At 46.6% G+C, this 57,671-nt stretch carries 52 protein-coding genes (1 of these 52 running past the window's edge); 29 read left to right on the forward strand and 23 right to left on the reverse strand.

Annotation, left to right across the window (positions count from 1 at the left end; translation table 11 throughout):
- Positions 1 to 234: 234 nt before the first annotated feature.
- A complete protein-coding gene (locus tag ICN36_RS05250; RefSeq protein WP_216227340.1) occupies positions 235 to 975 on the forward strand; it encodes an alpha/beta hydrolase in 741 nt (246 codons plus the stop codon).
- Positions 976 to 988: 13 nt separating this feature from the next.
- Here the strand turns inward: ICN36_RS05250 and ICN36_RS05255 are convergent, their stop codons facing one another.
- Positions 989 to 1,438: a DUF192 domain-containing protein gene (locus tag ICN36_RS05255; protein ID WP_216227341.1), complete on the reverse strand. Its 450-nt coding sequence runs from the start codon at positions 1,436 to 1,438 to the stop codon at positions 989 to 991.
- An 84-nt stretch (positions 1,439 to 1,522) separates the two neighbouring features.
- A complete protein-coding gene (locus tag ICN36_RS05260; RefSeq protein ID WP_011903586.1) occupies positions 1,523 to 1,726 on the reverse strand; it encodes a cold-shock protein in 204 nt (67 codons plus the stop codon).
- 276 nt (positions 1,727 to 2,002) lie between these two features.
- Between ICN36_RS05260 and clpS the strand changes: the two genes are divergently transcribed.
- From clpS to ICN36_RS05275, 3 genes are read left to right on the forward strand one after another with little or no spacing between them, the layout of a single operon-like run.
- Positions 2,003 to 2,359, forward strand: a complete 357-nt coding sequence (gene clpS, locus ICN36_RS05265; RefSeq protein ID WP_216227703.1) for an ATP-dependent Clp protease adapter ClpS — start codon at positions 2,003 to 2,005, stop codon at positions 2,357 to 2,359.
- Positions 2,356 to 4,662: an ATP-dependent Clp protease ATP-binding subunit ClpA gene (gene clpA, locus ICN36_RS05270; protein ID WP_216227342.1), complete on the forward strand. Its 2,307-nt coding sequence runs from the start codon at positions 2,356 to 2,358 to the stop codon at positions 4,660 to 4,662. Before clpS ends, clpA begins: the two co-directional genes overlap by 4 nt.
- Positions 4,663 to 4,704: 42 nt before the next feature.
- Positions 4,705 to 4,938 (forward strand): hypothetical protein, encoded by a 234-nt coding sequence (locus ICN36_RS05275; protein WP_068320954.1) that lies wholly within the window; start codon positions 4,705 to 4,707, stop codon positions 4,936 to 4,938.
- 68 nt (positions 4,939 to 5,006) lie between these two features.
- Here ICN36_RS05275 and dut read toward each other — a convergent pair whose 3' ends face one another.
- Genes dut through ICN36_RS05300 form a run of 5 tightly spaced genes read right to left on the reverse strand, consistent with a single transcriptional unit; the run spans position 5,007 to position 11,006 of the window.
- Complete coding sequence (gene dut, locus ICN36_RS05280; RefSeq protein ID WP_216227343.1) at positions 5,007 to 5,456, reverse strand: dUTP diphosphatase; 450 nt, start codon at positions 5,454 to 5,456, stop codon at positions 5,007 to 5,009.
- Positions 5,457 to 5,477: 21 nt separating this feature from the next.
- On the reverse strand, positions 5,478 to 6,689 hold the full coding sequence (gene coaBC / locus ICN36_RS05285; protein ID WP_216227344.1) for a bifunctional phosphopantothenoylcysteine decarboxylase/phosphopantothenate--cysteine ligase CoaBC: 1,212 nt from the start codon (positions 6,687 to 6,689) through the stop codon (positions 5,478 to 5,480).
- Between the two features lie 9 nt (positions 6,690 to 6,698).
- A complete protein-coding gene (lspA, locus tag ICN36_RS05290) occupies positions 6,699 to 7,190 on the reverse strand; it encodes a signal peptidase II (protein ID WP_216227345.1) in 492 nt (163 codons plus the stop codon).
- 11 nt (positions 7,191 to 7,201) lie between these two features.
- Positions 7,202 to 10,081 carry an isoleucine--tRNA ligase gene (gene ileS, locus ICN36_RS05295; protein WP_370623450.1) on the reverse strand — a complete coding sequence of 960 codons (2,880 nt, stop codon included), beginning with the start codon at positions 10,079 to 10,081 and terminating at the stop codon, positions 7,202 to 7,204.
- Positions 10,056 to 11,006 (reverse strand): bifunctional riboflavin kinase/FAD synthetase, encoded by a 951-nt coding sequence (locus tag ICN36_RS05300; protein ID WP_216227347.1) that lies wholly within the window; start codon positions 11,004 to 11,006, stop codon positions 10,056 to 10,058. The genes ileS and ICN36_RS05300 overlap by 26 nt, the downstream gene beginning before the upstream one ends.
- Before the next feature lie 39 nt (positions 11,007 to 11,045).
- On the opposite strand from ICN36_RS05300, the gene purN reads away from it, so the two are divergent.
- From purN to ICN36_RS05315, 3 genes are read left to right on the forward strand one after another with little or no spacing between them, the layout of a single operon-like run.
- Positions 11,046 to 11,675 carry a phosphoribosylglycinamide formyltransferase gene (gene purN / locus ICN36_RS05305; protein ID WP_216227348.1) on the forward strand — a complete coding sequence of 210 codons (630 nt, stop codon included), beginning with the start codon at positions 11,046 to 11,048 and terminating at the stop codon, positions 11,673 to 11,675.
- Positions 11,672 to 13,231 carry an RsmB/NOP family class I SAM-dependent RNA methyltransferase gene (locus tag ICN36_RS05310; RefSeq protein ID WP_216227349.1) on the forward strand — a complete coding sequence of 520 codons (1,560 nt, stop codon included), beginning with the start codon at positions 11,672 to 11,674 and terminating at the stop codon, positions 13,229 to 13,231. Before purN ends, ICN36_RS05310 begins: the two co-directional genes overlap by 4 nt.
- Before the next feature lie 28 nt (positions 13,232 to 13,259).
- Positions 13,260 to 14,453 (forward strand): acyl-CoA desaturase, encoded by a 1,194-nt coding sequence (locus ICN36_RS05315; protein ID WP_216227350.1) that lies wholly within the window; start codon positions 13,260 to 13,262, stop codon positions 14,451 to 14,453.
- Between the two features lie 77 nt (positions 14,454 to 14,530).
- Here the strand turns inward: ICN36_RS05315 and rpmG are convergent, their stop codons facing one another.
- The 3 genes from rpmG to radC all read right to left on the reverse strand — a co-directional run bounded on the left by rpmG (position 14,531) and on the right by radC (position 15,783).
- Positions 14,531 to 14,698 carry a 50S ribosomal protein L33 gene (rpmG, locus tag ICN36_RS05320; protein WP_015421876.1) on the reverse strand — a complete coding sequence of 56 codons (168 nt, stop codon included), beginning with the start codon at positions 14,696 to 14,698 and terminating at the stop codon, positions 14,531 to 14,533.
- 11 nt (positions 14,699 to 14,709) lie between these two features.
- Positions 14,710 to 14,943 carry a 50S ribosomal protein L28 gene (rpmB, locus tag ICN36_RS05325; protein ID WP_011903570.1) on the reverse strand — a complete coding sequence of 78 codons (234 nt, stop codon included), beginning with the start codon at positions 14,941 to 14,943 and terminating at the stop codon, positions 14,710 to 14,712.
- Positions 14,944 to 15,087: 144 nt separating this feature from the next.
- On the reverse strand, positions 15,088 to 15,783 hold the full coding sequence (gene radC, locus ICN36_RS05330) for a DNA repair protein RadC (RefSeq protein ID WP_370623427.1): 696 nt from the start codon (positions 15,781 to 15,783) through the stop codon (positions 15,088 to 15,090).
- 30 nt (positions 15,784 to 15,813) lie between these two features.
- On the opposite strand from radC, the gene ICN36_RS05335 reads away from it, so the two are divergent.
- The 7 genes from ICN36_RS05335 to ICN36_RS05365 all read left to right on the forward strand — a co-directional run bounded on the left by ICN36_RS05335 (position 15,814) and on the right by ICN36_RS05365 (position 21,991).
- Positions 15,814 to 16,260, forward strand: a complete 447-nt coding sequence (locus ICN36_RS05335; RefSeq protein ID WP_216227351.1) for a peptidylprolyl isomerase — start codon at positions 15,814 to 15,816, stop codon at positions 16,258 to 16,260.
- Positions 16,261 to 16,263: 3 nt separating this feature from the next.
- Positions 16,264 to 17,205: a 4-hydroxy-3-methylbut-2-enyl diphosphate reductase gene (gene ispH, locus ICN36_RS05340; protein ID WP_216227352.1), complete on the forward strand. Its 942-nt coding sequence runs from the start codon at positions 16,264 to 16,266 to the stop codon at positions 17,203 to 17,205.
- Positions 17,206 to 17,234: 29 nt separating this feature from the next.
- Positions 17,235 to 18,413, forward strand: coding sequence for a branched-chain amino acid ABC transporter substrate-binding protein (locus tag ICN36_RS05345; protein ID WP_216227353.1), 1,179 nt, complete (start codon positions 17,235 to 17,237; stop codon positions 18,411 to 18,413).
- Positions 18,414 to 18,488: 75 nt separating this feature from the next.
- Positions 18,489 to 19,424 (forward strand): branched-chain amino acid ABC transporter permease, encoded by a 936-nt coding sequence (locus ICN36_RS05350; RefSeq protein ID WP_216227354.1) that lies wholly within the window; start codon positions 18,489 to 18,491, stop codon positions 19,422 to 19,424.
- Position 19,425: 1 nt separating this feature from the next.
- Complete coding sequence (locus ICN36_RS05355) at positions 19,426 to 20,508, forward strand: ABC transporter ATP-binding protein (protein WP_216227705.1); 1,083 nt, start codon at positions 19,426 to 19,428, stop codon at positions 20,506 to 20,508.
- The gene (locus tag ICN36_RS05360) at positions 20,505 to 21,278 is read left to right on the forward strand and encodes an ATP-binding cassette domain-containing protein (protein WP_216227355.1); all 774 of its coding nucleotides are present in this window, start codon (positions 20,505 to 20,507) and stop codon (positions 21,276 to 21,278) included. Before ICN36_RS05355 ends, ICN36_RS05360 begins: the two co-directional genes overlap by 4 nt.
- Entirely contained in the window at positions 21,275 to 21,991 is a 717-nt protein-coding gene (locus ICN36_RS05365) for an ABC transporter ATP-binding protein (protein WP_255531252.1), read from the forward strand. The genes ICN36_RS05360 and ICN36_RS05365 overlap by 4 nt, the downstream gene beginning before the upstream one ends.
- 13 nt (positions 21,992 to 22,004) lie before the next feature.
- On the opposite strand, the gene ICN36_RS05370 is transcribed toward ICN36_RS05365, so the two are convergent.
- Together ICN36_RS05370 and ICN36_RS05375 are read right to left on the reverse strand one after the other, a co-directional pair.
- Positions 22,005 to 23,198, reverse strand: a complete 1,194-nt coding sequence (locus tag ICN36_RS05370; RefSeq protein WP_216227357.1) for an acetylornithine transaminase — start codon at positions 23,196 to 23,198, stop codon at positions 22,005 to 22,007.
- A gap of 71 nt (positions 23,199 to 23,269) precedes the next feature.
- Positions 23,270 to 24,310 (reverse strand): 2Fe-2S iron-sulfur cluster-binding protein, encoded by a 1,041-nt coding sequence (locus tag ICN36_RS05375; RefSeq protein WP_216227358.1) that lies wholly within the window; start codon positions 24,308 to 24,310, stop codon positions 23,270 to 23,272.
- A 36-nt stretch (positions 24,311 to 24,346) separates the two neighbouring features.
- Here ICN36_RS05375 and ICN36_RS05380 point away from each other — a divergent pair, with 36 nt between their 5' ends.
- Positions 24,347 to 25,234, forward strand: a complete 888-nt coding sequence (locus ICN36_RS05380) for an SDR family oxidoreductase (protein WP_216227706.1) — start codon at positions 24,347 to 24,349, stop codon at positions 25,232 to 25,234.
- Here the strand turns inward: ICN36_RS05380 and ICN36_RS05385 are convergent.
- The 3 genes from ICN36_RS05385 to ICN36_RS05395 all read right to left on the reverse strand — a co-directional run bounded on the left by ICN36_RS05385 (position 25,215) and on the right by ICN36_RS05395 (position 29,055).
- Positions 25,215 to 26,987 carry a glutamine--tRNA ligase/YqeY domain fusion protein gene (locus tag ICN36_RS05385; RefSeq protein WP_216227359.1) on the reverse strand — a complete coding sequence of 591 codons (1,773 nt, stop codon included), beginning with the start codon at positions 26,985 to 26,987 and terminating at the stop codon, positions 25,215 to 25,217. The genes ICN36_RS05380 and ICN36_RS05385 overlap by 20 nt on opposite strands.
- An 85-nt stretch (positions 26,988 to 27,072) precedes the next feature.
- Positions 27,073 to 28,575, reverse strand: a complete 1,503-nt coding sequence (locus tag ICN36_RS05390; RefSeq protein WP_216227360.1) for a tripartite tricarboxylate transporter permease — start codon at positions 28,573 to 28,575, stop codon at positions 27,073 to 27,075.
- A gap of 18 nt (positions 28,576 to 28,593) precedes the next feature.
- The gene (locus tag ICN36_RS05395) at positions 28,594 to 29,055 is read right to left on the reverse strand and encodes a tripartite tricarboxylate transporter TctB family protein (RefSeq protein WP_216227361.1); all 462 of its coding nucleotides are present in this window, start codon (positions 29,053 to 29,055) and stop codon (positions 28,594 to 28,596) included.
- 121 nt (positions 29,056 to 29,176) lie between these two features.
- Here ICN36_RS05395 and alaS point away from each other — a divergent pair, with 121 nt between their 5' ends.
- Positions 29,177 to 31,801 (forward strand): alanine--tRNA ligase, encoded by a 2,625-nt coding sequence (gene alaS / locus ICN36_RS05400; RefSeq protein WP_216227362.1) that lies wholly within the window; start codon positions 29,177 to 29,179, stop codon positions 31,799 to 31,801.
- A complete protein-coding gene (locus ICN36_RS05405; RefSeq protein ID WP_216860890.1) occupies positions 31,798 to 32,043 on the forward strand; it encodes a sulfurtransferase TusA family protein in 246 nt (81 codons plus the stop codon). The genes alaS and ICN36_RS05405 overlap by 4 nt, the downstream gene beginning before the upstream one ends.
- An 88-nt stretch (positions 32,044 to 32,131) precedes the next feature.
- Here ICN36_RS05405 and galU read toward each other — a convergent pair whose 3' ends face one another.
- The gene (galU, locus tag ICN36_RS05410; protein ID WP_216227363.1) at positions 32,132 to 33,022 is read right to left on the reverse strand and encodes a UTP--glucose-1-phosphate uridylyltransferase GalU; all 891 of its coding nucleotides are present in this window, start codon (positions 33,020 to 33,022) and stop codon (positions 32,132 to 32,134) included.
- A gap of 23 nt (positions 33,023 to 33,045) precedes the next feature.
- Positions 33,046 to 35,937 carry a valine--tRNA ligase gene (locus tag ICN36_RS05415; protein ID WP_216227364.1) on the reverse strand — a complete coding sequence of 964 codons (2,892 nt, stop codon included), beginning with the start codon at positions 35,935 to 35,937 and terminating at the stop codon, positions 33,046 to 33,048.
- A gap of 24 nt (positions 35,938 to 35,961) precedes the next feature.
- Here ICN36_RS05415 and ICN36_RS05420 point away from each other — a divergent pair, with 24 nt between their 5' ends.
- The gene (locus ICN36_RS05420) at positions 35,962 to 38,337 is read left to right on the forward strand and encodes a UvrD-helicase domain-containing protein (protein ID WP_216227365.1); all 2,376 of its coding nucleotides are present in this window, start codon (positions 35,962 to 35,964) and stop codon (positions 38,335 to 38,337) included.
- 8 nt (positions 38,338 to 38,345) lie between these two features.
- Here ICN36_RS05420 and ICN36_RS05425 read toward each other — a convergent pair whose 3' ends face one another.
- From ICN36_RS05425 to ICN36_RS05435, 3 genes are read right to left on the reverse strand one after another with little or no spacing between them, the layout of a single operon-like run.
- Positions 38,346 to 39,122 carry a BPSS1780 family membrane protein gene (locus ICN36_RS05425; protein ID WP_216227366.1) on the reverse strand — a complete coding sequence of 259 codons (777 nt, stop codon included), beginning with the start codon at positions 39,120 to 39,122 and terminating at the stop codon, positions 38,346 to 38,348.
- On the reverse strand, positions 39,119 to 40,102 hold the full coding sequence (locus ICN36_RS05430; protein ID WP_216227367.1) for a homoserine kinase: 984 nt from the start codon (positions 40,100 to 40,102) through the stop codon (positions 39,119 to 39,121). Before ICN36_RS05430 ends, ICN36_RS05425 begins: the two co-directional genes overlap by 4 nt.
- 20 nt (positions 40,103 to 40,122) lie before the next feature.
- The gene (locus ICN36_RS05435) at positions 40,123 to 40,497 is read right to left on the reverse strand and encodes a hypothetical protein (RefSeq protein ID WP_255531253.1); all 375 of its coding nucleotides are present in this window, start codon (positions 40,495 to 40,497) and stop codon (positions 40,123 to 40,125) included.
- A gap of 116 nt (positions 40,498 to 40,613) precedes the next feature.
- On the opposite strand from ICN36_RS05435, the gene polA reads away from it, so the two are divergent.
- The 3 genes from polA to ICN36_RS05450 are packed head-to-tail and all read left to right on the forward strand — an operon-like array spanning position 40,614 to position 45,144.
- Positions 40,614 to 43,442 carry a DNA polymerase I gene (gene polA / locus ICN36_RS05440; protein WP_216227369.1) on the forward strand — a complete coding sequence of 943 codons (2,829 nt, stop codon included), beginning with the start codon at positions 40,614 to 40,616 and terminating at the stop codon, positions 43,440 to 43,442.
- 47 nt (positions 43,443 to 43,489) lie between these two features.
- Positions 43,490 to 44,365 (forward strand): dienelactone hydrolase family protein, encoded by an 876-nt coding sequence (locus ICN36_RS05445; protein ID WP_216227370.1) that lies wholly within the window; start codon positions 43,490 to 43,492, stop codon positions 44,363 to 44,365.
- A gap of 5 nt (positions 44,366 to 44,370) precedes the next feature.
- A complete protein-coding gene (locus ICN36_RS05450) occupies positions 44,371 to 45,144 on the forward strand; it encodes a ZIP family metal transporter (RefSeq protein WP_216227371.1) in 774 nt (257 codons plus the stop codon).
- Between the two features lie 6 nt (positions 45,145 to 45,150).
- Here the strand turns inward: ICN36_RS05450 and ICN36_RS05455 are convergent, their stop codons facing one another.
- Positions 45,151 to 45,981, reverse strand: coding sequence for a sulfurtransferase (locus ICN36_RS05455; RefSeq protein WP_216227372.1), 831 nt, complete (start codon positions 45,979 to 45,981; stop codon positions 45,151 to 45,153).
- A 48-nt stretch (positions 45,982 to 46,029) separates the two neighbouring features.
- A complete protein-coding gene (locus tag ICN36_RS05460) occupies positions 46,030 to 47,136 on the reverse strand; it encodes an SRPBCC family protein (RefSeq protein ID WP_216227373.1) in 1,107 nt (368 codons plus the stop codon).
- A 162-nt stretch (positions 47,137 to 47,298) separates the two neighbouring features.
- Between ICN36_RS05460 and xseB the strand changes: the two genes are divergently transcribed.
- Genes xseB through folE2 form a run of 4 tightly spaced genes read left to right on the forward strand, consistent with a single transcriptional unit; the run spans position 47,299 to position 51,239 of the window.
- A complete protein-coding gene (gene xseB / locus ICN36_RS05465; RefSeq protein WP_216227374.1) occupies positions 47,299 to 47,532 on the forward strand; it encodes an exodeoxyribonuclease VII small subunit in 234 nt (77 codons plus the stop codon).
- A complete protein-coding gene (locus ICN36_RS05470) occupies positions 47,533 to 48,429 on the forward strand; it encodes a polyprenyl synthetase family protein (RefSeq protein WP_216227375.1) in 897 nt (298 codons plus the stop codon). It begins immediately after the preceding gene.
- Positions 48,430 to 48,484: 55 nt separating this feature from the next.
- A complete protein-coding gene (gene dxs / locus ICN36_RS05475; protein ID WP_216227376.1) occupies positions 48,485 to 50,386 on the forward strand; it encodes a 1-deoxy-D-xylulose-5-phosphate synthase in 1,902 nt (633 codons plus the stop codon).
- A gap of 25 nt (positions 50,387 to 50,411) precedes the next feature.
- Positions 50,412 to 51,239 (forward strand): GTP cyclohydrolase FolE2, encoded by an 828-nt coding sequence (folE2, locus tag ICN36_RS05480; protein ID WP_216227377.1) that lies wholly within the window; start codon positions 50,412 to 50,414, stop codon positions 51,237 to 51,239.
- Positions 51,240 to 51,262: 23 nt separating this feature from the next.
- On the opposite strand, the gene tsaD is transcribed toward folE2, so the two are convergent.
- Positions 51,263 to 52,336 (reverse strand): tRNA (adenosine(37)-N6)-threonylcarbamoyltransferase complex transferase subunit TsaD, encoded by a 1,074-nt coding sequence (gene tsaD, locus ICN36_RS05485; protein WP_216227378.1) that lies wholly within the window; start codon positions 52,334 to 52,336, stop codon positions 51,263 to 51,265.
- Positions 52,337 to 52,412: 76 nt separating this feature from the next.
- On the opposite strand from tsaD, the gene rpsU reads away from it, so the two are divergent.
- The 4 genes from rpsU to rpoD all read left to right on the forward strand — a co-directional run.
- Positions 52,413 to 52,625, forward strand: a complete 213-nt coding sequence (rpsU, locus tag ICN36_RS05490; RefSeq protein ID WP_011903537.1) for a 30S ribosomal protein S21 — start codon at positions 52,413 to 52,415, stop codon at positions 52,623 to 52,625.
- A 137-nt stretch (positions 52,626 to 52,762) separates the two neighbouring features.
- Positions 52,763 to 53,209 carry a GatB/YqeY domain-containing protein gene (locus ICN36_RS05495; protein ID WP_216227379.1) on the forward strand — a complete coding sequence of 149 codons (447 nt, stop codon included), beginning with the start codon at positions 52,763 to 52,765 and terminating at the stop codon, positions 53,207 to 53,209.
- Between the two features lie 49 nt (positions 53,210 to 53,258).
- A complete protein-coding gene (dnaG, locus tag ICN36_RS05500) occupies positions 53,259 to 55,223 on the forward strand; it encodes a DNA primase (RefSeq protein ID WP_216227380.1) in 1,965 nt (654 codons plus the stop codon).
- Between the two features lie 234 nt (positions 55,224 to 55,457).
- Positions 55,458 to 57,671: the 5' portion of an RNA polymerase sigma factor RpoD gene (rpoD, locus tag ICN36_RS05505; protein ID WP_216227381.1), read on the forward strand. Its footprint extends 387 nt past the window's final position; the window shows 2,214 of its 2,601 coding nt (coding positions 1–2,214); its start codon is at positions 55,458 to 55,460; its stop codon lies off the right edge, out of view.

A 57,671-nucleotide genomic window follows, 5' to 3' on the forward strand; every position in this document is an offset into this window, starting at 1 on the left:
CATGGAGCCGATGGGCTAAAACCCAATTACGGACCTGAGCATGACTAATCTTAAATAGATGGGCAACCCGCTTGAGGCCACCAGACTTTAAAAACTCCTTAACTACCTTTAGTTTGAACTGCTTACTGTATTTGCTCATAAAACAAAACCCCCTTGGTTGGACTTGATGTCCAACTTTTGGGGGTCAGTTCATGCGGGTGGTTTTTTTATTTTGCGCCATGTAAGAATCTTCAAATGAAGATCATTCACATCATTATTGCGATTGGGTTACTGATATCCACTACTGCGTATTCCCAAGTTTTTGATGTTCCCTATAAAGACGATGCTCCAACCAGAACATTGCTGACCCCAGTTAAAAATGCCAAGGCAGTTGTCTTATTATTTCCTGGTGGCGGCGGTGTTTTAAACCTGCAGGATGACGGCTCAACTACTAACGGCCATACTTTTGTCAGATCCAAGGACCTCTGGGCTCAATACGGAATTGATTCTGTTTTAGTGGATACCCCTTATGACTTAGGGGCTGGATTACGAAATTCACGATCCATTAGAGATCATCAACAAAGAATTTTGAATGTCGTGACTTATTACAAAGAAAAGCTCAATCTACCAGTATGGGTGTTTGGGCACAGCATGGGTACCGTCAGTGTTACCGAATTTGTTAATGGCGGGAAGGAAAAAGAAAAACTAATAGCTGGAGTCATAGTGGCAGGAACTTATAGATCTGCAACGGTGGACTCGGATGTGACGTTGCCGGTGCTGGCAATTCATCATTTGAACGATAGCTGTGGCTCTACACCATTAGTCTCCTCCGAGAGAATTATCGAGGGACGGTCAAATAAATTGACCTCCCAATTTATTCAGATCGAAGGCGGAATTAGCGAGGGTGATGTTTGCGGCTCAAGGGCTTATCACGGATTTAATCAGAAGGAGTCTGAGTTTGTGAAATCTGCTGCCCAATTCATATTAAAGAACTAGGCAAGCCTCACTATTATCTCGGCAGGCCGCTGATAACACCGCCCGGCACAATTACTCTTTCTGAGAACCACTGCTTATTCATCTCTAGCGCATAACGCACGGCTGCTTTAGGGCAATGGTTGTTGGTGGTTTCAGCCTGCATCTCTTCGATGTTCACAATCTTGCCGTCATCTGCAATGAATGCAATGGAGAGTGGGATCTTAGTGTTATTCATCCAGAAGCAATGCCCCGCCTTTTGTTCAAAGACAAACAACATTCCAGAATTAGTTGGCATGCTGGTGCGGTTCATAAGGCCAACCTCTCTGGCCTTTGGCGTATCTGCCAGCTCAGCCTGAATGCGATAGATACCCGCTTTTAATTCAATCGTGGGTAGGCCGACATTAACCTGTGCAATGACAAGGCTTGGAATTGTGAGGAGAAGAATTGCAAATAGTTTGCGCATAAGGTCTTTATTAGTGAGCATGCTGTGCATTTTAATTGAGGCAAATTGCAGACGAAAAAAAACCCAGGAACGAATCCTGGGTTTTTAATAATGATCTAAGGACTATTAAGCCGCTTGGATATTGGTAGCTTGCTTGCCTTTAGGACCTTGGGTAATGTCAAACGTTACCTTTTGGTTTTCCTTGAGGGTTTTGAACCCAGGCATAGTAATTGCGCTGAAATGCGCGAACAACTCTTCTTCACCATCATCAGGTTTGATAAAGCCAAAACCTTTTGCATCATTGAACCACTTAACAATTCCGGTCGCCATGCGAACTCCATTACATAAACTTAAAACAACCGTGATGAGGGTAAATACTTTTTAATCAGTCTCAATCCACAACACGCCTAAATAGAACCTCTTTTGAAGCCTACCCCTTGATTGTTTGCCCTTTTTGCAGGGGTGTCAAGGAGTTATATGCATCAACCCCTCAGTATTTACCCCTTTTTTTATCAAAAAATGCCCCAATATAGATTTAGGAGGGGTTTTTGCGTGTTTTTCACAACAAGACCCTAGTAAATTAAAGTTTCAATATCTGTGTTTAGAATGTTTCTCATGAGTCGCGCTCCAAAAAATCCCACTACTGGCAACCCCGGCAATCCGTATGCTGAGGACACCGTTCTTCTCGAAAAACAAATCGAGCAAGTTAAGGCGCCTTCAATGTATAAAGTTTTACTATTGAATGACGATTACACGCCAATGGAATTTGTGGTGATGGTAATTCAGGAGTATTTTAATAAGGATCATGAAACAGCTACACGCATCATGTTGCAAGTACATTTAGTTGGCAAAGGCGTTTGCGGAGTATTTACTCGCGATGTTGCTGCTACGAAAGTGCATCAAGTTATTGAACTCTCCCGTGAAGCGGGTCACCCACTACAGTGCACTATGGAGGAAGCATGATTGCCCAAGAATTAGAAGTAAGTTTGCACATGGCGTTTGTTGACGCAAGGGCATCTAGACACGAGTTCATCACGGTCGAGCATTTGCTCGCAGCCTTACTGGATAACGCTACCGCGGTAGAGGTCCTAAAGGCCTGCGCAGTCAATATTGCAGAGCTGCGCACCCAACTCAAAAATTTTATTAATGACAATACACCGGTGGTGCCGGGAAATGACGAGGTTGATACGCAGCCTACGCTAGGATTCCAGCGAGTCATTCAACGCGCCATCATGCACGTTCAGTCCACAGCGAATGGCAAGAAAGAAGTGACTGGTGCAAATGTACTAGTAGCAATCTTTGGTGAAAAAGATTCGCATGCAGTGTATTTCTTGCAACAACAGGGCGTTACACGCTTAGACGTTGTGAACTTCATTAGTCATGGTGTGCGCAAAGATCAGTCCGAGCATGTGAAGCCCGTTGAACCTTCTCAGGAAACTGAGGAATCTAGCGCTTCTGGCAAAGAAAGCCCTCTTGAGCAGTACACCCAGAACCTCAATACCTTGGCCCGTCAAGGCAAGATTGACCCATTGATTGGCCGCGAGAGTGAAGTGGAGCGTGTGATTCAAGTGCTGTGCCGTCGCCGCAAGAACAATCCACTTCTGGTGGGTGAGGCTGGTGTAGGCAAAACTGCTATAGCCGAAGGCTTGGCTTGGAGAATCGTTAAGGGCGATGTGCCTGATATCTTGGCCGATGCAACTGTCTATTCATTAGATATGGGCGCGCTTTTGGCGGGCACTAAGTACCGCGGTGATTTTGAGCAGCGCTTGAAGAGTGTTCTGAAGTCCCTTAAAGATCATACGCACGGTGTTTTATTTATTGATGAGATTCACACGCTAATTGGAGCAGGTGCAGCTTCTGGTGGAACATTGGATGCTAGTAATTTATTGAAGCCTGCATTGTCTAACGGTCAGTTGAAGTGTATCGGCGCAACCACCTTTACAGAATATCGTGGCATCTTTGAAAAGGATGCGGCTTTATCACGTCGTTTCCAGAAGGTGGATGTTGTAGAGCCAACAGTAGATCAAACAGTGCAGATTCTACGTGGCTTGAAATCACGTTTTGAAGAGCACCATAGCGTCAAATATGCTGCTGGTGCATTGGTTGCTGCTGCCGAGCTCTCTGCGCGTTACATTAATGACCGCCATTTGCCCGACAAAGCAATTGATGTGATCGATGAAGCGGGCGCTGCCCAACGTATTTTGCCGAAGTCCAAGCAGAAGAAAACCATTGGTCGTCCAGAGATCGAGGAGATTGTGGCTAAGATAGCGCGCATACCGCCACAATCAGTTACTGTAGATGACCGCAGTAAGCTCCAGACTTTGGATCGCGATATTAGGAGCGTGGTCTTCGGTCAGGATCCTGCAATTGAGGCCTTAGCTAGCGCCATTAAGATGACACGTGCTGGCCTTGGGAAGATTGATAGACCAATTGGTTCGTTCCTATTCTCCGGTCCGACAGGTGTAGGTAAGACCGAGGTTGCAAAACAGCTCGCTTACATTTTGGGTATTGAGCTTCTGCGCTTTGATATGTCTGAGTACATGGAGCGTCATGCGGTGAGCCGTTTGATTGGCGCACCTCCAGGCTATGTAGGATTTGATCAGGGTGGCTTACTTACTGAGGCTGTAAATAAAAAGCCACATTGCGTTCTCTTGCTTGATGAAATCGAGAAGGCCCATCCTGACATCTTCAATATTCTTTTGCAGGTGATGGATCACGGCACACTAACGGATAACAATGGCCGTAAGACTGATTTCCGCAATGTGATTATTATCATGACCACGAATGCTGGGGCAGAAGCAATGCAGAAATCAACCATTGGCTTTACCAATGCGCGTGAGTCTGGTGATGAGATGGCTGACATTAAGAAGTTCTTCACGCCAGAGTTCCGCAATCGCTTGGATGCCATTGTTTCCTTCAAAGCTCTTGATGAATCGATCATCATGCGCGTTGTGGATAAATTTTTGATGCAGCTAGAAGAGCAGCTTCACGAGAAGAAAGTGGATGCAACTTTCAGCCCGGCATTGCGAGCGCATTTGGCTAAGCATGGCTTTGATCCTTTAATGGGTGCGCGTCCAATGCAGCGCATTATTCAAGACACCGTGCGTAAGGCGCTTGCTGATGAACTTTTGTTTGGCAAGTTAGCCCAAGGTGGCCATATTGATGTCGATATTGACGCCGATGGTAAGGTACTACTGAACTTTGAAGCCCCAGTATTGCCGGGTAAGCGGACTAAAGCTGATATAGCGCCCGCTGAAGAAATTTGATTAAACAACTTATTTAAGTAGTTACCAACCAAAAAGGAAAATATGTCTCATCACGATAAATTACTAGAAGCTTTTGAAACTTACAAAGCTGAGAACGAAAAGTTTCAAGGCAAAGGGATCAAAGCTTCTGCAGCTCGTGCACGCAAGGCGTTGCAAGAGATTGCCGGCTCTTGCAAAGAGCGTCGCAAAGAAATTACCGCTGAAAAAGAGTCTCGTGAAGGTGCTGGTGCCGGTATGTCACAAGATGCTGCTCGTAAAGCGCATATTCGTAAGTAAGAAACTAATGCTTAAAAGAAAAGCCACCTGCGGGTGGCTTTTTCTATGAGTCATTGCTACTTATTTCTTTAAGCTCTGCCGGTACTTCCAAATCCACCAGCACCACGACTGCTTTCAGTGAACTCTTCAACAACCTTGAGCTCTACTTGTTGTACGGGCATCACAACCAATTGAGCCAAACGTTCCATCGGTTCAAGCTTAAATGGCGTTGAGCCACGATTCCAGGTGCTCACCATGAGCTGGCCTTGATAGTCAGAGTCAATCAGGCCAACCAAGTTGCCAAGAACGATGCCATGCTTATGACCTAGGCCAGAGCGCGGCAGAATAAATGCAGCATAGCGTGGATCTTCCACGTAAATCGCTAAACCAGTGGGTACAAGAACAGTCTGCCCAGGGGCAATCTCAATCGCTTCATCAATACACGCACGTAGATCTAATCCAGCACTTCCAGGGGTGCCATAAGCTGGCAACTGGTCGCGCATACGTTCATCGAGAATTTTGACTTGGAGTGATTGCATGAAATTTCCTAAAGCGGGGATTTAAATTTTCTTGGCAACTAGCGCAATTAGTTGACGCGCTAGGTGTAGTTTTTCTGCCTTAGCAAGTTTTTTGCTGCCAGCAGAATCAATGACGATTAGTTGATTGAGATCGCTACCAAAGGTATCGGGACCGATATTGCCAACAATCATTGGAATGCCTTTGCGCTTGCGCTTCTCATCAGCATGTTTCTCAAGATCGGTTGACTCAGCTGCAAAGCCTATACAGTATGGATATGGCTTACCAGCTTTAGTCTTTGCTGCTTTAGCAATATCGAGAAGAATGTCTGGATTGGCAACAAATTCTAGATTTGGTGCTTCATTTCCTTGGCGCTTGATCTTTTCTTTTGCAGGCGTAGCAATGCCCCAGTCAGCAACCGCAGCTACCGCAAAGAAGATATCGCAGTCAGTCGCTTTGAGAGTGGCAGCATGCATTTCCTTGGCACTAACCACGTTTGTGCGGGTAATTTGTCCAGTAGCTTCAAGCGGGGTATCAAGATCACATGGTCCAGCAATTAAATGAACTTGAGCACCAGCTTCAATAGCCGCTCTTGCAATAGCAAAACCCATTTTTCCTGAGCTGTGATTGGTAATGCCGCGCACTGGATCAATCGCTTCAAATGTAGGACCCGCTGTGATCAATACTTTTTTGCCAGCTAAAGATTTTTTCTGAAAGAAGGAGATGACTTGTTCAGTGATTTCGGCGGGCTCAAGCATTCTGCCCATACCAACTTCACCACAAGCTTGAAAACCGCTGGCGGGACCTAAGAGGGTAACGCCATCATCTAAAAGTCGGTTTGCACTTCTTTGGGTCGCCGCATGCTCCCACATCTGCTTATTCATTGCCGGGGTAAGTAGCAGGGGGCAGTCTCTGGCAAGGCAAAGCGTAGTTAATAAGTCATCAGCCAAGCCTAATGAAAGTTTGGCCATCAGATCAGCGCTTGCGGGAGCAATCAGAATGGCATCTGCTGAGCGAGATAGCTCAATGTGCGCCATATTATTTGGAATAGTGCTATCCCATTGGCTTAAGTAAACTGGATTGCCAGTGAGGGCCTGCATGGTTACAGGAGTAACAAACTGCTGGGCAGCCTCGGTCATCACGACTTGTACAGAAGCGCCTTCTTGCATCAATTGACGAGCAAGCTCAGGGGCTTTATATGCTGCAATGCCGCCAGAGATACCGAGAACGATCTTCTTATTTAAAAGTGATTGCATGGCGCCAGCTTAATGGGATTGGGCAGATTTGCCAAATGACTTACGTAATTCACCCCAAATGATGAGGGCCGCTCCAATACAGATGGCGCTATCGGCGATATTAAATGCTGGCCAATGCCAGTTGCCGTAATGCACATCAATAAAGTCGACTACAGCGCCATACATCACACGATCCAAGACATTTCCTAGTGCGCCACCCAAGATTAGGCTAAGAGCAATACAGAGCAATTTGTCGCTTTGGCTTTTATAAAGAAGCCAAATAATGTAGACAGATGCTGCTAGACCGAGAATAGTAAAGAACCAGCGCTGCCAACCAGAGCCTTGCGCCAGAAATGAAAATGCTGCACCAGGATTGAAGAGAAGCAACCAATTTAGGATGGGAAGAACTGGTTCAGGCACACCCATTTGCAAATTGCTTAGCGCGGACCACTTGCTAAGTTGATCTAGCAATAGGACGATCACAGCAATTGCTAGGTAACGAGGTAGAGCAAGACTTTTCATGTGGTGACTTCTTAAGCAAAGAGGCGATGATCACCATCACCAAATAGATTGCTAATGCAACGTCCACACAGTTCAGGGTGATCAGCATTGCTTCCTACATCTTTAGTGTGATGCCAGCAGCGGCCACATTTTTTGTATTGGCTGCCACGCACCAAGACTTCCAGTCCCTCATTGTTGAGCTCAATGTTGGCACTAGAGGTAATGGTCACAAAGCGTAAATCATCTTCCAATGAGTGCAAAATAGCGAAATCAATATCACCCACTTTGATCGTCAATTCTGCTTGCAATGATGAGCCTACATTGCCTGCTGCACGCTCCACTTCAATTGCTTTAGTCACCTCAGAACGGATTTCACGAATACGATCCCATTTGGCAAGCAATTCATCGGCGTGAGAAATTTGCGGGAACTTGCCAAACTCTTCCATGAAGATGGATTCTGCAGGATTGCTTCCTGTGCCATGTGGGAAATCTTTCCAAGCTTCTTCAGCCGTGAAGGAGAGGAATGGGGAGAGCCACTTTAAGAGATTGCGAGTGATGTGAAATAAGGCATTCTGTGCAGCACGGCGATCTGGTGAGTCCGGTGCGCTTGTATAGAGACGGTCCTTGAGAATGTCTAAATAGAAGCCACCCAAATCTTCAGAGCAGAAAGTCAACATGCGAGCAACTGCAGGTTGGAATTCATATGCCTTGTAATGGGCCTCAACATCATTCTGTAATTGATTAGCTAGGGCAACGGCGTAGCGATCGATTTCTAACCACTGATCAGCGGGCATCGTATGTTTGCTAGGATCAAAATCTGACAGGTTGGCTAATAAGAAGCGCAAAGTATTGCGAATACGGCGATAGCTTTCAGTAACGCGTTTGAGGATCTCATCCGAGATCGTCATTTCTCCAGAGTAGTCGGTTGAAGCAACCCAAAGGCGAATGATCTCAGCGCCCAGCTTATCTGCTACTTGTTGGGGGGCAATCACATTACCTACGGACTTACTCATCTTGCGGCCTTGGCCATCGACAGTAAAGCCGTGCGTAAGGAGTGCTTTGTAGGGCGGCTTGCCATCGAGCATAGCGCCAGTGAGCAAGGATGAGTGGAACCAACCGCGGTGTTGGTCGGAACCTTCTAGATATAAATCAGCTAAACGACCGTTTAGAGTTTCTGCTTCGGCAGTTAACAACTCATCGCGGTGTGAACCGCGAATGACGTGCCAGTGGGTTGTGCCAGAGTCAAACCACACGTCTAAGGTGTCGCGATTCTTTTCATATTGAGCAGCTTCGTCACCCAGTAATTCGGCAACTTCTAACTTCTGCCAGGCTTCAATACCCTCTTTTTCTACGCGCTTAGCAATCTCTTCAAGTAGTTCAACAGTGCGTGGATGTGGCTCACCACTTTCTTTGTGAACAAAGAAAGCCATTGGGACACCCCATTGACGTTGACGTGACAAAGTCCAATCAGGGCGATTGGCAATCATGCTGCTTAAACGTTGTTTGCCCCATGCTGGGAAGAACTCAGTGCTATCAATCCCTGCTAATGCAGTCTCGCGCAAGCTAGCTTTGCCATCAGATGGTTTTTTATCCATGCTCGCAAACCATTGTGATGTGGCGCGGTAAATAATGGGCGACTTATGGCGCCAACAATGCATATAGGAATGGGTATACGTTTTATCGCGTAGGAGGCTACCTGCTTCGCGCATGGCCTCAACAATCTTTGGATTTGCTTTCCAGATGTATTCGTTGGCAAAAAGTGGCAACCAAGATGCATACACACCATTGCCCATCACTGGGTTCAGAATATCTTTATCGGCAAGCTTGTTGGCCTTGCAGGACTTAAAGTCTTCCTCGCCATAAGCGGGCGCAGAGTGAACAACACCTGTGCCAGTATCGAGCGTGACGTATTCAGCTGGATAAATTGGTGACAGGCGCTTATAGCCCTCGTGCAAGGAAGCTAAGGGGTGCCAGAAGGAAATATTCGCAAGCTGGCTGCCAGTACAGGTTGCAATAACTTTACCTTCAAGACCGTAATCTTCTAAGCAAGTATCAACACGATCTTTTGCGAGGATTAATAATTTATCGCCAACATCAACTAGTGCATATGTGAGCTCTGGATTGACATTCATTGCCTGGTTTGCAGGAATAGTCCAAGGAGTTGTTGTCCAAATAACGATCTGACCCGGTTTATTTGGCAGCTCTTCAAGACCAAAAGCTTTTGCCAGTTGTGGGCGTTGTGCATCATCGAAAGCAAAGCCGACGTCAACGGTTGGGTCAGTTTTGTCTTGGTATTCCACTTCAGCTTCAGCGAGTGCAGAGCCGCAATCAAAACACCAGTTGACTGGTTTTAGGCCGCGGAAGACGTAGCCTTTTTTCCAAATCTTGCCCAGCGCTCGTATTTCATCTGCTTCGTTACGGAAGTTCATGGTGAGATAGGGGTTATTCCAATCTCCCAGTACGCCTAAACGTTCAAAATCTTTCTTCTGCTTTTCTACCTGGACATGAGCGTAAGCGCGCGCCTTAGATTGCACTTCAGCAGTCGGTAAATTTTTGCCAAATTCTTTTTCAATCTGAATTTCAATCGGCATGCCATGGCAATCCCAGCCAGGAACATAAACAGAGTCAAAGCCCATGAGCCAGCGAGACTTCACAATCATGTCTTTCAGAATCTTATTGACTGCATGACCAATATGAATGTCACCATTTGCATAAGGAGGTCCATCATGCAAGATGAACTTTGGCTGGTTTGCATGCGCTGCACGAATCTTTTCGTAGAGCTTATTTTTTTGCCATCCTGCAACCCACTGAGGCTCACGCTTGGCTAGATCTCCTCGCATTGGAAATGAAGTATCTAGTAGATTAACGGGATAAGAGTTTTCTTTTTCAGACATAAGCTTTTTTCTGGAAATAATTTCTGGCATGCGCTGCATCTGCTGCAATCGCTTGTGTAAGGGTTTCGAGGTCTGAGTACTTCGCCTCGTCACGTATTTTTTCTAATAGTTCTACAGTAATAATTTTTCCGTAAACATCCGCGTTGTAATCAAAAATATGGGTCTCAAGTAAAACCCTGCCCTCATCTTCTACTGTCGGCCTAACGCCCAAGCTGGCAACTGCTGGAAGAGGTTTCTCTGCGAGACCTAAAACCTGTGCCGTAAAGATTCCAGTTGTTGCCGGTTTGCGATGATGTAAGTGATTAGCAACTGCTAAATTCAAAGTAGGAAAGCCAAGCTGACGCCCCAGTTTTTGACCATGAATGACATGACCGGAAATTCCATAAGGACGACCTAATAACTTTTCAGCTAATTCCATATCTCCATTTGCAAGTGCAGTACGTAATGCTGAGCTGGAGATACGTTCACCATCTTGTTGAATGGTTTGAATGCTGAATACTTCAAAACCATATTTTTCACCAGCAGCTTTTAAGCTAGCAAAGTTACCTGCACGTTTTGCGCCATAGCAAAAGTCATCGCCAATCAAGAGCCACTTTGCGTTCAGTCTTTTGACAATAATTTCTGAAACAAATTCTTCGGGAGAAAGTTTGGCAAACGCAGAGTTGAAATGTTCAACAACAACACGATCAATTCCGAGGTTGGAAAGAGCGGCTAATTTATCGCGCAGATTCAAAATGCGGGGTGGTGCTTGTTCAGGAGAAAAGAATTCCTTTGGATGCGGCTCAAAGGTCATCACGCAGCTGACCAAGTCTCGCTCCTTCGCCCCATCAACGAGTTCTTTCAGCAGGGCGCGATGACCCCTGTGCACGCCATCGAAATTGCCGATGGTTAAGGCACAAGCTGGTCCTGCAGAAAACTGGGTGGGGCCACGGAATACGTTCACAAAATCGCTTTCAGGGTAGCCATCAATTATATTGTGGGCATGCCTTCTATCGTCACCTTAATCTCCGGCCGCGGATCTAATTTCGAGGCCATTGTCAAAACAGCTCAAAAAGAGCAATGGCCAGCTACATTTGCCGGGGTCATAGCGAATCACTCAGCGGCTAAGGGCCTTGATTTTGCTCGCTCGCAGGGTATCCCAGCCTTTGCCATTGACCATAAGGCGCATCCGACCCGCGAATCCTTTGATGCCGCTTTAATTGCACAGATTGATGCCTTGGGGGCTGATTTAGTGGTTCTTGCGGGCTTTATGAGAATTCTGACTCCAGGATTTATTCGTCATTTCGAGGGGCGATTGGTCAATATTCATCCTGCCTTACTGCCTGCCTTCCCTGGTTTACATACCCATGAACGGGCTTTGGAGGCGGGAGTGAAGGAACATGGCGCCACTGTTCACTTTGTGAATGAGGGTGTGGATGAGGGCCCCATCATCTGTCAGGCCTCTGTTCCAGTGCTTGATGGCGACGATCCAGACACTCTGGCCGCCCGTGTTTTGTCTGCTGAGCATCAAATTTACCCGCGGGCCGTAAAATGGTTCCTTGATGGACGATTGCGCATAGAAGGTAATCAAGTGAAGTTACAACCCCCGGAGTCGCAATTTTTTAAATTATGAGTGCAGAACGTCCACCCCGCAGATCTGGTAGCAGACTAGCCCCCCATAAAAGTTACGCAACGAAATCGAAAGATCCGTTGCGTCGTCCCGAGCGCCGCAATGCCAGCGGTAATCTCATTGCGCCCGAAGGGCAGAAGAATTTTTCAAACGCCAAAGCATTGCCACAGCATGCGATTCATCTTGAGCGTTTACTTCCAGAATTGCTTAGTTTTGAACAGCCAGCTGACCGAGTAGTCAGTCGTTATTTCAGAGAAGAGAAACAACTTGGAAATCGCGATCGTGCTTTGATTGCTGAAAGCGCATTTGCTATTTTACGTCGTAAAAATGAGTTCTCCCAATTCGCTTCTAGTGGTGAAGGCTCTCAGGCTAGACGCTTAGCCCTATTGGGTTTGCTGTCTGCTCTGTCTGAAGGCGGGCTAGGTTCTGCTAATCGTGCTGAGAGCGCAATTGCTGATTTAGCACACGTACTGAAGACGGGAGAATATGAGTGGCTGCAACGTTTTGCAACAGTTGATCCCGCAGCATTAAATCCTCTCGTGCGGAACAATTTGCCAGAGTGGTTATGGGATGCATTCGGCAAATATCCTGGTGAGGAATCTCGCGAAGAACTGGCTAAGTCATTAATGCATCCAGCGCTTTTAGATTTACGTGCGAACACCATGAAAACCAATCGCGAAGAGTTGCTCGCACAGATGAATGCATTGGGTGGTCGCTACCAAGCAATCCCAACTCCATACGCGCCTGATGGTGTGCGCATCATGGGTAAGCCAGCTTTACAAAATACTGCAGGCTTTAAAGCGGGCATGTTTGAAGTGCAAGATGAAGGCAGTCAACTCTTGGCTTACTTGCTCGCACCTAAGCGCGGCGAGATGGTCGTTGACTTTTGCGCTGGTGCCGGCGGTAAGACTTTGGCGATTGGAGCGATCATGCGCTCCACAGGGCGTTTATATGCCTTGGATACGTCAGAGCGCCGCTTAGCCAATTTGAAGCCGCGGCAGGCTCGTAGCGGCCTCTCAAATGTCCATCCGGTGTGGATTGATAGTGAGAACGACGCCAAGATCAAGCGCTTGGCCGGAAAGATTGATCGTGTTCTGGTAGATGCCCCTTGTAGTGGAATGGGTACTTTGCGCCGCAATCCAGACTTGAAGTGGCGCCAGACCCCAGAAGGGGTGTTAGAGCTAAATCAAAAGCAAAGAAGCATCTTGGCCTCCGCGGCCCGTCTGTTAAAGCCAGGCGGACGTTTGGTTTATGCCACCTGCAGCCTATTGCCTCAGGAAAATCAGGCAATTGCCGAGGAATTTTTGGCAAATCACCCGCAATTTGAGGTTGTTCCAGCCGCAGAAGTTCTTAAGCCATTGTTTCCAAAGGAAAAATTACCTTTAGGATGCAGCCTCGATAATCCTTGGTGGCAGTTATGGCCGCATATTCACGGAACAGACGGCTTCTTTGGGGCGGTATTCCAGAAGAAAGTTGCTGCACCAGTTCCCAAGTCTGAAATAGGCGATGAAAAAGAGACTAAGGTCAAAAACAAGAAGGCGCCTAAAGAACTAAAATAGAGTTTTAGACCTCTTTAGGGATTCCCTTTTGAATACAGCTTCAGGTTTTGATTTGTTCCTCCATTGGCTTGCGAATGGATATTTGGATTGGTCTTGGTGGAAGATTATCGTTTTCACTCTGATAGTCACTCACATCACGATTGCAGCAGTCACTATTTACTTGCACCGCTGCCAAGCGCATCGTGCTCTAGAACTGCATCCTATCGTCTCTCATTTTTTCCGTTTTTGGCTTTGGCTAACTACAGGCATGGTTACCAAAGAATGGGCTGCGATTCATCGCAAGCACCATGCTAAATGTGAGACAGTCGACGATCCACATAGCCCACAAGTTTTAGGAATTAATACTGTTCTCTCTCGTGGCGCTGAGCTCTACAAAAAAGAAGCTGCCAATCAAGAGACTTTAGACAAGTTTGGACATGGCACGCCTGATGACTGGGTTGAGCACAACATCTATTCCAAGTTCTCTTGGCAGGGAGTTGCCATCATGCTCATCATTGATGTGTTTTTATTTGGTGCAGTTGGTTTAACTGTTTGGGCAGTACAAATGCTGTGGATCCCAATTACTGCTGCCGGAGTCATTAATGGTATCGGCCACTTTTGGGGTTATCGCAGCTTTGACTGTGAAGATGCCTCCAGAAATATTGTGCCTTGGGGTATTTTGATTGGTGGCGAAGAATTGCATAACAATCATCACACCTTCGCAACTAGTGCGAAGCTATCTAACAAATGGTACGAGTTTGATATTGGTTGGATGTATATCCAGATCATGAGCGCTGTTGGTTTAGCTACGGTGAAGAAGACCCCACCCAAGCCAGTATTAAGCGACTTGCGTCCCGCCGATCAAAATACTCTTGAAGCTATCATCGCGAACCGCTATGAAATCATGGCGCGTTATAGCAAGACATTGCGCCGCTTCTTCAATAATGAAGTTCAGCACATGCAAGTCTTGGCAGCGCATCTAGGCGATGCTCGCACTTGGTTGGCTAAAGATGAATCACGCCTGAGTGCAGAAGAGAAGGTGAAGTTAGAAGAACTTATGGCTAGCAATGCGCAGCTACGCAAAATGATTGAGATGCGCCGTGATCTCCAGGCCATCTGGGGTCGCTCTAGTGCCACCAAAGAGCAATTGCTTTCTCAGTTGCACACTTGGTGTCAGCATGCAGAAGAAAGTGGCTTATCAAGTCTGCGTGAGTTCTCTTTGCGTCTACGTCGCTACGCTTAAATCAATTTCTAGATAATAAAAAACCCGCTGATGTAGCGGGTTTTTTATTTGCTGCCAGTAAGTATTTAATTAATGCCTTACTTCAGCTTTGTTTCTTTGTAAGCAACGTGCTTGCGAATAGTAGGATCGAACTTCATGATCTCCATTTTCTCAGGCTTTGTACGCTTGTTTTTTGAAGTTGTGTAGAAGTGACCAGTACCTGCTGATGACTCTAACTTGATTTTTTCTCTGCCGCCTTTAGCCATTTATGCGCTCCTTAAATTTCGCCACGTGCACGTAGATCAGACAACACAGCATCGATGCCGTTCTTGTCGATAACGCGCAAACCAGCATTGGTTAAGCGCAAGCTAATCCAACGGTTTTCAGATTCAACCCAGAAACGACGGTTTTGCAAATTCGGCAAAAAGCGACGCTTCGTTTTATTGTTTGCATGGGATACATTGTTGCCAACCATCGGCTTCTTCCCAGTGACTTGGCAAACTTTTGCCATGACATAACTCCATTAATTGCGAAAAAAGAAGATTGTATCAGTCCCAGCCCATTTTGGGCTAGCCTTAAATAGCTTTCTTGAGGGGGAATTGGAAATAAGGCATGTGCCTAGATACAATTTTGGTTAATAAGTTAGTGATTACTATCATTTATTACCATTATCCATAAGGCCAGAATCTAAAAAAGAGAAAAAACCACTGCCACTCACAATGCAATGATCTAGTAGCTGAATATCCACCATTTGTAAGGCGTTTGCCAACAGTTTCGTAAGTTCCTGGTCAGCATTGCTAGGTAAAGGATTGCCGCTAGGGTGGTTATGAGCAACGATCAGGGCGCTGGCATTTTTGGCAAGGGCCTCTTTGAGGATTTCGCGGGGGTAGATGGCTGTTTGGGTGATCGACCCCCTAAACAGCTCATCACATTCGATCAAATGGAGGCGTGAGTCCAGATAGAGGCATAGGAATACCTCATGTGGGAGGCGACCTATTTTTGCCTGCAAGAACTCTCTAACGTGGTTGGGTGATGAAAAGATAGGGTCTTGGCTTAGACCGTCTTCAAGGCTGCGCTTAACAAGTTCATATGCCGCCTGAATTTGTGACCATTTGGAGAGTCCCATGCCGTGTATTCGGGTGAATTCTTCAGGAGAGCTCAGCAATAAGCGGGGCAAGCTTCCAAAATGGTGCAGTAGATCTTTGGCTAGAGCAACAGCGCTTTTACCCTGTACCCCAACCCGCAAAAAGATGGCCAGTAGTTCAGCATCAGAAAGTGATGCAGCACCATTTAAGCGTAGTTTTTCTCGGGGCTGCTCATTTTTGGGCCAAGCTGTAATTGGGGAGTGCACAGCTAGCGCAGGCCTAGATACAATTACCTTATGACTAAGCTTACTGTTTTGCCTAATTCCTTTTTGACACTCAATTACCGGCTCACTTTGCCCAGTGGGGATGATTACATCAATACTTTTATTGATCGCCCTGCGACGATTTTGATGGGATCTGGACAATTTGCTCCTTGTTTTGAAAATGTCTTGCTTGGTTTAGCTGTTGGTGAGAAAAAAAGTGCGCTGCTTGCGCCTGAAGAAAGCTTTGGTGAGCGCAAAGAAGATTTAGTGCAATGGGTATCTCTGAAAGCGCTTAAAGAAGGTCGTGATGACGACGTGGAATTTAATCCAGGCGATGTCATTGAGTTCAATGCACCGGGCGGCGCTCAATACGCAGGTGTATTGCAATCGATTACTGAAGAAGGGGCTTGGTTTGACTTTAATCATCCCTTGGCAGGAAGACCAATAAGCTTTGAAGCAGAAATTGTGGCGATTTTGTAAACTATGAGTGATTTCAATAGCGCAGAAATTTTGATGGCCCAGCCGCGTGGTTTTTGCGCGGGCGTGGATCGTGCGATCAATATCGTCAATGAAGCACTCAATCGTTTTGGTGCGCCTATATACGTTCGCCATGAAATCGTTCACAACGCTTACGTTGTGAACGAGTTGCGTGATAAGGGCGCAGTATTCGTAGATGAATTGCATGAAGTTCCTAAGGGCGGCATCGTGGTATTTAGTGCACATGGTGTTTCTCAGGAAGTTCGCAAGGATGCAGAAGCTAGAGGGCTGCAGGTGTATGACGCCACATGCCCATTGGTAACTAAAGTTCATCTTGAAGTGGTGAAAATGTGCAAAGATGGCTTTACGGTATTGATGATTGGTCATCAAGGGCACCCCGAGGTTGAGGGCACTATGGGGCAGGTCAAAGAAGGCATTTTCTTGATTGAGAAGCTTAGCGATGTGAGCTCTTTGACATTTCCAGCTGATGAAAAGATTGCATTTGTTACCCAGACAACGCTCTCAGTAGATGAGACCAAAGAAATTGTTGAAGCGTTAACCAAAAAGTTTCCCAATATTGTTCAGCCTCGAAAACAAGATATTTGTTATGCCACTCAGAATCGTCAAGATGCTGTGAAATTTATGGCACCTCAGGTTGAGGTGGTAATTGTGGTGGGAAGTGCGACGAGCTCAAACTCCAATCGTTTGCGTGAACTTTCTGAAAAGCTCGGCGTTCCTTCTTACATGGTAGATGCCCCTGAGCAACTCAAGCCAGAATGGTTTGCTGGTAAAAAACGGGTTGGGTTGACTGCGGGTGCATCTGCTCCAGAAAGTCTGGCTCAGTCTATTGTCAGTCGCATTCAGGAGTTTGGACCAAGAAGCGTACGCGCCCTTGATGGTGTAGTTGAGGACGTTACCTTTTCATTGCCTAAAAATTTAGTTGATTGAAGTATCCATTCATAACAGAGGAGCTACACATGATCAAATCACCCATTACTTTTACATGCAGCGCTCTTGCTTTGGCAACTTCAGCTTTGCTGCTGACTGCTTGTGGCAAGGGTGGCGGTAAGTCTGCTACAGCCCCAGTTGACGGCGTTGAGGTAAAGATCGGCCACGTTGCCCCTCTCACTGGACCTATTGCCCACTTGGGCAAGGACAATGAGAATGGTGCCCGACTCGCGCTAGAGGAGATCAATAAAGCGGGCTTAACGATTGATGGAAAAAAAGTAGTTCTGACTTTGGTCCCTGAAGATGATGCTGAAGATCCAAAGACGGCTACGCAAGTCGCACAAAAATTAGTAGATGCCAAAGTAGTGGGAGTAGTTGGTCACCTCAATTCTGGAACAAGTATTCCGGCATCACGTATTTATAGCGATGCAGGCATTACCCAGGTTTCTCCATCCGCGACAAACCCTGATTACACCAAGCAAGGCTTTAAAACGACCTATCGCTTAGTAGCGACTGATGCCCAGCAAGGTCCGGCACTGGCTAATTACGTTGCTAATAATTTGAAAGCAAAAACTGCAGCCATCATTGACGACTCTACCCAGTACGGTAAAGGTTTGGCTGATGAGTTTGAGAAAACAGTAAAAGCCGCTGGTGTGAAAGTGGTGACTCGTGAGGCGAGCAATAACAAGGCTACTGATTTCAAGGCGATCTTGACTAAGATTAAAGGTAGCAAACCCGATGTCATTATGTATGGAGGTATGGATGCTACCGGCGGCCCATTAACCAAGCAAGCTGCTGAGTTGGGTATTAAGGCCAAGGTGGTTGGTGGTGATGGTATGTGTACAGAAAAGCTTGCCGAGTTGGCTGGTGAGGCTGTGGTCAATGTGACTTGCTCCGAAGCGGGTATGGCTTTATCAAAGATGGCTCAAGGAGCTGACTTCCAGAAGCGTTACAAAGAGCGCTTTAACTCTGATGTACAGATTTATGCGCCTTTCACCTATGACGCTGTCTATGTCTTGGTAGATTCTATGAAGCGTTCAAACTCAACCGATCCTGCAAAGATTTTGGCTGCTATGCCTGATACAAAAATGCAGGGCTTGATCGGTAATATTGCTTTTGATAACAAAGGCGATATGAAAGAGGGTGTGATTACCTTGTACGACTTCAAGGACAAAAAGAAAACAGTTCTTGAAGTTATTAAGATGTAATGACCTTTCAATTAAGAATAGCGCCGCTCATGCGGTGCTATTTTTTTATTAAGACTCAATAAATCCTCGACCCCAATGGATATCTTTCTCCAACAGATCATTAATGGCTTAGTACTTGGCAGCATCTACGCCTTGATCGCATTGGGTTACACCATGGTGTATGGCGTATTAGGGATTATTAATTTTGCGCATGGCGAAGTGCTAATGATTGGCGCAATGGTTTCGCTGTCGCTATTGCGCTTGATTCTGAACTTAACTATCGATTTGCCGGGTTGGCTGACGCTATTAATCGTATTACCCGTGACAATGGCGGTTTGCGCAGGATTAAGTTATTGGATCGAGAGAATTGCTTACCGCCCCCTGCGCAATGCACCACGCTTGGCGCCACTGATATCAGCCATCGGCATGTCTATCTTGTTGCAAACGATTGCAATGATGATTTGGTCGCGTAATCCCATGACCTATCCGCAGTTGTTACCTTCCGCTCCAATTGATTTATGGGGAAGTGGCGCCAGCATTACTGGTAAGGAAATTGTGATCATCGTAGTGGCCTTGGTGGTAATGTCAGGCTTACTGTTTTTGGTGGAAAAAACAAAACTTGGCAGAGCGATGCGGGCTACTGCTGAGCAAACTCAAATTGCTGCATTGATGGGTGTTAATCCAAATCGTGTGATCTCCATTACTTTTATGTTGGGCGGGGCTCTGGCTGGTTTAGCGGGCGTCATGATTGCGAGCAACTATGGCAATGTCCATTTTTATATGGGCTTCATTCCTGGCCTCAAAGCTTTCACTGCTGCTGTTCTTGGCGGTATTGGCAATTTACAGGGTGCGATGCTGGGAGGGTTGCTTCTGGGTTTGATTGAAGCTTTGGGTGCTGGTTATATTGGCGAGCTTACTGGTGGAGTTTTTGGTTCAAACTATCAAGATATCTTTGCATTCCTAGTTTTGATCTTGGTATTAGTGTTGCGACCTACTGGTTTATTGGGCGAGAAGGTCTCAGATCGTGCCTAAGATTTTTGTCTCTAATCGACTTAGTCGTTCTACGTACCTATGGCTTGGATTGATTGCTTTAGTACTTTTGCCTTGGATCGTTGGTGCTAGTGGTGGGAACTATTGGGTTCGGGTGCTCGATTTTGCCTTGCTATATATCGTTCTCGCTCTGGGCTTGAATGTGGTTGTGGGTTTTGCAGGTCTTTTGGATTTAGGCTATATCGCCTTTTATGCCCTAGGCGCATACAGCTATGCCTTAATGGCTTCTCCGCATTTACCAACGCATTTTGAAACTATTGCAGCTACATTTCCAGAGGGAATGCATTTTTCCCCTTGGATGGTTGCGGTGTTCTCGATTATTTTGGCCGCCTTATTTGGCTTGATATTAGGATTTCCGACACTCCAGTTACGCGGTGATTATTTAGCAATTGTCACTTTGGGTTTCGGTGAAATTATTCGTATCTTAATGAATAACTTAGATCGTCCTTTAAATCTCACCAATGGCCCTAAGGGAATTTCTGGAATAGATCCTATTCACCTATTTGGCATCTCATTTGCGAAGCCCTTAGATTTAGGCTTCATACAAATCCCGGGTTTGTATTTGGTGTTTTATTTGTTTCTACTGTTAGCAATTACAGTGGCGATTGTTTGTTTGCATTTACAGGACTCACGTATCGGACGTGCCTGGATTGCAATTCGTGAAGATGAGATTGCCGCCAAAGCCATGGGTATCAATACCCGCAATATGAAGTTGCTTGCCTTTGCAATCGGTGCCTCATTCGCTGGAGTGGCGGGTGTCCTATTTTCTGCCTTTCAGGGCTTTGTCTCCCCGGAATCATTTACGCTCTGGGAGTCGATCGTAGTCCTGGCCATGGTGGTTCTAGGTGGTATTGGCCATATTCCAGGAGTTATCTTGGGGGCTGTTCTTTTGGCAGTGTTTCCGGAAGTCTTGCGTGGTATTGCACAGCCAGTGCAACAGTTTCTATTTGGCCATGTCATTGTCGATGTGGAGATCATCCGTCAATTAATTTATGGGCTCGCTTTGATTTTGATCATGCTGTATCGCCCAGGTGGTATTTGGCAAAAACGCCGAGGTGGCAAGTGACTACTTCAATACTTTTAGATGTGACGGATGTTTCTAAACGCTTTGGTGGAGTACAAGCGCTAGATTCAGTAGGCTTGCAGGTGCCACAAGGAGCAATTGTTGGCTTGATTGGTCCCAATGGTGCCGGCAAGACTACTTTCTTTAACGTCATTACCGGTTTATATCCTGCAGACTCTGGCATCTTTTTGTTTAATGGCAAATCGTATTTTCCAGAGTCAGTATCTGAAGTGACTAAGTCTGGCTTGGCTAGAACATTCCAAAATATTCGTCTTTTTGGTGAAATGTCTGTTCTTGAAAATGTGATGGTGGGATGTCACTGTCGCACTAAGTCAGGACTTCCAGGCGCAATCTTTCGCTTTCCGTCTACAAAGCGTGAAGAGCGAGCGATACGAGATAAGGCAATGCAGTTATTGGCTTACGTAGGCTTGGGTGATTTTGCTCAGATGGAGGCACGCAACCTTTCATATGGGCATCAGCGTCGCCTTGAAATAGCGAGGGCGTTAGCTACCGAACCAAAGCTCTTGGCATTAGATGAGCCGGCTGCGGGCATGAATGCTACTGAGAAATTAGAGCTTCGCGAATTGTTATTGCGTATCCGGGCTGACGGTAAAACGATCTTACTCATTGAACATGATGTAAGTTTGGTGATGGGGATTTGCGACAGCCTAACCGTGCTGGATTACGGCAAAGTAATTGCCTCAGGAAAGCCTGCAGATGTGCGGGTCCATCCAGAAGTGATCAGAGCCTATCTTGGTCAGGGAGCTGCTTGATGAGCGCCTTATTAGCAGTAAAGGATCTCAAAGTTTCTTATGGCGGAATTAATGCCGTCAAAGGAATTGATTTGCATGTGAATCATGGCGAGCTCGTTGCATTGATTGGCGCTAATGGCGCTGGTAAGAGTTCGAGCTTAAAAGCAATCGCAGGCTTGATCACACCATCTGCCGGTGAAATTGATTTTGCAAATCATGCAACTAAAAAGTTACCAGCTTATGAATTAGTGCACTTAGGGTTGGGTATGGTTCCGGAAGGCCGCGGCGTCTTCAAACGTATGACTATTTTGGAAAACCTCCAAATGGGCGCTTACCTCCAGTCGGATGCCAAAGAAATCGAGCGCAAACTCGAAGAGGTATATTCATACTTCCCGAGATTAAAAGAACGTTTATCTCAGCTGGCTGGGACTCTTTCAGGCGGTGAGCAGCAAATGGTTGCTATGGGTAGGGCGATGATGGCCCAACCTAAGCTATTGCTGCTCGACGAGCCCTCCATGGGGCTCTCACCGATCATGGTAGAAACCATTTTTGATGTGATTCGCAGTCTATCGGGTGGCGGTATGACTATTTTGCTGGTGGAGCAAAATGCTCGCCTAGCACTACAGATGGCTGACCGAGCTTATGTCATGGAAAGTGGATTAATAACGCTGAGCGGCTCCGGAAAAGAACTATTGGAGGACTCTCGAGTCCGTGCAGCCTACTTGGGTGAGTAGGCTGATAGCTTGTTTAAGCTACTTCTTTGAGTAACTCGCGCAGCATATTACACATCTGACGAATTTCATCATCAGATACATTCAAGGCAGGCATAAAGCGTAATAAGTTTGGTCTTGGTGAGTTAATTAATAATCCTTCAGGACTGCGATCGCGCGCTAGTTCAACTAGTTTCGGACCAACGTCTTTTCCAAGCATCAGCGCGCGTAGTAAACCTGACCCACGCTCACCTTCGAGATTAAATTCTGCACAAAGCTTGAGTAATTCAGACTTGAGTAACTCGCCTTTGGCCTTAACGTTATCTAAAAATCCTGGCGCTAAGAGTTGTTCAATGACACTAATACCGACAGCAGTCATCAGTGGGTTGCCGTTATAGGTGCCACCTTGATCGCCTGGCACAAAGCAGGCCACTGCATCTGTTGCCAATAAAGCGGCCAAGGGTACGCCACCGCCAATGCCTTTTCCTAAGGTCATGATGTCTGGCTCAATACCGTAGTTTTGGTAGGCAAAGAGCGCACCTGTACGCCCACAGCCAGCCTGCACTTCATCGGCAATGAATAGGATGTTATTTTCTTTGGTGAACTTGCGCAGTTCACGCATAAATTCTGGAGTAGTTGGAATGACGCCGCCTTCACCTTGAACAGGTTCAAGCATGACCGCAACTGTTTTGTCGGTCACCAGTTTTTTAACGGATTCCAAATCATTTAAATCTGCTTTAGGAAATCCTGCCACTTGTGGAGCAAACATTGTGTCCCAGTTTGGCTTACCAGAGGCGCTCATCGTTGCTAATGTGCGGCCATGAAAACTGTGATCAAAGGTAATAATTTCAAAGGCGCCGGATTTGTTTAGTTGGCCCCATTTGCGCGCCAATTTAATGGCGCCTTCATTGGCTTCAGCACCGCTGTTGGCAAAAAATACTTTATCAAAGCAGCTGTTTTGAGTCAGTAGATTGGATAAGCCAAGCATGGGTTCGTTATAGAACGCAGGACTTGGATTAATCAGTTTTTTTGCTTGTGCATTGAGTGCCTCAATCATTCCTGGATTGCAGTGCCCCAAGCAATTGACTGCCCAACCTTGCAAGAAATCTAGATAGCGTTTGCCATTGTTGTCCGTTAGCCATGAACCATTGCCCTCGACCATGGTGACTTCTGGACGTGGGGTAATGAACATCACTGAATGATGATCGATGGCTTTAGTTGGCTTATTCATGCTGATTTAGTGGTCAATAAGGTCAAATGAAGTGTCTATTATCTAACTGAATGGGATTTATGTCGCAGGACTTAAGCTGTCGCTAAATCGGCCGCGCTAGTGAAGGAGTCGGCAAAGAACTCTTCCTCTGGCAATTGGCACTTGGCTAAGAAGTCGTTTCTGGCGGCATTGACCATTACTGGGGCTCCACAGGCATAAACCTGAAAATTCTTCATGTCGAGGTGGTCTGTCATGACGGCTTGGTGTACAAAGCCTGTACGACCCTGCCAGGTATCTTCTGGTAAGGCATCAGAAATCACGGGGATGTACTCAAAGTCAGCAATGGCTGTTTCCCAAGATTTGCATAAATCGTCCAAATACAAATCGCTTGGACGACGACCGCCCCAATATAAATGAATCGGGCGATGAATTTTCTTTGCCTGCATTTGTTCGATGATGGATTTAATTGGAGCAAAGCCTGTACCAGCAGCAACAAAGATGATCGGTTTTTTAGAGTCTTCTCTTAAGAAGAAGCTTCCTAATGGACCTTCAAAGCGCAAGATATCTTTTTCTTTTAGAGCGGGTGTGACGGCACCAAAAACAAAGTCCGTAAATAAGCCGCCAGGTAAATGACGAATATGTAGCTCAAGCGGACCTTCTTGCTCAGGTGCATTGGCAATTGAGTAAGCACGGCGTTGACCATCTTTGAGTAAAAACTCTAAATATTGACCGGCTAGGAATTGGAAGCGCTCGGCAGCCGGCAGTTGGAGCTTGAGAATAGCCACATCATCACTAGGCTTGTTGATGGTATTGACACGGCAAGGCATCTTACGAATCGCAATATCGCCAGCCCCTTGGACTTCACGAGCTTCAATCAGTAGGTCTGACTGGGGGCGGGAGCAACAAAACAAAATGCCACCAGCTGTTTCATCGGACTTACTCAAAGCACTTTCGCTATGCTGACCATGAGTGACTTGACCCTCTAAAACTTTACCCTTGCACGAGCCACAAGCACCATTTTTACAGCCATAGGGCAGGCTGATCCCTTGACGCAGGGCGGCCTCCAGCAGGTTTTCATCTGGATTGACGGTAAATTGTTTGCCGCTCGTTTTGAGCGTGACTTGATAAGACACTCTCATTCCTTTCAATAAATCGTTACGATGTTACTTATGCAATCTTTTGGTAAACCTTCAATCCTGATTATTGGCTGCGGAGATATTGGTCTTCGAGTAGCTAAACAGCTATCGCGGAGCCATCGTGTTTTTGCACTCACTTCTCAACAGAATCGCTTTCAGGAGCTGAGGAGGGTTGGCGCAATCCCTATTTTGGGTAATCTGGATCATCCAGAGTCCTTATGGCGCCTTAGTGGTTTAGCTCAAACCGTCATTCATTTGGCACCACCTCAAAATGGTGGAAATCGCGATTACCGAACCCGCAACCTACTTCGAATTTTAGCCCAAGGCTCTAATACCGTCAGGCGCCTCATTTATATCAGCACCACCGGTGTCTATGGCGATCACAGAGGCGGCAAGGTGAGTGAAGCAACCCCAGTCAGCCCCCAAAGTGAGCGCGCTCAAAGAAGGGTTGATGCTGAGCGAATGCTTCGTTTGTGGGCGCCTGCTCACGGGGTGGCTTTAACCATTCTGCGTGTTCCGGGGATTTACGCCGCTGACCGTCTGCCAATTGAGCGCCTGCAAGCAAAAACACCAGCGCTATTGCCAGAGGAAGATGCTTACTCTAATCATATTCATAGTGATGATCTAGCCCGGCTGGTCTGTGCGGCCGTTTATCACGGCAAACCCCAGCGCATCATCAATACATGTGATGGTGGTGAAACCAAAATGGGTGATTACTTCGATGAGGTGGCTGATGCCTTTGGGCTGGAAAGGCCAACTCGATTACCAGGTGCTGAGTTGCAAAAAATCGTTAGCCCGATGCTTTGGTCTTTTATGCGCGAATCACGCCGAGTAACCAACACTCGTTTGCATGAACTTAAAACACCACTACGCTATCCCAGCGTAGGGCACTTTCTGAAAACTATTTCCAAGAATCCTTAAGACCAACAGTACGATTGAATACTGGCTTGCCAGGTTTGGAATCATTCTTATCGGCAACAAAGTAGCCATGACGCTCAAACTGGAAGCGATCTTCGGCTTTAGCATCTGTCATGCAAGGCTCTAAGTAAGCATTGATCGTTTGCATGGAGTTCGGATTAATCGCATCTAAGAAGTTCTTATCACCACTATCTGGGTGCGGGTCACTAAAGAGGTGATCGTATAAGCGCACTTCAGCAGGGATGGCTTCAGCAGCGCTAATCCAATGAATATTGCCCTTAACCTTGTAATTGTTAGAGCCAGCAGTCCCGCTCTTGCTATCTGGGAAATGGGTCACATTGACTTGGGTTACATTGCCCTGAGCATCAGTTTCAAAACCGGTGCACTCCACTACAAAGCCATGGCGTAAACGGACGCGGCTGCCAGGCTGATCGCCAATAGGTGGATAGAGTCTGAAGAATCCCTTAATAGGTTCTTGCATAAAGTCATCTGCTTCAATCCATAGTTCACGCGTGAAATTAAATTCGCGATTACCCCATTCTGGATGATTGGGGTGGCGTGGGGCTGAGCATGCTTCTTTTGCCAAGGCATCAAAGTTTTCTACGACAAGCTTGAGCGGTTTGAGTACTGCAGTCGCTCGCGGTGCTCTCACTTCTAGATCGTCACGCAAGGCTTGATCTAGGGTGCTCATATCAATCCAGCTATCTGCTTTGGATACGCCAATACGTTCACAGAACAAGCGAATACTTTCTGGGGTGTAACCACGACGACGGATGCCAACGATGGTTGGCATCCGCGGATCATCCCAGCCTTCAACATGATTTTCTTCCACTAGTTGCAACAACTTGCGTTTGCTAGTGATGGTGTAAGTCAGATTTAAGCGAGCGAACTCATATTGATGCGGTACGGGGTCTTTGAAAACACCCAATTCTTTTAGGGAATTCACAATCCAGTCGTAGAGCGGACGATTGTTCTCAAACTCTAGCGTGCAGATGGAGTGGGAGACATTCTCTAGGGCATCAGAGATGCAATGGGTGAAGTCATAGAGCGGGTAAATACACCATTTACTGCCGGTGCGATGGTGATCGGTATGGCGGATGCGATATACGACTGGATCACGCATTACGATATTGGGGTGTGACATATCAATCTTCAGGCGCAACACATGCTCACCATCTTTGAATTTGCCATCACGCATTTCGCGAAACAAAGCGAGATTTTCTTCTGGACTGCGATCGCGATAGGGGCTATTTTTTCCAGCTTGGCCGAAGTTACCGCGATTGGTGTGGATGTCATCAGCACTTTGGCTGTCAACATACGCTTTACCATCCTGAATTAGGATCTCGGCAAACTCATACAGTTTGTCAAAATAGTCGCTTGCGTGATACAGATTGGTTCCCCAATCAAATCCTAACCACTTCACAGCATCCAAAATACTGTCGGCGTACTCAATATCCTCTTTTACAGGGTTGGTGTCATCCAGGCGCATATTGCATCGAGCGCCACCAGCTTGATTGTTGTAATCAGCAGCTAAACCAAAGTTCAGGCAGATACTTTTGGCGTGACCAATGTGCAAATAGCCATTAGGCTCAGGCGGAAAACGGGTAATGATTGAGGGAATCGGCTGCCCAGCTAAATTTGTACGCTGTGAAAAAGCACCGCTTGCCAAATCATGATCGATGATCTGGCGTAAGAAATTAGATGGCTCCGCTACAGCGCCGGCATTTACTTTAGAGGGTTTGCTATCTTGGGACATAGCCACATTGTAGAGAAAACCCCCGACTTATAAAGAAAAAGCCCGCAAACTGCTGCGGGCTCATTTCTGGAGAGGTGAGCGGGAATTAATCCTCCACGAACGCCTCTTCGCGAGTTTTCTTCACCGCTGGCAGAGCCACGATCACCACCAAGAGGGCTGCTGCGATCAGCAAACCTAAAGAAAGTGGGCGGGTTACAAAGGTGGTGAAGTCACCGCGAGATAGCAATAGGGCGCGACGGAAGTTCTCTTCCATCATTGGCCCCAAAACAAAGCCCAAGAGCAAGGGAGGAGGTTCGCAACCCAGTTTGAAGAAGAGGTAACCAATGATGCCAAATGCTGCGGTTACATATACATCAAACACAGTGTTGTTTACGGTATAGACGCCGATACAGCAGAAAACCAGAATGGCTGGGTACATGAAGCGATAAGGAATCTTCAGTAACTTTACCCAGATACCAATCAAGGGCAAGTTCAAGAGAATCAACATCACGTTACCAATCCACATGGAAGCGATCAGACCCCAGAACAAAGCAGGGTTGCTGGTCATGACTTGTGGGCCAGGCTGAATATTATGAATAGTCATCGCGCCAACCATTAATGCCATCACTGCGTTTGGTGGGATACCTAAGGTAAGTAAAGGAATAAATGATGTTTGAGCAGCAGCATTGTTGGCTGACTCTGGACCAGCTACACCCTCAATCGCACCTTTACCAAACTCATGGCTGTATTTGGAGGATTTCTTCTCGACAGAGTAGGCGCCGAAAGATGCCAAGGCTGCTCCTCCGCCTGGCAGGATGCCTAAAATTGAGCCAATAAAAGTACCACGCAAGATAGACGGAATCATGCGTTTGACGTCTTCCTTGGTAGGAATCATGGTGGTCATCTTATTGAGGAAGCCTTCGTCCTCATCGGTCTTCTCAAGGTTGCCCATGATTTCTGCGAAGCCAAATACGCCCATCGCAACGGCCACGAAACCAATGCCGTCACTTAATTCAGGAATATCAAACGCATAGCGGGAAACGCCAGAGTTCACGTCAGTACCGATCAAGCCCATTAACAAGCCAAGCACAATCATGCCAATTGCCTTGACCAAAGAGCCAGAGGCCAAAACAACTGCGCCAATTAAGCCCAGAACCATCAGTGAAAAGTATTCAGCAGGACCAAACTTAAATGCGAGTTGAGAGAGTGGGGCAGCAAATGCGGCCAATACTAAAGTGGCTACGCAACCGGCAAAGAAGGAGCCCATACCGGCAGTAAACAAGGCAACACCCGCTCGACCATTTCTGGCCATTTGATAACCATCGATCGCCGTAACCACCGAGGATGTTTCTCCTGGAATGTTCAGCAAAATCGCAGTAGTAGACCCGCCGTATTGTGAGCCATAGTAAATGCCAGCCAACATAATCAAGGCAGCGATTGGAGGTAAGGCATAGGTTGCAGGCAACAACATCGCGATAGTCGCGATTGGGCCAAGACCTGGCAATACGCCAATCAAAGTTCCCAAGACACAGCCAATCAGGCAGTACAAGAGATTTTGTAAAGTAAATGCGGTATCGAAACCGAGGGCTAAATTAGCAAATAAGTCCATTTTCAGTATCCCGATTCGTTATTGTTGTAAGAAGAAAGGCAGCAACGGGAACTGTAATTTCAGGCCCAGCACGAATACCGAATAAGTGAAAACAATCAGGAATGTGGCGTTAACTAAAGTGCCCTTCCAGTGGAATTCATGACTTGCGCTAGCAGACATGAATACCAGTACAAAAACAGCCACAACAAAGCCCATCGTTGGTAAAAGGATGCCGTACAAAACAACTGAGCCGGTAATCAGCCCAATAATTCTCCAGTTAAACGGAGGAATCTTTTCAATAGCGGCTTTGGCGCTGAAAGATTTAACCAGTATTAAGAGACCTAAGGCCGTCATTACTAGGCCAAGCCAGAATGGGAAATACCCGGGCCCCATCTTAGCGGCTGTACCCATTTGATATTGGGTGGCCATATAGGTAAAAAACAGCCCAATGACTATATACATTAGGCCGGCCCCAAAATCTTTTTGATTACGGATTTCCAAGTTACGCTCCTTATTTACCGATTTATTTGTCGGTTTATTAATGTTGTGCGATTGTAAGGCAGGATAAGGGTGTCTTGTCTAGGGTTTGCCCTAGACAGGTGCCAATGCGATAATTATTTCCATGAAAGTTTCCCAAATTCGCCAGGCTTACCTGGATTTCTTTGCCCAAAAGGGCCACCAAATCGTCCCATCGAGCCCAGTAGTGCCGTGGGATGACCCAACCCTGCTATTCACCAATGCGGGGATGAATCAGTTCAAAGACGTGTTTTTGGGCTTTGATAAGCGCCCTTATAACCGCGCCACAAGTGCCCAAAAGTGCATTCGGGCGGGTGGAAAACACAACGACTTGGATAACGTAGGCTACACAGCCCGTCATCACACCTTTTTTGAAATGCTGGGAAATTTCTCTTTTGGAGACTATTTCAAGAAAGACGCCATTCAATTTGCTTGGGATTTGTTGACCCAAGTATTTCAGTTACCCAAAGAAAAACTCTTGGTCACCGTATATGCGGATGATGACGAGGCCTATGAGATTTGGAATAAACAAATCGGTGTTCCTGCTGATCGCATTATTCGCATCGGCGATAACAAAGGTGCACGTTATGCATCTGATAATTTTTGGATGATGGGTGATACAGGACCATGCGGCCCTTGCACTGAAATTTTTTATGACCATGGTGCACATATCCCTGGCGGTCCTCCTGGTAGCCCTGATGAAGATGGTGATCGTTTCATTGAAATTTGGAATAACGTTTTCATGCAATTCAATCGCGATGAAGCCGGTGTGATGCATCCATTACCTAAGCCTAGTGTTGATACCGGTATGGGTCTTGAGCGTATTGCCGCAGTCTTACAGCGCGTTCACTCTAATTATGAAATCGACCTCTTCGTCAATCTCCTCAAGGCTTCCAAGGAAGCGGTAGATGCAGCCGGCGGCGAGAACTGTGATCCAGATAGCCCTTCATTAAAAGTGATTGCTGACCACATTCGTGCGTGTAGTTTCATTGTGGTGGATGGTGTGATCCCGGGTAATGCTGGTCGTGGTTATGTATTGCGTCGTATTGCACGTCGCGCGATACGCCATGGTTATAAGTTGGGTGCACGCAAACCATTCTTCTATCAGTTGGTGCCTGCGCTTGTCAAAGAAATGGGTGATGCTTATCCAGAATTACGTGCTGCGCAAGACAAAGTTAGTGAAGTGCTTAAGCAAGAGGAAGAGCGTTTCTTCCAGACGATTGCTAATGGAATGGAAATTTTGGATGGTGCTTTGGCAGGCAGTGCAAAAGTAGTCGATGGTGAAACTGCTTTCCGCTTACATGACACATTTGGTTTCCCGTTAGATTTAACGGCTGACGTTTGTCGTGAGCGTGGTGTGACTGTTGATGCAGAGGGCTTTGAAGTGGCGATGCAAAAGCAGCGCGACCAAGCCAGAGCTGCAGGCAAATTCAAGGTTGCCCAAGGATTGGATTACAAAGGTACACCTACGCAGTTTCATGGCTACGACACCTTGAAGCATGACGGTGCCAAAGTGACCGCCCTATACGTAAATGGTTCAGCTGTGCCATCCGTCAAGGCGGGCGATGCAGCCGTGATTGTTTTGGATAACACCCCTTTCTATGCTGAATCTGGTGGCCAGGTTGGCGATAAAGGCGAACTCCGTAATGAAAGTATTCGTTTTGTGGTCGAAGATACTTTCAAGATTCAGGCAGATGTTTTCGGTCATCAGGGCGAAGTTCTCGAGGGCGAGCTCAAGGTGGGTGACGCAATTAATGCTTTAGTGGATACCCAACAAAGAACCGATACGATGCGCAACCATAGCGCTACTCATATCTTGCACAAAGCTTTGCGTGAAGTTTTGGGTGAGCATGTGCAGCAAAAAGGTTCTTTGGTTGACGCTACCAAAACTCGTTTTGACTTTACGCACAATGCACCTATTACTGCTGAGCAAATTCGTCGCATCGAAGATATCGTGAATCAAGAGATTTTGGACAACACCGCAACCTCAGGCAAAGTCATGTCCCTGGATGATGCGCAAAAGACAGGCGCGATGATGCTCTTTGGTGAGAAATATGGTGATGAGGTACGCGTACTAGAAATTGGCTCTTCTAAAGAGCTATGTGGTGGTACTCACGTAGGGCGCACTGGTGATATTGGTAGCTTGAAGATTGTTTCTGAGGGTGGCGTGGCTGCCGGTATCCGCCGTGTGGAAGCAGTGACTGGTAATAACGCACTGCACTTCTTGCAAGGCTTAGAAGACAAAATCAATGAAGCAGCAGCGATCCTCAAAACCCATCCAGGTGATCTAGTGAATCGTGTTGCGCAACTTCAAGAAAGTCTGCGTCAAGCTGAACGTGAATTAGAAAAAGTGAATTCCAAATTAGCCGCAAGTCAGGGCGATGAGTTAGCTGGTCAAGCTGTTGATGTGAATGGCATTAAGGTGCTTGCTGCTCGACTTGATGGTGCTGATGCTGGCGTACTTCGTGAAACCATGGACGCACTTAAGGCGAAGTTGAAAACAGCTGCCATTGTGTTGGCCTCAGTTCAGGGTGATAAGGTCAGTTTGATTGCTGGTGTGACAGCTGATTCAATTGGTAAGGTTAAAGCGGGTGATCTTGTCAATTTTGTTGCTCAACAAGTGGGTGGTAAAGGTGGCGGCAAACCAGAAATGGCGATGGCAGGCGGAACTGATCCTAGTAAGCTGGGTGCAGCCTTAGCAGGTGTTAAAGACTGGATAGCTAGCAAATGAGTGAACCTGTGAATATTGCTTTTAATGCAGAAGTAGACGCGATTGGCATGAACTGCCCGTTGCCGATCTTGCGTACCAAAAAGGCTTTAGCAACGATGCAGTCCGGCGAAGTTCTGAAGATCAAAGCAACAGATGCTGGTGCAGCACACGACTTTCCGGCATTTGCTAAGCAAACTGGTAATGAGTTACTTGCAAGCACTACCGAAGGTGATGTGCTGGTCTTTTTTATGAAGCGCAGATAGGTGGCGGTCTGATATCACGCTTTCTAGTAAGTGATAAAGCAAAAAGGCAGAGATTGATCTCTGCCTTTTTTGTCTCTGCTAAAGATAATTACTTTAAGGACCAGCTTTTTAAGTACGCCGCAAATTCCTCGCCGACTTCCTGGTGGCGCAAGGCGAAATCTACAGAAGCTTTAAGATAACCCAATTTACTGCCACAGTCGTAACGTACGCCATCGTATTCATAGCCAAATACTGGCTCTTCTTTGAGTAAGGCTGCGATCGCATCGGTAAGCTGAATTTCTCCACCTGCACCAGGCTTCACATTACGAATGTGACTAAAAATCTTTGAGGACAATACATAGCGACCCACCACCGCTAAGTTGGATGGTGCATCAGAAGGTTTAGGTTTTTCAACAATGCCATTGAGGCGATAAATATCTTTGCTGATAGCGTCACCCGAGATGACTCCATAGGAGCTACTCTTAGAGGGATCGATTTTCTCTACCGCCAATACAGAGCCTTCATACTCTTCATGTACTTTGAGCATTTGGGAAAGTACGGGTGGATGACCATCTAAGAGGTCATCGGCCAAAATAATGGCAAACGGCTCATCGCCCACTAGCTTCTCTGCACATAAGACCGCATGACCCAACCCCAGAGGTTCGGATTGTCTAATGTAAACACAATCCACATTATCTGGTTTCACGCTTCTTACGAGATGCAAGAGATCTTGTTTGTTCTTTGCCTCGAGAGCGGCTTCTAGCTCATAAGCTTTATCAAAGTGATCTTCAATGGCGCGTTTACTGCGACCTGTTACGAAAATGAGCTCTGTAATACCAGCTGCAATAGCTTCGTCCACCGCATACTGAATTAAAGGCTTGTCTACGACATTCAACATTTCTTTTGGGCTGGCTTTGGTGGCAGGCAAAAAGCGCGTGCCAAATCCCGCAACCGGAAATACAGCCTTAGTTACTTTTTTGGAGCTGAAACGTAATGTCATGGAAGGTCCGTTCTTGCCGTTTTTTATTTAAGACGTTCTAATTGTGCAACAAGCTTCTCATGATTTTGCTCAAAGCCGGCAAGACGCTGCTTTTCTTGGGCAACAACCTCAACTGGAGCACGTGCCACGAAGCTTTCATTAGTCAATTTGCCCTTGGCCTTATTGATTTCGTTAGCTAGACGCTCGATTTCTTTGCCAAGGCGGATGCGTTCAGCGGCAACATCGACTTCAATTTTGAGAAGGAGCTTGATATCACCGACTAGGGCAATTGGTGCATCTGGGGCATCTTTTTCTAGAGCAGATTCGTCGCTATAGATTTTGACCTCAGCTAACTTAGCAAGCGCCATTAAATACGGCGTCGCTTTTTCTAAGAATGCTTGTGGACCACAAATCCAGAGCGGTACTTTCTGGCCAGGGGGAACTTGCATCTCACCGCGCAGGTTACGGCAAGCATCCACAATCGCTTTAATCTGAGTAACCCAAGCTTCGCTTTGTTCATCAATCTTTTCAGGTTGAGAAACAGGGTAAGGCTGAAGCGCAATGGTTTGTTTGGCTTGCTTGGCTAATTCTTTTCCAGACTTGGGCCCAACAGTCTGCCAAAGTGTTTCAGTGATGAATGGAATCAGTGGATGCGCCATGCGCAGGATGGTTTCTAAAACACGCAAGAGGGTGCGGCGAGTAGCGCGTTGCTGTGCTGGCGTGCCAGTTTGCAATTGCACCTTAGCAAGCTCGAGGTACCAATCGCAATACTCATCCCAAACAAATTGGTAAATACTGCTGGAAATATTGTCAAAGCGGTAAGCCTCAAAGCCTTTTGCTACTTCAGCTTCAGTTCTTTGGAGTTGGGAAACGATCCATTTATCTGCAGGAGAAAAATCTAGATATCCTTCTGGGCCGCATTGGTTATCGCAAGGTGCTAAGCCATTATCTTCATCACTACTGGAGCAGTTCATCAGCACAAAGCGAGTGGCATTCCAAAGTTTGTTACAGAAATTACGATAGCCTTCGCAGCGCTTTTGGTCAAAGTTAATATTGCGACCAAGTGAGGCTAAAGACGCAAAGGTAAAGCGCAGAGCATCAGTACCAAATGCCGGAATGCCATCTGGGAACTCTTTCTTAGTTTTCTTGCTGATGCTCTCTGCTTGCTTAGGATTCATGAGGCCAGTAGTTCTCTTACCTACTAACTCTTCAATCTTGATGCCGTCAATTAAATCGATTGGATCCAAAGTATTGCCTTTGGACTTACTCATCTTTTGACCTTCAGCATCACGCACTAGACCGTGAACATAGACAGTGTGAAATGGTACTTTTCCAGTGAAGTGGCAGGTCATCATGACCATGCGTGCTACCCAGAAGAAGATGATGTCAAAACCAGTTACCAAAACAGAGGATGGCAGGAAGTGATTTAAGGCTGGAGTTTCTTCTGGCCAGCCCAAAGAGCTAAATGGGACGAGGGCAGAGCTAAACCAGGTGTCAAGAACGTCAGGATCGCGGTTGAGTTGGCCGGTATAGCCAGCAGCCGCTGCTTTCGCTTTAGCCTCATCCTCTGAGCGTCCTACAAAAATTTGCCCGTCATCGCCGTACCAGGCGGGGATTTGATGGCCCCACCAGAGTTGGCGAGAGATACACCAGTCCTGAATGTTTTCTAGCCACTGAGTGTAGGTATTAATCCAATTCTCTGGAACCAGTTTGATGTCACCTTTTGTTACCGCATCCAATGCCGCGCCAGCAATAGATGAGCCGGGTTGATATTTGTTATCCGGACTTGGTTTTGACATCGCCACAAACCATTGGTCAGTGAGCATCGGCTCAATAATGGTTTGAGTGCGATCACCGCGTGGCACCATTAATTTATGCGGCTGAACTTTTTCAAGTAAACCAGCGGCATCTAGATCGGCAACAACTTGCTTGCGTGCTGCAAAACGTTCCATGCCTTGATAAGCAGTTGGCGCATTTTCATTAATCTTGGCATCCAAAGTGAGGATGTTGATCATTGGCAATTGATGACGTTGACCTACTGCATAGTCATTAAAGTCATGTGCAGGAGTGACCTTTACAACGCCAGTACCAAAGTTCAGATCAACGTAATCATCGGCGATGATAGGGATCTGGCGATCACACAAAGGCAGATTTACTGACTTACCGATGAGATGTTTATAGCGCTCATCTTCTGGGTTCACCATGACGGCAACGTCACCCAATAAGGTTTCTGGGCGAGTGGTAGCAACTGTCAGATGGCCAGAACCATCGGTTAATGGATAGCGGATGTGCCACATAGAGCCATCCTCTTCTTCGCTTACCACTTCTAAATCTGAAACTGCGGTACCCAAAACAGGATCCCAGTTCACCAAACGTTTGCCACGATAGATTAAGCCCTGCTCATGCAAGCGCACAAATACTTCCACTACTGCTTTGGACATTTTGCTGTCCATCGTGAAATATTCCTTACCCCAATCGATCGATGCGCCTAGACGACGAATTTGACGAGTAATCGTGTTGCCAGAAGTTTCTTTCCACTCCCACACTTTCTCTAAAAACTTGTCACGACCCAAATCATGGCGAGAAACTTTTTGTGCATCGAGTTGACGCTCAACAACAATTTGAGTGGCGATACCAGCATGATCAGTGCCAGGTACCCACAAAGTGTTTTTGCCTGACATGCGAGCATGACGCACCAAGCCATCCATGATGGTTTGGTTAAAGGCGTGTCCCATATGCAGGGTGCCAGTGACATTGGGTGGAGGAAGCTGAATAGAAAAATCACCCTTACCTTCATCCATAGTGGAGTCGGCAATACCCCGGCGCTCCCACTCTCGACCCCAGTAGGCCTCTATCGGGGCGGGTTCGTAGGATTTGGCGAGCTCGTCTGCCGAGCTGGCCGCTGGTGAATTAGGGGTATTTGAGGCATTTGGCATAAGAGGCAAATTATAATTGGGCTGATGTACTCAGACCTGCTCGCGAACCTCAACCCAGAACAGCGCGAGGCAGTGACCCTCCCGCCCGTAAATGAAAATGATCAAGCCCAGTCAGCCTTGATTTTGGCTGGGGCAGGGAGCGGCAAGACTCGTGTCCTCACCACCCGTATAGCTTGGTTGATTCAGACCGGCCAGGTGTCCCCGATTGGCGTCCTAGCGGTGACCTTCACCAATAAGGCCGCCAAAGAGATGATGCTTCGTCTGAGCGCCATGCTGCCAATTAATACCCGTGGGATGTGGATTGGCACCTTTCATGGTCTTTGCAACCGTTTATTGCGCGCTCACCACAAAGAGGCGGGTTTGCCATCTACTTTTCAGATTCTGGATACCCAGGATCAGCTTTCAGCAATTAAGCGCCTATTAAAGGGTTTAAAGGTCGATGATGAAAAATATCCTGCAAAGCAATTGCAATATTTCATTGCTCATGCCAAAGAGCGTGGGCAGCGTGCGAAAGATTTAGCGCTTGGCGATGATTTCCAAGCCAAGATGGCGCAACTGTATGCAGCTTATGATGAGCAATGTCAACGTGAGGGTGTGGTTGATTTTGCTGAACTCTTATTGCGTAGCTATGAACTACTCAAACATAACGAAGCTATTCGTACGCATTACCAAGAGCGTTTCCGTCATATCCTGATCGACGAGTTTCAAGATACCAATGCTTTGCAATATGCATGGCTTAAATTGTTATCAGGCCATGATGCAAGTCGAATCAATGTCAGTGGTATGGGTAGTAGTTCCGTATTCGCGGTGGGCGACGATGACCAAAGCATTTATGCATTCCGTGGCGCTGATGTTGAAAACATGCGCCTTTACGAAAAGCAATATCACCCTCTAATGGTCAAGCTGGAACAGAACTATCGCTCGCACGGCCATATTCTGGATACTGCAAATCACTTGATTGCCAATAACTCTGAGCGCCTTGGTAAAAACCTGCGCACCGATGCTGGTCATGGCGAGCCAGTCCGCATCTATGAGGCTCCTAGTGATCATGCTGAAGCTGCTTGGTTGGTGGATGAGATCAAAGCTTTGGTAAATAGTGGCATCAAACGTACAGAAGTCGCTTTACTTTATCGCAGTAATGCCCAGTCACGCATTATTGAGCACGCATTATTTTCTGCAGGTATTCCGTATCGTGTTTATGGCGGATTACGATTCTTCGAGCGCGCCGAAATTAAACATGCACTAGCCTACCTACGCTTGCTTGAAAATCCGAATGACGATACATCGTTCTCTCGGGTCGTGAATTTTCCTACTCGCGGAATTGGTGCAAGATCAATTGAAGCATTGCAAGATGCCGCTAGAGCGCAGCAATGCTCCTTGTATTTGGCCGCTTCTTCTTTAGAAGGTAAAGCAGGAGCAGCTTTGGGTGGATTTGTTCGCCTAGTAGATCATATGCGTGAAGCTACTCGTCATAATACTTTGCCTGAAACAGTTGAATTTGTGATTCAGAATAGCGGCTTGATTCAGCACTATCTCTCAGAGCGTGAAGGGCAAGATCGCGTCGAGAACTTACAAGAATTGATTAACGCTGCTACTGCATTTATTGCAGAAGAAGGTTATGGTCAGGATGCAGCCGCCGTCATGCTGCCGGGTGAGAATGCTCCAGGTGTTGTGGAGGTTTCACCCTTAGCTGCCTTCCTTTCCCATGCTTCATTGGAGGCCGGTGATAACCAAGCTCAGGCTGGTCAAGATGCTGTGCAGTTAATGACAGTGCATTCAGCTAAGGGCCTAGAGTTCACTTCAGTATTTATTACCGGTCTTGAAGAGGGTTTATTCCCCCATGAGAACAGTGTTAATGAGCAGAATGGCTTAGAAGAAGAGCGTCGTCTGATGTACGTGGCGATTACGCGTGCCAAAGAGCGCCTGTACCTTTCGCACACTCAATCACGCATGTTGCATGGCCAGGTGCGTTACAACATGCCTTCTCGCTTCCTGGAAGAGCTTCCATCCGATTCATTAAAGTGGCTTACCCCTAAAGCAAGAGATGCACGTTGGGGTGGGAGTGGTAACAGTAACTCAAGAACAGGGTCTACCTGGCAAGATGGCTATACCCGCCAACGTGAATATGAATCCAATGACTTTTTTGATTCTGGCTCTGAGCGTCAAAGGCCAGCCAAGAGAGTTGGCTCAGCCTCCATGGAGGTGAAAAGATTGGCTTCTCCCCCGCGTGGAAATTATCCATTCACGATTGGACAAAACGTGTTCCATACCAAGTTTGGTGAGGGACGTGTGACTGGTCTTGAGGGAGTGGATGCTGATGCACGGGCACAAGTGAACTTCAAGCGCCACGGTATTAAATGGTTACAGCTAAGCATTGCGAAGCTTGCTGCGATTGACTGATAAGACAGTTAAATAGGCAACACTTCATCTTCAGTAAAGCACGCCTTCCAGGTTGCATAGAAAGAACAGTGCATTACTGTTAAACCTGCCATGGAGATGGGGGCGATGATGAAAGAAGCTGCTTGCCCTAGACCGAGTGCATCAAAAATCATTCCGACTGTCAGTGGAATAGCAATCAGAATGGCGCTCCAAACTGAAAGATACAAAAAGAATGCTGCTTTATTAGTCCAGCATGCTAATGCACTAGAGAAAAGAGCTTGAGGGACAGACATATCAGCCCATGCCACCAAAACTGGTGAGAACCACATCAGCATTGCCACTGGCACATACAGTATTGCTCCGAAGAAGAGCACCAAGTAAACCTGACGCAGCGCTTCTGGGGTAATCGGCTTTTCGCTTGTCATCAAAGGAAGCAGCAATTCAAAATCCACTAAGAGACTTAAGATGAAGCTGAGCAACAAAATTATGCCAGCGTACACCAGGCCTAATTGCAAAATTCTTTTGCGAATAATAGGGCTAGACCGAAGTGCAATTAAATAGACCATCGGCCTAATGCGCTCTTTTTGAATTGCTTGGCGACAAGCAGTCATGAAACCAACGGAAAGGGTTGGGGTGAGAAGCAGTACGGCAAAAACACCAATGACGGGAATGATCACTGCTAATTGAGCAGCAAATACATACATGAACACCAACATCAAGAAGCCCAAAAGGTTTTGTTTGAAAAGCCAAATACCTTGCCTAATCCAGGTGTAGCCTTCTTTTGGTGCTACTGAATTGAGTTTCATAGTGAGCGACGACTTAATAGAATGTGTTCAAAGTGCGTAGGGTCATGAGGGGTTAGCATTTGAGCGTCTCGCGGCAGATAGAAGTCCCACAACCTTGAGACCCAGAAGCGCAGGGCGGCAGCGCGCAACATGAGGGGCCAACTAGCTTGCTCCTCTTTAGTAAGGGGTCGAACTGATTGGTAGGCTTTCATGAACGCATCTAAACGCATGGGATCTAAATCTTGTTTGTTGTCAGCAAGACACCAATCGTTTGCGGTCACGGCGATATCAAATAACCATTTATCAGTGCCAGCAAAGTAGAAGTCGAAGAAGCCGCCTAATTGATCTTCAGATACATCAGATGCATCCGTTCCTTTTGGATCGAATAAGACGTTGTCACGAAACAGATCGCAATGACTAGCACCTTGGGGTAAGCCATCATAAACACCAGAGGCAAAGAACTCTTCTTGGGTTTTTAACTCATGGGTAATCAGTTCTTTTTGTGATGTATTTAAATGAGCAAGTACTTGAGGAATTGTTTTTTGCCACCAAGCAAGACTGCGAAGATTTTCCTGTACCTTCGGAAAATCTTTTCCCGCCAAATGCATTTTGGCAAGCATCTCACCCACGAGTGCGCAATGATTGGCTTCTGGCTGCAGTCTAGAAAGGCCTGGTAATTTAGTGACAATGGCTGCTGGCTTGCCTTTGAGGGTAAATAGGATTTCTCCATGCTTGTTCTCAATAGGCTTGGGAACAGGCGCACCTTTGTTCGCTAAGTGGCGCATTAACTCTAGATAGAAAGGGAGTTGCGCAGCAGTCAATCTTTCAAAGATGGTTAAAACATATTCATGCTTCTTGCCATCTTTAATGGTGTCTAAGAAAAAATTAGAGTTCTCAATACCACCATGAATACCGCGGATTGCATGAGCTTGGCCGATGTCAAAGTCTTGAGTGATCCATTGAGAAATATCCTCAAGCTCAATCGGGGTAAATACGGCCATAAACTAAATTACTTTAAAAATTATCTAAGTGGAATGCTAATGCTGGGAATACTAATAAGATCAGTATCTTTTGCAGGTCCAGGCATCACTGATGTAGGTGGCGCCATTTCATAGCTGGTGAAAGGTGTTTTTACATCGACTTGTGTCGGTGAGTTAGCATCTTTGTATTCAGTAACCGTCGTACCATTTTTATCTTTGTATTGATAGTTCGGCTTGCGTGTTTCTGGAGAATTGAGCACTCCAGCAGGACTGACTGTTGGGGAGAGTGGTTGATTATTAATACGGTTTAATTCTGAAGGGCTTAGTGCCTGGCTGTTATTCTGAGCTTGGGCTGAATTAACACCCAAAAGTCCAAAAACCGCTAAAAAGCTCATTAGGGCTAGACTTTGACTCATTGAGTGGCTAATTAAGTTAGTTAAATAATGCATTTTTTCACCTTTTTAAGCCTACTCTCGGACGGTTCCCTAACCAGACCTGTAGGCAATTCACAACTAGATTGTACGATTGCAGTATGACTAAACATAGACTCTTGTTGGTAGACGGCTCTAGCTACCTTTATCGCGCCTTTCATGCCATGCCAGACCTCAGAAATGGGGCTGGAGAGCCTACTGGTGCGATCTATGGCATGGTTAATATGATGCGCCGAGCCCGTTCTGAACTCAAGGCTGACCATATAGCCTGTGTTTTTGACGCCAAAGGTAAGACTTTCCGCGACGAAATGTACTCGGAGTACAAAGCACATCGCTCCCCTATGCCTGAAGATTTGGTTAAACAGATCGAGCCTATTCATGCCATGGTCAAAGCACTGGGTTGGCCGGTATTAATGGTTTCTGGTGTTGAGGCGGACGATGTGATTGGTACATTGGCTTGCCAAGCAACCCAAGCAGGTTGGGAAACCATTATTTCCACTGGCGATAAAGATTTAGCGCAATTAGTAAATCCTTCGGTCACTCTCATCAATACGATGACGAATGAAAAGCTAGATATCGAAGGTGTAAAGGAAAAGTTTGGCGTTCCCCCAGAATTGATTGTGGATTATTTATCCATCATCGGCGATACCGTGGATAACGTACCGGGTGTTCCGAAGGCGGGGCCAAAGACGGCAAACAAATGGTTGGCAGAATTTGGCAATCTCGATAACTTAATGGCAAATGCCGATCAAGTTAAAGGTGTCGTTGGTGAAAACTTACGCGCTACGCTTCCTTGGTTACCGCAAGCACGTCAACTGATTACGGTAAAAACAGATTGCGATTTATCACCGCATCTACCGAGCTTGGATGATTTGCATGCGAAGTCTGAGGATGCACCATTGTTACGCGAGTTGTTTGATCGTTATGCCTTTAAGACTTGGTTGCGTGATGTAGAAAAGCAACTCACAAGCCCTGAAAATAAGGGCTCTGAAGCGATTTCATTCGATTTGGCTGGTAGCCCCATTAACTCTAGCGCTAATCAGAATGAGGAAGAGAAAAAGTCTCGTGTTATTGCTAGCTCGCCAACCAAAGATTTGTCACAAGAAACTCGTGACTCCCATGATGCGATCGAGCGTCACTATGAATGTGTAGTAGATGAAGCGGGTTTAGGGAAGTGGTTGAAAAAGATTGAGTCTTCTGCGCTAACGGCGGTGGACACAGAAACAACTAGCCTTGATGCGCTTGCTGCAGAGCTCGTAGGTATTTCTTTATCGGTACAGCCCGGTGAGGCTTGTTATATTCCAGTGGCTCACCGCAATGGTGAAGTGCAGCTTGATCGAAATCTAGTTCTTGCACGCATGAAATCTTGGTTAGAAAGTGCAACACATTTAAAGGTGGGGCAAAACTTAAAGTACGACGCCCATATCTTTGCTAACTATGGCATTACTTTAAAAGGCGTTGCATTTGATACCTTGCTCGAATCGTATGTACTCGAGTCACATATGCCACACAACATGGACAGCTTAGCTGAGCGCCATCTGGGCATGAAGACTATTCGCTATGAAGAGGTCTGCGGCAAAGGGGTTCACCAGATTGGCTTTGATCAAGTAGATCTGAAGATTGCAACAGACTATGCGGCTGAAGATGCTGACATTACCTTACGCCTTCATTTAGAGTTGTGGCCACAGATTCAGGAAAGCCCTGGATTGCTCTACATCTATGAAAACGTTGAGATGCCGGCCATGAGAGTGCTTGGCATCATGGAACGCAATGGCATTCGGATTGATTCCGCGCTATTGGCAAAACAAGGGCAGCAAGTAGGTAAACGTCTACTTGAGCTAGAGGGTGAGATTCATAAGTTGGCAGGTCAGCCTTTCAATATTCAGTCACCCAAGCAAATCGCAGAAATTTTATTTGGGCAACTTGAGCTCCCAGTTATTAAAAAGACACCATCGGGTGCGCCCTCTACGGATGAAGAGGTTTTACAGAAGTTGGCTGAAGACTATCCGCTACCAGCACGAATTCTGGATTACCGTAGCTTGGCAAAGCTTATGTCTACTTACATTGAGAAGCTCCCTCGTATGGCCGACCCCAAGACTGGGCGCGTTCACACAAACTTTTCTCAAGCTACCGCAGTTACCGGTCGCCTGGCATCAAGCGATCCAAATATACAAAATATTCCCGTGCGCACAGAAGAAGGTCGTCGTATTCGCGAGGCCTTTATTCCGGCAGAAGGATGTAAATTGTTATCAGCGGATTACTCCCAAATTGAGTTGCGCATCATGGCGCATATCGCCGAAGATGAAAATCTATTAACCGCCTTTAGAGAAGGCAAAGACGTTCACCAAGCTACTGCGGCAGAGATCTTTGGAATTCCTTTGGATGATGTCAACTCTGAGCAACGTCGTTATGCCAAAGTGATTAACTTTGGCCTTATTTACGGCATGAGTGCTTTTGGTTTAGCGGGTAACTTGGGTATTGAGCGTTCAGCTGCGCAAAACTACATCGCCAAATACTTTGATCGTTATCCAGGAGTTGCTCAGTATATGGAGCGTACTCGTCTTGAGGCACGGGAAAATGGTTACGTAGAAACTGTCTTCGGGCGACGTCTTTGGTTACCGGAAATCAAGGGATCAAATGGTCCTCGCCGCCAAGGCGCCGAACGTGCGGCAATTAATGCTCCGATGCAAGGTACTGCTGCAGACTTAATTAAGTTAGCGATGATTGCTGTTGAGAATTGGTTGGAAAAAGAGCAGTTAAAAACCAAAATGCTGCTTCAAGTCCATGATGAATTGGTATTTGATGTGCCCTTGGATGAAATTGAACTACTGCAGGCAAAGTTACCGGATTTAATGTGTCACGTTGCTGATCTCAAGGTGCCTTTGGTGGTTAGTATTGGGATTGGCGATAATTGGGAAGAGGCGCATTAAGTATTGATTAAGTGCTGAATGAGTAATGCAAGCTAGGGGACAAGATAATGAGCAAAGATATTCAAAATAGTCGACGCAATTTTATGAAGACATCCACACTGGGTGCGACCGCAATTGGGGTTGGATTTGTGGCGGCTTCTGAGCCTACCATGGCCGCTGCTATCGAAACGGATTTCAAGGGCATCAAAGCCGGTGAGCAAATGATCCCCGTAGGTAGCTTTCAGTTGCCCGCATACGTTTCGCGACCTGAAAAATCCAAAGGCTCTTTACCCATCATTATTGTGGTGAGTGAAATCTTTGGTGTGCACGAATACATTGCTGATGTAACAAGACGTTTTGCGAAGTTGGGATATCTTGCGATAGCTCCTGAGTTTTTTTCGCGCGCAGGTGATCCTAATGCTTATGGCACGATTGCAGAAATTATGTCCAATATTGTGGCTAAGACTCCAGATGCTCAGGTCTTGAATGATCTGCAAGCTGCATTGGTATGGGCTGGCAAAAATGGCGGTGATCTCAAGCGGGTCGGTGTAACCGGCTTCTGTTGGGGTGGTCGTATTACATGGCTATCAGCAACTTTGCCGCAAGTTCGTGCAGGCGTAGCTTGGTATGGTCGCCTCATCGGCGAGAAGACTGAAGGTAACCCCAAACATCCTGTAGATATTGCTGCTGATTTAAAAGCGCCAGTGCTCGGCTTGTACGGCGCTGCTGATACCGGGATCTCTTTAGAGAGCATTGAACAAATGCGCGCCGCTTTAGCGCAGGCTGCTCCTAAGAATCCTGCTGCTAAGGCCTGTGAATTTGAGGTTTATCCAGATGCCCCTCATGCATTCCATGCCGATTACCGCGCTAGCTACCGTGAGGGTCCTGCCAAAGACGGTTGGGAAAAATGTATTGCCTGGTTTAAGAAAATGGGAGTGGTGTAAGCGCGATGACTGTTTTACAAACCATTCTCCTGGTCACCGCCTTAGCTGGCACTGCTAGCGTCTTAGTCGCAGCAAGCTGTTCTTTGGCCATGCTCTCCAAGATGGTCAACAACATGGTGAGTTTTTCTGTTGGTATTTTGTTGGCAACTGCTTTACTCCACTCCTTGCCTGAAGCATTTAGCATGGAAGGTGCAAAACCTCAGTTCTTATTCGCAACTTTGCTTGCTGGGTTATTGGGTTTCTTCTTGCTTGAGAAGATCGCTTTATTGCGTCATGATCACCATCATGAAGGCGATGGGCACCACCACCACCACGGTCATGATGCTGAAAATGCTGGGCGTAGTGGATGGATGATTTTGGTTGGCGATGGTATTCATAACTTTGTAGATGGCATCTTGATCGCCGCAGCCTTCATGGCCGACTATCAGGTAGGCATCTTTACAGCCATTGCAATCATTGCTCATGAGATTCCACAAGAAATCGGCGATTTCATTGTGTTGCTTAATGCTGGCTTCTCACGCGCACGCGCTTTGCTATACAACCTTATCTGCGGCTTATCGGCTGTAGTTGGCGGGGTACTGGCATATTTCTTTTTGGAGCGTGCCCATGCAGCGATGCCTTACTTGCTAGTCATTGCGTCTAGTAGTTTTATTTATATTGCAGTAAGTGATCTCATTCCGCAAATGCATCGTCGCCCACACTGGGTTGAGTCCTTACGTCAGACGGTCTTGATTGCTTGTGGTGTAGGGTTTGTGATCCTACTGTCCCTATTGCACTAACGAGCTTTAAAGCTCAACAGGCCTTTTGGGGTCTGCGCACCATTCGCTCCAGCTACCCGCATATAGGCGAGAACCTTTGAATCCCGCAAGCTCCATCGCTAGAAGATTATGGCAAGCAGTGACGCCTGAGCCACATTGATGAATGACTTCAGACGCTTTAATAGGGCCAAGAAATTCTGAGAACTCTTTGAATAATTGCTCCGGAGTTTTAAATGCAGTCGCGTTGAGATTATTTTTAAAGAAGCGATTCATTGCGCCGGGGATATGCCCGCCAACAGGGTCTAAGGTTTCATTTTGGCCATGAAAACGATCTTCTGTTCGAGCATCAATAATTTTGTTTTTCTGGGTTTGCAGGTTGCCTACAACCTCATCAACCAGCATAAGGCCCGCATAAGGCATCACGCCAATATCTTGGTTGCATGGAGTTGGCGCCCTGGGAATTGTGCCCATAGGGCCATTCCAGGCGTCTAACCCGCCATCTAACACCTGCACATTGGCATGCCCAGTGGCTTTAAGCATCCACCATAAGCGGCTGGCATATACGGAGCCTTGTTTGTCATAGGCCACCACCAAAGTGTTCGGGCTGATCCCTAAGCGAGTCTTGGTCTGCGCCCAAGCTTCTGGACTAGGCAGAGGATGGCGACCGTTGCTACCTGTTTTTGTCCCTGACATATCTTTATCAAGGTCGACATAAATAGCGCCAGGAATGTGGCTTTCTTCGTAGGACTTTTTGCCAATCAGTGGATTCACTAAATCAAAGCGGCAATCACAGAGCAATACATTCTCACCGCTATTAATGATTTCTTCTAACTGATTCGCTGAGATTAGAGGAGTCATGATGCTTCCTTTATAAGTGGCAAGAGGTATTAGTAAAGCGTGTCCAGATTATGCGCCTTCAAAATTCATGACGCGGCGATACCACTCATGAAAATGTTGCATGCCATCTTCCATGGGGCTTTGATATGGGCCCACTTCATTCACGCCACGAGCTAGAAGTGCTGCACGTCCCTGATCCATGCGCTCGGCGATTTCATCATCTTCGATGCAAGTTTCCATGTAGGCAGCACGTTCTGCTTCAACAAACTCACGTTCAAATAAGGCGATTTCTTCTGGGTAATAGAACTCAACGATGTTACGTGTTTTGCCGGGTCCCATTGGGTGCAACGTGGAGACGCATAACACGCCCGGATACCACTCCACCATCACATTAGGGTAATAGGTCAGCCAAATAGCCCCATGTCGCGGGGCTTTGCCGTCGAACTGACGAAGCACTGCCTCATGCCAGTTGCGATATGTTGGTGAGCCCGGAGTTTGCAAATCTTTATGAATACCGACAGTTTGTACGCTATGCCAGTCACCAAATTCCCAGTGCAGATCCTCGCAAGAAACAAACTTGCCTAAGCCAGGATGGAATGGAACAACGTGATAGTCCTCGAGATAAACCTCGATGAATGTTTTCCAGTTGTAATTGCACTCATGTACTTCAACGTGATCGAGTACATAGCCATCAAATTTGAGATCGTCAGCAACACCTAGTTTGGCGAGGTCAGTGCGCACATCACGTGGACCTTCGAATAGGAGTCCTTGCCAATTTTGCAAAGGAGATTTACCAAGATTTAAACAGGGCTTATCTTCAAAGTGTGGGGCACCTAATAAATTGCCAGCTAAGTCATAGGTCCAACGATGTAATGGGCAAACAATATTGTCAGCTTTGCCGCGACCATTGAGCATCAATGCTTGGCGATGACGGCAAACGTTTGAAAGCAGTTCTACACCAGATTCGTTGCGAACAAGAATGCGACCTTCGTTTTCTGCTCTTAAGGTTTGATAGGAGCCCATTTCAGGCACCATGAGTTCATGACCAACATAGCCAGGGCCCTGCTTAAAAAGCAGTTCAATTTCGCGCTGATATAACTCAGCGTCAAAATATGCCGAAACCGGCAGTTGTAGTTTGGACGGCGCAAGCTTCTGCGCGGTAGCCAGATTAGTCATTCTCCCCACCCCCGAAAACGTCAGCCGAAGCTAAGCGGAATAACCAATCCAACCATCGACGGATCGATATTGGAAAGGAAGGGAGGGATTATACCCATCCAAGGGGTTTCTCGCTTTAATATGTAGGGCTATCTGTGTCGGAAATATCAAGGAAACAAGCTTATGCCAGCCAAGAAGTCAGAGACTCAAAAACCCGGTCTTGAGGTCCAAATTGACCCCGATTTATGCTATGAACAGGCCGTAAAAGAGCTTGAGAAGCTTATTTCCGATATGGAGTCTGGCAAATTTTCCCTTGAAGAAACCTTGCTCGCCTATCAACGTGGCGCGGCATTACTCAAGCACTGCCAAGGAATGCTCGCTCAGGTTGAGCAACAAGTTCGCGTATTCGAGGCTTAATTGAGCACTGCTTTTCAATTTCAGGAGTGGATCACCTCTCACTCTGAACGTACTGAACAAGCCTTAGATCGCTTGCTTGATTCCGCGCAAACTACTCCTCATCGTTTACATGAGGCAATGCGTTATGCGGCACAAGGGGGCGGCAAGCGTATACGTCCACTATTGGTTTATGCAGCTGGTGAATTAGGTGGCGAAAAAGAAGGTAGTGAGGCATTGGATGCTGCTGCTGTAGCAATTGAATGTATTCATGCTTATTCATTAGTGCACGATGATTTGCCCTGCATGGATGATGATGATTTACGTCGTGGTCGTCCTACAGTTCATAAAGCTTTTGATGAGGCCACTGCATTATTGGTTGGTGATGCATTGCAAACTCGCGCCTTCGAAATTCTGGCTAATACAAACTGTGATGCGCAGGTGCGTCTCAAAATGATTGCCTCTTTGGCTGCTGCCTCTGGTTCGCGCGGCATGGCAGGCGGTCAGGCAATTGATTTAGAGAGCGTTGGCAAAAAATTAGATTTGACGGGCTTAAAACAAATGCATGCCATGAAGACAGGTGCTTTGTTGTCATGCGCCGTGGAATTAGGTGGTATTGCTGTGAACTTGAACCCTGCGCAGATGGCAAATCTCGATCATTATTCAAAGGCCCTGGGGTTAGCGTTTCAGATTGTTGACGACGTGCTGGATGCCACCGCTGATAGTCAAACCTTGGGTAAGACTGCTGGCAAAGACGCTGCAGCGAATAAGCCGACCTATGTGACCTTGATGGGTTTAGACTATGCACTGAAGCAGGCTAAAGATTTGCAAGAAACGGCAATCGCTAGCCTAGATAGTTTTGGTGCGCAAGCACAGGCATTGAAAGATTTAGCTCTCTTGGTTGTCAATCGCGGCAAATAAGAGGGTAAAAAGAGAGTAGCAAGAGAAATTTATCAGTACAGATTACTTAGGTTCAATGACTTTACATTCCATTAACTCCCCCGACGATCTCAAAAAACTCTCGCGTGAAGAGCTACCTGCTCTAGCTGATGAGTTGCGTGAGTTTGTATTGGACTCTGTTTCTAAGACGGGTGGTCATCTGTCGTCAAACTTGGGAACAGTGGAGCTGTCGATTGCTTTGCATTACGTATTTGATACGCCAGACGATCGTATCGTTTGGGATGTGGGTCATCAAAGCTATCCACACAAAATTTTGACTGGCCGTCGTGAGCGCATGAGTAGCTTGCGTCAGCACCAAGGTTTATCAGGTTTTCCGCATCGCGCTGAAAGTGAATTTGATGCTTTTGGCACCGGCCATTCCTCAACGAGTATTTCTGCGGCAATGGGTATGGCACGCGCTTTTCAAACCAAAGGTGAGCGACATGTTGCTGTGGCGGTGATTGGTGATAGTGCTATGACGGGTGGGATGGCTTTCGAAGCCATGAACAATGCTGGTGTTTATGACGACTTGCCGCTTGTAGTCATTTTAAATGACAACGATATGTCGATCTCTCCTGCCGTGGGTGCGCTCAACCGACACCTCGCTAGATTGCTCAGCGGTAATATTTATTCAGCGACAAAAAAAGGCATTGATAGTGTTCTATCAATTGCGCCACCCTTACGTGAATTTGCTAAGCGCCTTGAAGATCATGCCAAAGGCATGGTTTCACCATCAACGATTTTCCAAGAGTTTGGCTTTAATTATTTCGGCCCGATTGATGGTCATGATTTAGATGCCTTGATTCCGATGCTGCAGAATGTACGTCGCTTGGCCTTAGAGGGTCGCGGCCCACAGTTCTTGCACGTTGTGACTAAAAAAGGCCAGGGCTATGACATGGCTGAGGCGGATCCAGTGCTGTACCACGGTCCGAGCAAATTCAATCCTGAAGAGGGCGTCAAAAAAGCAGTTGCCAGTAAGAAAACCTTCACTCAAGTGTTTGGTGAGTGGCTGTGTGACATGGCACATGCTGACCCTTTGTTGGTCGGCATTACTCCAGCAATGCGTGAAGGTTCTGGCCTTGTTGAGTTTGAAAAGAATTTTCCGAAGCGTTACTACGATGTTGGTATTGCTGAGCAACATGCAGTTACTTTTGCGGCTGGTATGGCCTGCGAAGGTATGAAGCCGGTAGTGGCTATTTACTCTACTTTCTTGCAACGGGCGTATGACCAACTCATTCATGATGTGGCCTTACAAGATTTGCCAGTACTGTTTGCATTAGATCGCGCTGGCCTAGTTGGTGCTGATGGTGCTACGCATGCTGGCGCATATGACATTCCATTCTTGCGTTGTATTCCAAACATGTTGGTGATGACGCCAGCAGATGAGTCTGAGTGTCGCGATTTATTAACAACCGCTTTCCATCAACCCCATCCAAGCGCAGTGCGCTATCCACGTGGTGCGGGAGTTGGTGCTATTCCTTCTAAAGAATTACGTACTCTGCCAATGGGTAAGGGTGAGCTTCGTCGCAAATCAACGGCGCCTGCTGGCCAACGCGTGGCAATCTTGGCATTTGGTACTTTGCTATACCCTGCTCTTGAAGTGGCTGAAGGTATTGATGCAACCGTTGCCAATATGCGTTTTGTTAAACCGCTCGATAAGGATTTAATTCAATTATTAGCTGTTGATCATGATTATTTCGTAACGATTGAAGATGGCGCTATCGCCGGGGGTGCTGGCAGTGCTTGTCTGGAAGCCCTATCAAATCTCGGCATAAATAAACCCCTCTTGCAATTAGGTCTTCCTGATGAATTCATTGAGCATGGCGACTACAGTTTGCTGATGACTAAGTGTGGCTTGGATGTAGAAGGCATCGCAAACTCCATCAAACAGCGTTTTCCCGCAGTATTGACCGTAAATTCAGCGCTTTCAGGCAAATAAGCCCGTTTTGCCTGAAAATAGAGCTATGAATGACATGAACCCCGCCTTTCTTAAAGCCAGCGCAATGCCTGACGTGCAATCCACTTTGGATGAGCGCGCTTTGCCAATTGAGCGGGTGGGTATACGTGGCGTACGTCATCCGCTTACTATTCGCAGCAAGACGGGTAATTTTCCATCAGTAGGCCTTTTCGAGATGGATGTTGCATTGCCTGCGCATGTGAAGGGCACTCATATGTCGCGCTTCATGGCCTTGCTACAAAAACAAGATATTGCTGTCGATAGCACTTCAGTAGTAGCAATGGTGCGTGAGATGTTGCCATTGCTCGATGCCAAAGAAGGCCATGTGCAATTTACTTATACGCACTTTGTTAAAAAAGCAGCACCAGTATCTGGTGTTGAAAGCTTGATGGATTACGAAGTGACTTGGATGGCTACTGCGAAGCAAAATGCAGCCGGTAGTTCTGATGTTGAATTGGCTTTGCGTGCTCAAGTTCCGGTGATGAGTTTGTGTCCTTGCTCAAAAGAGATTTCAGATTTTGGTGCGCACAACCAGCGTTCACATGTCACGATGTCAGTAGTGCTCGATGCCGTTACTAAGATGACAGTAGAGGATTTGGTTTCTGCTGCAGAGAGCGAAGCATCTAGTGAGTTGTGGGGCTTGCTTAAGCGCCCTGACGAAAAATGGGTTACTGAGCATTCATATAGCAACCCAAAATTTGTAGAAGACTTGGTTCGTGATGTAGCCGGCAATCTCAAGGCAGATCAGCGTATTCACTCTTTTGTGGTCGAGGCCGAGAACTTTGAGTCGATTCACAACCATAGCGCATTCGCCAGAATTAGCCACCAGAAATAGGCAAATACTGATAAGCAATCAATTTATTTCAGATTATTGCTTTGCAAATCCCAACGGGGTTTGATATCAAAGGCTCCAGAAGTTGTGGAGCCATAATTTTTTTCAATCAAGCGCAGTGCTCCAGCAAACGCAATCATCACACCGTTATCGGTACAAAGTTCCAGTGGCGGGTAATGCACTTCAAAACCATTGCGTTTCGCTTTGTCATTGAGCGCAGCACGTAGCTGTAAATTAGCGCCAACGCCACCTGCAAGTACTAAATGTTTGCAAGCTGTTTGCTTGAGTGCTTTCTCGGATTTGCTGACAAGAACTGCGACGATGGAATCAACAAAGCTTCTAGCAAGATCCGCATGAAACTGTGCGATTTCATTTGCATCAAGAATATTTTTCTCAGCAAACTTTTTAGTTTGATTGAGAACGGCAGTCTTGAGGCCAGAGAAAGAAAAATCTAAATCACCAGAATGCATCATGGGTTTTGGTAAATCAAAAATACCCGGACGACCTTGCTCTGCTAATTTAGAAATTGCTGCTCCACCTGGGTAATCCAAGCCGAGTAATTTGGCCGTCTTATCAAAAGCTTCTCCTGCGGCGTCATCCAAAGTCTCACCAAGGAGCTCATATTGACCAATGCCGGAGACTTTCATGAGTTGGGTATGACCGCCAGACACCAAAAGGGCGATAAAAGGAAATTGGGGTGCTGTCTGACCCAAAAGAGGGGAAAGCAGGTGTCCTTCGAGGTGGTGAACCCCAATGGAGGGTAAATTAAGTCCTTGGGCGAGGGATTTGGCAAAGGCACTACCCACGAGGAGGGCGCCAGCCAGCCCAGGCCCCTGAGTGAATGCCACGGCATCAATATCGGTCAAATTGAGGCCTGATTGGGCTAAAGATTGGTCTAAGAGGGGTAAAACTCGTCGGATATGGTCGCGGGAGGCTAATTCAGGTACAACGCCCCCATAGTCCCGGTGCATGGCGATTTGGGAGTGTAAGCCCTGTCCCAGTATGCCCTGGAAGGCCGGTTTACCCTCTTCCCAAGGCGTGGTGTTGTATAAAGCCACCCCGGTCTCGTCACAAGAAGTTTCTATTCCTAAAACAATCATTTTTTGCTTAGCCGTGCTAGAATTGCAATTCAGTTAATTTTTCGATATCTATCGAGCATATACGAGTTAAATAAGTATGACTACAGTCCGCCTCCGCGAAAACGAACCATTTGAAGTGGCATTGCGCCGTTTTAAGCGCACCATTGAAAAGAATGGCCTTTTGACAGACTTGCGTGCACGCGAGTTTTACGAGAAGCCAACGGCTGAGCGTAAGCGTAAGAAGGCCGCAGCTGCTAAGCGCCATTACAAGCGTATTCGCAGCCAAATGTTGCCTAAGAAGCTTTACTAATAGAATTTAAAAGCTCTCCTCACCGAGAGGCTTTGAAACCCGCTGACGGTGAAACGCAGCGGGTTTTTGCTTTTTGAATTGCCAAATACAACTAGCTAGCTGTACAGCTAGATATATTCAACATTAGGAATCAAGCCATGACTCTAAAAGACCAAATTACCGAAGATATGAAAAACGCTATGCGCGCTAAAGAAGTTGCGCGCCTAGGAACAATTCGTCTTTTGTTGGCTGCCATCAAGCAACGTGAAGTCGACGAGCGCATTGTGGTTGATGACGCTGGTGTGATTGCCACTGTTGAGAAAATGATTAAGCAACGTAAAGATTCGATCTCTCAATTTGAAAAAGCCAATCGCGACGATTTGGTTGCAATTGAATCTGCCGAGATGGTGATTTTGCAAACTTATTTGCCAGCACAGTTATCTGATGCTGAAGTAGAAGCTGCAGTAGCTGCTGCTGTTGCATCTACTGGCGCCGCAGGCCCACAGGATATGGGCAAGGTTATTGGCGCATTAAAAGGTCAGCTGGCTGGCAAAGCCGATATGGGTAAAGTTTCCGGCTTGGTAAAAGCCGCATTGGCGAAGTAAGTAATTACAGTAGCTAGCCAAGCAAGAAAAATACTTTCATACTGGCCACATGGCACTCATTCCACAATCCTTCATAGCCGATCTTTTAAATCGGGTTGATATTGTTGATGTAGTTGGGCAGCACGTTAAGTTAAAAAAAGCGGGCGCGAACTTTCAGGGTTTGTGCCCCTTCCACTCAGAGAAGTCTCCCTCATTTTCGGTATCGCCTACCAAACAGTTCTATCACTGCTTTGGTTGTGGTGCACATGGCTCTGCTATTAGTTTCTTAATGGAATACTCTGGCCTAGGTTATGTGGATGCCATTGAAGATCTTGCGCGTTCTGCAGGCTTAGATGTACCTCGTGAAGAACGAACTGCAAATGATGTAGCAAGACAGCAGCAAGCAATGGCATTGAGTGAGGTCATGAGCTCAGCTGCAGATTGGTACCGTCAACAACTTAAAGGCAATACTAGAGCAGTAGAGTATTTAAAAGGTCGTGGCCTGACTGGTGAGATTGCTAAGCGCTATGCTTTAGGTTATGCACCTGACGGATGGCAGGGCTTAGAAGCGGTGTTTGGAACCTACTCTAATGATGAGATAGCGAAGACCTTGGTGGAAGGTGGCTTGCTGATTCAAGGTGAGCAAGCGGAAGGCGGTCAAGCTATTAAACGCTACGATCGTTTTCGTGATCGCATTATGTTCCCCATTCGCAACCCCAAAGGCCAAACCATTGGTTTTGGTGGGCGCATTCTGGATCAGGGTGAGCCTAAGTATTTAAATTCACCTGAAACACCATTGTTCTCCAAAGGCAACACGCTCTACGGATTATTTGAAGCAAGACAAGCAATTCGCGCACAAGAGTATGTTCTGGTGTGTGAAGGGTATATGGATGTTGTTGCCTTAGCGCAATTGGGTTTTCCAAATGCGGTTGCAACATTGGGTACAGCTTGTACAGCAAACCATGTGCGCATGCTCTTGCGTCAGGCTGACAAAGTGGTTTTCTCATTCGATGGTGACTCTGCCGGGCAGCGTGCAGCTCAGCGTGCACTTGAAGCTTGCTTACCACTCATGTCAGACGATAAAGAAATTCGTTTTTTATTTTTACCTACAGAGCATGATCCCGATAGCTATGTTCGCGCTTATGGGGCCCCTGCTTTTGAGAAGGCAATTAAAGAGGCGATGTCTATCTCTAGCTTCTTCTTTAAGGTTGTTAGTGAGGGTCATGAGCAAACTACTCCTGAAGGTAGAGCCCATACCCATCATGCTGCTAAGCCACTATTGTTGTCCATGCCGCCAATCGCGCTACGTACACAAATCTTGCGCGAGTTAGCGATTCGAACTAATACAACCCCAGCAGAGCTCGAAGCTTTTTGCGGTTTAACGGTAGCGCCAGTAAGACAGACTACTTATCAGCCAATGCAAGCAAGGGCACAAAGTGGCCAAGGCAATCAAAGTAATTCTAGTAGCTATGTCGGCAACAGCAATCGTCAAGGTGCACCATGGCAAGCATCAAAGGGGTCTGCAAAGCGAGTAGCAACTCAAAATATTGAACCACCCAAAGCACCAACTGATTTGGCAGAGCAAATGCTGCGAGTCATCATTCAGTTTCCGCATTTGGGAAAAGCGTTAGATTCGACTAAACGCGCACTTGCACTAAAGGCGGCTGAGCAAAGATCTGAAAAAGCCCATGCTTTGATGCAAGATCTTTTATCGCAGTGTGATTTGGTTGAGCTGATTCCAGGTGAAGGCAATAAACCGGCAATCGCAGGTGCTGGTGCCTTTGCGATGTTCCAAGATCAACTCTCTCGTAGTGAGTTAGCCCCTTTGTATGAAGTTCTGAGAAATCGGGTGATGGGTTCTGATTTGGAGCTCGAAGGTGCGGCCGCTGATCTGGACGGGGCATTTAAAAAGCTGGAACTCACCCATCTCAAGCAAGAAATGACCGAAATTGCCCAAAAGATCGCTGGAAGCACTGCTTCTGAGCAAGATAAAGCCCGCTATCGGGAATTGGGTGAAAAGCTGAAATTCTCCTAAGAAATTTCTGAAGAACCCCTAGAAATACCCTGAAATTGCCCCATATTTTTAGGTAGGGTGGGGGTAAAAAAGTCGCAATCGACTATAATCCTTTGTTCCCAAGAAAAAACCGATTTAATTCAGCCACTTGCGCTTTATTTTGATGAAATTTGGGGTAAGTGGGTAAGTGAGTTACTACGGGGCTGTGTTTCATCAGTCGATATCAATAACAGTAATGTGAATAAGTGCTAATAAATGCCGAATACCAAGACCAAAAAACCAGCTCCCAAAGCGAAAGCTCCAGCTAAGCCAGTAAAAGCTGCTGCAAAGCCAGCGGCTAAAGCAAAAACTCCTGCAAAGCCAGTGAAGGCTGCAGCCAAACCAGTTGCTAAAGCGAAGACTCCGGCAAAGCCGGCTCCAAAAGCGAAAGCTCCAGCTAAACCAGTAAAAGCTGCTGCTAAGCCGGCACCTAAAGCTAAAGCGCCGATTAAGCCTGCTCCAAAAGCGAAAGCTCCAGCAAAACCGGTAAAGGCTGCTGCAAAGCCTGCACCTAAGGCCCCAGCTAAGACTCCAGCAAAACCGACAAAAGCTGTTGCAAAGCCGGTAGCAAAAGTACCGACAAAAGTACCTGCTAAGCCAGTTGCCAAAGCACCTGCGAAAGCAGTCAAGACAGAAGTCAAAGTTGAGCCAGTAAAAAAAGGTAAAGCTGCGCCTGTATCTAAACCTGAACCAGTTAAAGCGGTGAAGGAAGTAAAAGAAGCTAAAGAAACAAAAGAAGTAAAAGAAGCCAAGGTTAAAAAAGCCACAGTTGCTGAGGTAGAAGTTCTAGCTGCCGATGAGGAAAAAAAGCGCGGCCGTAAAGCGAAAGCGGATGCCCCTGCAGAAAATGCAGAGCCAGTATTGACGGATCGTCAAAAAGCCCGTGAGCGTAAAGCTAAAGAAAAGGCGCTCTTAAAAGAATTCGCAGCACAGCAGTTAGGCACCGAAGAGCAACAAGAGTTACGTCGTGCTCGTTTAAAGACTTTGATCAAGATGGGTATGTCCAAGGGTTACTTAACCCATGGCGAGATGAATGACGTGATGTCTGATGAGTTGTCTGATGCTGATGCATTAGAGACTTTGATCAGCTTGCTCAATGACATTGGCATTACTGTTTACGAACAAGCGCCCGATGCTGAAACCTTAATTCTTTCTGACAACACAGAAGCTGCAGCTTCCGAAGAAGAGGCTGAAGAAAAGGCTGAAGCAGCCCTTTCCACTGTGGATTCAGAGTTTGGTCGTACAACCGATCCAGTACGTATGTATATGCGTGAGATGGGCACCGTAGATTTGCTGACTCGCGAAGGCGAGATCGTGATTGCGAAGAAGATTGAAGCTGGCCTCAAAGATATGGTGATGGCTTTGGCTGCTTGCCCTGTCACTATTGCTGAAATTCTAAGCAACGTAGACAAGATTGCTAGTGGCGAGATGGAGATTGACCAGTTTGTTGATGGCTTGGTTGATCCTAATGCAGAAGATATTAAGCTTGGACCTGAAGAGCCAGAAATTGACCCAGATGCCGAAGAAGGCGATGAAGAGGGCGGTGAAGACGAAGGCGGCGGCGGTGGTGGCGGTGCTGCAACTGCGAATGCCAAGCAACTAGAAGAGTTAAAGCAGATTTCTTTAGAGAAGTTTGCGATCGTACGCACACAAGCTGACAAGATGCGTCGTGCTTTCGATAAAGATGGCTACAACTGCCCAGCCTACATCAAGGCGCAGGACGGGATTCGTGCTGAATTGCTTGGTTTCCGCTTAACAGCAAAGAGTGTTGAGAAGTTATGCGATACCATGCGCTCACAAGTGGATCAGGTTTGGAAGTTAGAGCGTGGCATTGTTAGTTTGTTGGTAGACAAAGTTGGCGTCAATCGCGGTGAAGTATTAAAAGACTTCCCTAAGATGTCCATGAATTTGACTTGGACTGAAAAGCTGCTCAAAGAGAACAAGCCTTACAGTGCGCTCTTGCAACGTAACGTTCCAGCGATTCAAGAATTGCAGCAGAAATTAATTGATATTCAGAAGAATGTCGTTATTCCACTTCCAGAGTTAAAAGAAGTGAACAAGCAAATGATCGCTGGCGAGAAGCGTGCCCGCGAAGCAAAACGTGAGATGACAGTGGCCAACTTACGTTTGGTAATTTCGATTGCTAAGAAATACACCAACCGTGGTTTGCAATTCTTGGACTTGATTCAAGAGGGCAATATCGGTTTGATGAAGGCGGTCGATAAGTTTGAATACCGTCGTGGCTATAAGTTCTCTACCTATGCAACATGGTGGATTCGTCAGGCCATTACTCGTTCGATTGCTGACCAAGCCCGTACGATCCGTATTCCAGTTCATATGATTGAGACAATCAACAAGATGAACCGTATCAGCCGTCAGATCTTGCAAGAAACTGGTCATGAGCCAGATGCTGCAACTTTAGCGCTGAAG

It is taken from the genome of Polynucleobacter sp. UK-Gri1-W3 (assembly GCF_018881595.1).
Taxonomy (GTDB): domain Bacteria; phylum Pseudomonadota; class Gammaproteobacteria; order Burkholderiales; family Burkholderiaceae; genus Polynucleobacter.

Bases quoted from the DNA above. Each gene is read 5' to 3' on its own strand.
- ICN36_RS05250 (WP_216227340.1), top strand. From the start codon at position 235: ATGAAGATCATTCACATCATTATTGCGATTGGGTTACTGATATCCACT.
- ICN36_RS05255 (WP_216227341.1), bottom strand. From the start codon at position 1,438: ATGCTCACTAATAAAGACCTTATGCGCAAACTATTTGCAATTCTTCTC.
- ICN36_RS05260 (WP_011903586.1), bottom strand. From the start codon at position 1,726: ATGGCGACCGGAATTGTTAAGTGGTTCAATGATGCAAAAGGTTTTGGC.
- clpS (WP_216227703.1), top strand. From the start codon at position 2,003: ATGTTTCTCATGAGTCGCGCTCCAAAAAATCCCACTACTGGCAACCCC.
- clpA (WP_216227342.1), top strand. From the start codon at position 2,356: ATGATTGCCCAAGAATTAGAAGTAAGTTTGCACATGGCGTTTGTTGAC.
- ICN36_RS05275 (WP_068320954.1), top strand. From the start codon at position 4,705: ATGTCTCATCACGATAAATTACTAGAAGCTTTTGAAACTTACAAAGCT.
- dut (WP_216227343.1), bottom strand. From the start codon at position 5,456: ATGCAATCACTCCAAGTCAAAATTCTCGATGAACGTATGCGCGACCAG.
- coaBC (WP_216227344.1), bottom strand. From the start codon at position 6,689: ATGCAATCACTTTTAAATAAGAAGATCGTTCTCGGTATCTCTGGCGGC.
- lspA (WP_216227345.1), bottom strand. From the start codon at position 7,190: ATGAAAAGTCTTGCTCTACCTCGTTACCTAGCAATTGCTGTGATCGTC.
- purN (WP_216227348.1), top strand. From the start codon at position 11,046: ATGCCTTCTATCGTCACCTTAATCTCCGGCCGCGGATCTAATTTCGAG.
- ICN36_RS05310 (WP_216227349.1), top strand. From the start codon at position 11,672: ATGAGTGCAGAACGTCCACCCCGCAGATCTGGTAGCAGACTAGCCCCC.
- rpmG (WP_015421876.1), bottom strand. From the start codon at position 14,698: ATGGCTAAAGGCGGCAGAGAAAAAATCAAGTTAGAGTCATCAGCAGGT.
- rpmB (WP_011903570.1), bottom strand. From the start codon at position 14,943: ATGGCAAAAGTTTGCCAAGTCACTGGGAAGAAGCCGATGGTTGGCAAC.
- ICN36_RS05335 (WP_216227351.1), top strand. From the start codon at position 15,814: ATGACTAAGCTTACTGTTTTGCCTAATTCCTTTTTGACACTCAATTAC.
- ispH (WP_216227352.1), top strand. From the start codon at position 16,264: ATGAGTGATTTCAATAGCGCAGAAATTTTGATGGCCCAGCCGCGTGGT.
- ICN36_RS05345 (WP_216227353.1), top strand. From the start codon at position 17,235: ATGATCAAATCACCCATTACTTTTACATGCAGCGCTCTTGCTTTGGCA.
- ICN36_RS05350 (WP_216227354.1), top strand. From the start codon at position 18,489: ATGGATATCTTTCTCCAACAGATCATTAATGGCTTAGTACTTGGCAGC.
- ICN36_RS05370 (WP_216227357.1), bottom strand. From the start codon at position 23,198: ATGAATAAGCCAACTAAAGCCATCGATCATCATTCAGTGATGTTCATT.
- ICN36_RS05380 (WP_216227706.1), top strand. From the start codon at position 24,347: ATGCAATCTTTTGGTAAACCTTCAATCCTGATTATTGGCTGCGGAGAT.
- ICN36_RS05385 (WP_216227359.1), bottom strand. From the start codon at position 26,987: ATGTCCCAAGATAGCAAACCCTCTAAAGTAAATGCCGGCGCTGTAGCG.
- ICN36_RS05390 (WP_216227360.1), bottom strand. From the start codon at position 28,575: ATGGACTTATTTGCTAATTTAGCCCTCGGTTTCGATACCGCATTTACT.
- alaS (WP_216227362.1), top strand. From the start codon at position 29,177: ATGAAAGTTTCCCAAATTCGCCAGGCTTACCTGGATTTCTTTGCCCAA.
- ICN36_RS05405 (WP_216860890.1), top strand. From the start codon at position 31,798: ATGAGTGAACCTGTGAATATTGCTTTTAATGCAGAAGTAGACGCGATT.
- galU (WP_216227363.1), bottom strand. From the start codon at position 33,022: ATGACATTACGTTTCAGCTCCAAAAAAGTAACTAAGGCTGTATTTCCG.
- ICN36_RS05415 (WP_216227364.1), bottom strand. From the start codon at position 35,937: ATGCCAAATGCCTCAAATACCCCTAATTCACCAGCGGCCAGCTCGGCA.
- ICN36_RS05420 (WP_216227365.1), top strand. From the start codon at position 35,962: ATGTACTCAGACCTGCTCGCGAACCTCAACCCAGAACAGCGCGAGGCA.
- ICN36_RS05425 (WP_216227366.1), bottom strand. From the start codon at position 39,122: ATGAAACTCAATTCAGTAGCACCAAAAGAAGGCTACACCTGGATTAGG.
- ICN36_RS05430 (WP_216227367.1), bottom strand. From the start codon at position 40,102: ATGGCCGTATTTACCCCGATTGAGCTTGAGGATATTTCTCAATGGATC.
- ICN36_RS05435 (WP_255531253.1), bottom strand. From the start codon at position 40,497: ATGAGTCAAAGTCTAGCCCTAATGAGCTTTTTAGCGGTTTTTGGACTT.
- polA (WP_216227369.1), top strand. From the start codon at position 40,614: ATGACTAAACATAGACTCTTGTTGGTAGACGGCTCTAGCTACCTTTAT.
- ICN36_RS05445 (WP_216227370.1), top strand. From the start codon at position 43,490: ATGAGCAAAGATATTCAAAATAGTCGACGCAATTTTATGAAGACATCC.
- ICN36_RS05450 (WP_216227371.1), top strand. From the start codon at position 44,371: ATGACTGTTTTACAAACCATTCTCCTGGTCACCGCCTTAGCTGGCACT.
- ICN36_RS05455 (WP_216227372.1), bottom strand. From the start codon at position 45,981: ATGACTCCTCTAATCTCAGCGAATCAGTTAGAAGAAATCATTAATAGC.
- ICN36_RS05460 (WP_216227373.1), bottom strand. From the start codon at position 47,136: ATGACTAATCTGGCTACCGCGCAGAAGCTTGCGCCGTCCAAACTACAA.
- xseB (WP_216227374.1), top strand. From the start codon at position 47,299: ATGCCAGCCAAGAAGTCAGAGACTCAAAAACCCGGTCTTGAGGTCCAA.
- dxs (WP_216227376.1), top strand. From the start codon at position 48,485: ATGACTTTACATTCCATTAACTCCCCCGACGATCTCAAAAAACTCTCG.
- folE2 (WP_216227377.1), top strand. From the start codon at position 50,412: ATGAATGACATGAACCCCGCCTTTCTTAAAGCCAGCGCAATGCCTGAC.
- tsaD (WP_216227378.1), bottom strand. From the start codon at position 52,336: ATGATTGTTTTAGGAATAGAAACTTCTTGTGACGAGACCGGGGTGGCT.
- rpsU (WP_011903537.1), top strand. From the start codon at position 52,413: ATGACTACAGTCCGCCTCCGCGAAAACGAACCATTTGAAGTGGCATTG.
- ICN36_RS05495 (WP_216227379.1), top strand. From the start codon at position 52,763: ATGACTCTAAAAGACCAAATTACCGAAGATATGAAAAACGCTATGCGC.
- dnaG (WP_216227380.1), top strand. From the start codon at position 53,259: ATGGCACTCATTCCACAATCCTTCATAGCCGATCTTTTAAATCGGGTT.